The sequence below is a fragment of the Stenotrophomonas sp. CS3K5 genome (assembly GCF_059515225.1).
This window is the reverse complement of sequence record NZ_JCAKRX010000018.1, coordinates 1-56,552: the sequence shown is the minus strand read 5'-3', so window position 1 is coordinate 56,552 and position 56,552 is coordinate 1. Positions and strand designations below refer to the sequence as shown.

Below are 56,552 nucleotides of genomic sequence, written 5' to 3'. Positions count from 1 at the left end.
CAGCCGTTGTCCTGCCGCGCCAGCTGCAGGTCGCGCTGGCGGCGCTTTTCCGCTCGCGCATTGATGTACCAGCCAATCACCGCGGCAATCGACACCGCCGACACCAGCAGCGTGGCCAATGCGTTGATCTTCGGGCTGATGCCCATGCGCACCGAAGCGAACACCTTCATCGGCAGCGTGGTCGAGCCCGGCGTGGCGACGAAGCTGGCGACCACCACGTCATCCAGCGACAGGGTGAAGGCCAGCAACCAACCGGCCACCAGCGCCGGCGCGATGATCGGCAGGGTGATGCGGCCGAACACGGTCAACCGGCTCGCGCCCAGGTCCATCGCCGCTTCCTCCAGCGAGAGGTCCATTTCCTGCAGGCGCGAAGACACCACCACCGTGACGAAGCACAGGGTGAAGGTGACGTGCGCGATCCAGATGGTGGTCAGGCCGCGCGCCGGGAAACCGGGAATCGCGCCCATCGAGGCCAGCAACGCCATCAGCGAGAAACCGAGGATGACATCCGGCATCACCAGCGGTGCGGTGACCAGCGCGCCGAACAGCGGCTTGCCACGGAAGCGCTTGAAGCGGGTCATTACCATCGCCGCCAGCGTGCCCAGCACGGTAGCGGTACAGGCGGTCCAGAACGCCACCACCAGGCTGGTCCACATCGCGTCCATCAGCGCGCGGTCGGCGAACAGGTCGCTGTAGGCGCGGGTGGAAAACCCGGCCCAGACCATCGCCAGCCGCGAACTGTTGAACGAGTAGAACATCAGCAGCAGGATCGGCAGGTACAGGAACGCGAAGCCGAGCAGCAGCACGCCCAGCCCCAGACCCTTGGCAGTACGCGGGCTCATGCCTGCTTCCCTTCCAGCAGGCGCTGCTGGGAACGGTTGAACAGCAGGATCGGCACCAGCAGCAACAGGATCATCGCCACCGCCATCGCCGAGGCGCCCGGCCAGTTGCGGTTGTTGAAGAACTCGTTCCACAGCTGGCGGCCGACCATCAGCGTCTCCGAGCCACCCAGCATTTCCGGGATCACGAATTCACCGATGGCCGGGATCATCACCAGCATGCAGCCGGCGATGATGCCGGCCTTGGACAGCGGCAGCGTGATGCGCAGGAACGCCTGCCACGGTTTGGCGCCGAGGTCGTAGGCCGCTTCCAGCAGGCGGTGGTCATGCTTGACCAGGTTGGCGTACAGCGGCAGCACCATGAACGGAAGATAGCAGTAGACGATGCCGATGTAGGCCGCGGTCGGCGTATCGATCAGCTGCAGCTTGGGCAGGCCCAGACTGGTCATCAGCGATTGCAGACCGGTGAACTGCAGGAACTGGTCGAGCAGCCCGTTGCGGTCCAGGATCGCCTTCCAGGCGTACACACGGATCAGGAACGAGGTCCACGACGGCAGCACCACCAGCATCATCGCCACGTTGCGCGCGGCCGGTGACAGGCGGGCGATGGCATAGGCCATCGGGTAGCCGATCAGCAGGGTCAGGAAGGTGGAGATCGCCGCGATCTTGATCGAGCTCAGGAACGCCTGCGCATAGATCGAATCGCGGAACAGCGCCAGGTAGTTTTCCAGGTTCAGCTTCAGCGAGAAGCCGCCGTCCACGTACTGCAGCAGCCAGGTGTACGGCGGCGAGCCGACCCGGCTGAGCGAGAAGCTGATCATCAGCACGATCAGGAACGGCACTGCGAAGAACAACAGCAGCCACAGGTACGGAATGCCGATCACCGTGGCACGCAGCCCCGGCAGCCAGCGCTTCAGGCCAGCGATGCTCATGAGGTGAGCACCACGCCGTCGTTGTCGCGCCAGTGCACCCACACGTTGTCGCCCCAGGTCAGGCCATCGCTGGCCCAGCGCTGCGAGTTGGCGAAGTTGGCCAGCACCTTGGCGCCGCTGGGCAGGCGCACGTGGTAGACCGAGTGGCTGCCGAAGTAAGCGATGTCCTCGATCACGCCCTGCGCCTTGTTGGTGTGCCCTTCCGGCTCGTCCTTGCCGATCATCACCTTTTCCGGGCGCAGCGCGAACGCGACCGGCTGCCCTTCATAACCGGTGATGCCGTGGGCGATGTAGATCGGTGCCGGGAACAGCGGCGAGCGCACGGTCACATACTCGGGCAGGTCCTCGTCGATCACCCCGTCGAACAGGTTCACCGAGCCGATGAACTCGGCGACGAACCGGTTGGCCGGCTGCTCGTAGACCTCGTCGGGCTTGCCGACCTGCTGGATCCAGCCAGCATCCATCACCGCGATGCGGGTGGCCATGGTCATCGCTTCTTCCTGGTCGTGGGTGACCATCACGCAGGTCACGCCCGATGATTCGATGATGCTGACCAGTTCCAGCTGCATCTGCGAGCGCAGCTTCTTGTCCAGCGCGCCCATCGGCTCGTCCAGCAGCAGCAGCTTGGGCCCCTTGGCCAGCGACCGTGCCAGCGCCACGCGCTGTTGCTGGCCACCGGACAGCTGATGCGGCTTGCGCTTGCCCAGGTGGCCCATCTGCACCAGCTCCAGCATCTCGCCGACACGCTTGCTGATCGCGTCCTTGCCCAGGCCATCCTGCTTCAGCCCGAAGGCGATGTTCTGCTCGACCGTCATGTGCGGGAACAGGGCATAGGACTGGAACATCATGTTCACCGGCCGCTGGTACGGCGGCAGCGCGTCCAGGCGCTGGCCATCCAGGGTGATGCTGCCCTTGGTGGGCGTCTCGAAGCCGCCCAGGCAGCGCAGCAGGGTCGATTTACCGCTGCCGGAGCCACCGAGCAGGGCAAAGATCTCGCCCTTGCGCACGTCCAGGTTGACGTCGTCGACGGCGACGAAACCGTCGAATTCCTTGCGCAGGTCACGAATGGAGAGATAGCCGGGCGCACCGGTCGTGTCGACGACGGCGGCTACCGGCTGGGCTTCAACGGGCATGGGGGCTCCGGGAGCGGGCGGTGGACAGCGGCCGCCATTCTACCGGCCGGGGGCCGAAGGGGATATGACGGGAGCTGGCGGGCGGCTCCGGTGGAGGCCGGGCCTTGCCCGGGGGCCGACCGCCGCGCTCGCCGGGCATGGCCCGGCGCTACCAGGTCGCGGCTGCCGGAACAGGCCCGGCGCCGCTGGAGCCACTCAACGGCCGGTCTTCACCTCGGTCCACAGCCGGGTGTAGAGCTTGTCGGTCTCCGGCGTATTGATCGAGTAGGTGAACATCTTCTCGGCCACATCGGCCGGCGGGTAGATGGTCGGGTCGGTACGGATCGCCTCATCCACCAGCGGGGTCGCGGTCGGCACCGGGTTGGCGTAGTGGATGAAGTTGGTGTTGGCCGCAGCGACCTTCGGCTGCAGCAGGTAGTTGATGAACTGGTAGGCCGCTTCCGGATGCTTGGCATCCTTGGGGATCGCCAGCATGTCGAACCACTGCGGGGCGCCTTCCTTCGGGATCGAATAGGCCACGTGCACGCCATTGCTGGCTTCCTCGGCACGGTCGCGGGCCTGGATGATGTCACCCGACCAGCCCACCACCAGGCAGGTGCCACCGTTGGCCAGCGAGCCGACGTACTGCGAGGAGTGGAAGTTCTGCACGTACGGGCGGATCGACTTCAGCAGGTCGGCGGCCTTCTGCAGTTCGGCCGGGTCGCCACTGTGCGGATCCAGGCCCAGGTAATGCAGCGCGATCGGGATCATGTCCGCCGGCGTGTCCAGGATGGTCACGCCACAGTCCTTCATCTTGCTGATGTTCTCCGGCTTGAACACCAGGTCCCAGCTGTTGGCGATGTCGGTGCTGCCGAAGCGCTGCTTCAGCATGTCCACGTTGTAGCCGATGCCGGTGGTGCCGATCATGTACGGCACGCCGTACTGGTTGCCCGGGTCCTGGGTGGCGATGCGCTTCATCACCGCCGGATCGAGGTTGGCCAGGTTCGGGATCTTGCTCTTGTCCAGCGGCAGGAACACGCCGGCCTGGATCTGGCGGCCGAAGAAGTTCAGCGTCGGCACCACCACGTCGTAGCCGCTGTTGCCGGCCAGCAGTTTGGTCTCGACCATCTCATCGCTGTCGAACACATCGTAGGTCACCTTGATCCCGCTCTCCTTCTCGAAGGTCGGAATGGTGTCCTCGGCGATGTAATCGCTGTAGTTGTAGACGTTCAGGACCTGGCTGTCCTGCGCGCCGCCATTGCCACCGCTGCAGGCGGCAAGCATGGCGGAGGCCAGGCCGAGCGTGAGGATACGCAGCTTCATCGGGTGCTCCAGAATGCGGGAAGGGGGGCCGGCGGGGCCGGCGACGGATGCCAGCCTACCCCCCGGCGGCGGATTTTTCTATTCCGGATGCTCAGACGTTCAGCAGCAGGAACTCGCGCTCCCACGAGCTGATGACACGGAAAAATGTCTCATATTCCTTGCGTTTGACCGAGATGTAGGCCCGGCAGAAGCGCTCGCCCAGCAGCGCCTGCAGCTCGCTGCACTGTTCCAGCCCGTCCAGCGCCTCGCCCAGCGAGCGCGGCAGGTTGTAGCCCAGTTCCTTGGCGCTGCCGGTCACCGGCGCATCCGGCGCCAGCCGCTCGCGGATACCGAGCAGGCCGCAGGCCAGGGTCGCGGCCATCGCCAGGTACGGGTTGGCGTCGGAACCGGCGAAGCGACTCTCCACACGCATGTTTTCCGGCGTATCCAGCGGCACGCGCAGGCCACAGGTGCGGTTGTCGAAGCCCCAGTGCACGTTGCTCGGCGAGACCTCGCCGAACACCAGCCGGCGGTAGGAATTCACGTTCGGCGCGAAGAACGCCATCGCCTGCGGTGCGTACTTCTGCAGGCCGCCCAGGTAATGGCCGAACACCGGGCTGAACTCGCCTTCGGCATCGGTATCGCCGGCAAACACGTTGCTGCCGTCACTCACCCGCACCAGGCTCTGGTGGATGTGCATGGCGCTGCCCGGCTCGTTCTCCATCGGCTTGGCCAGGAAGGTGGCGTACACGCCATGGCGCATCGCCGCCTCGCGCATGGTGCGCTTGAACAGGAACACTTGGTCGGCCAGATCCATGGCGTCGGCATGGGTGAAGTTGACCTCCAGCTGTGCCGCGCCGGATTCGTGGATCAGGGTGTCCACGTCCAGCTTCATCGCATCGGCGTAGTCGTACATCAGATCGAGAATCGGATCGAATTCGTTGACCGCATCGATCGAGTACGACTGCCGCGCCGTTTCCGGGCGGCCGGAGCGGCCGGCCGGCGGCAGCAGCGGGAAATCCGGGTCGGTGTTCTTCTGCACCAGGAAGAATTCCAGCTCGGGCGCCACCACCGGGCGCAGGCCCAGTTCGGCGTATCCGGCCAGCACGCGGCGCAGCACATTGCGCGGCGCCAGCTCGTGCGGCTCGCCATGCTTGGTGTAGCAGTCATGGATGACCTGCGCGGTGGCATCGGCCGCCCACGGCACCATACGCACCGTGTCCGGGTCCGGGCGCAGCATCATGTCCGAGTCCGACGGCGAGGTCAGCTCGTAATAGTCGTCGGGGAATTCACCGGTGACGGTGGTGGCGAAAATGCCTTCGGGCAGGCGCGTACCGTAATCGTGCGAGAACTTGTCGGCGGGAATGATCTTGCCGCGCGCGTTGCCGGTGATGTCCGGCACCAGGCATTCGACCTCGGTGATGCGCCGCTCCTTCAGCCAGCGCAGCAGGCTGCTTTCCTGCGGTGCGGGGGGCGTGGCCGTCTTGCGCGGGCGCGTTCGGGAACTCATCGGGAATCCAGTCGGTTCTGTTGGTGCTCTCGGCAAGCTTGGCCGAATGCACGGAAAATAGCGTGATAGAACGGCGCCTGCATGACACGCCACTCCGGGTGCCACTGTACGCCGAGCACGAACCGATGGTGCAGGCTGCGTGCCGCCTCGACCAGCCCGTCCTCGGCCCAGGCCTCGCCGTGCAGCCCCAGCGCGAGGCGCGCGATGCCTTGCCCGTGAACGGAATTGACCTGCGCGCGGTCGCTGCCCGCCCACTGCGCCAGCCATCCCTCGGCGGCCAAGGTGACCGGATGCGCCGGGCCGTACTGCACCTCCACCGGCGCCTGCGGGTCCTCGCGATGGTCCGACAGGCCCGGCACCGCGTGCACCTGCGGATGCAGGGTGCCGCCCAGCGCGACGTTCAATTCCTGGAAACCGCGGCAGATCGCCAGCACCGGCAGATCCAGCGCCAATGCCTCGTTCAGCAGCGCAAGGGCCGTGGCATCGCGGGCCGGGTCATGCGGGTTGCCCGGCCAGCTGCGGCCACCTTCGTAGTGCTGCGGTTCGATGTTGCTGACCGCACCAGTCAACAGCAGGCCATCGAGGCCGTGCAGCCAGTCGGCAGGCGGCAGCGGTGGTTGCAGGCTCGGCAGTATCACCGGGGTGACTTCGGCCGCCTCAACCAGCGCACGCACGTACTTTTCGCCGGCCACCGCGAAGCGGTGATGGCCGAGCACGGTGCTGTCGGTGGGCAGCCCCACCCAGGGCAGGCGACGCATGGAGAGCTCCTCGGCGTGTGGACACGTTACCCGCCGGCGTGCGACGGCGACAAGTCGCCGCCGTCACACCACGGCCGTCACCCATCGGCGAAACTAGGCATGTGAACGCTGATCGTCCTGCCCCGCCCTGCCCCGTTGCCCTGCGCCCGCGAGGCCCGCAGTGAGTGCCGCCTTCCCACCCAGCTGGTACGCCGCCAGCCTGCCTGAACCGCCTGCGCTCCCCGTACTTCGCGGCGATCTGCAGGCCGATGTGGCCGTGCTGGGTGCCGGTTACACCGGCCTGACCGCCGCACTGGAACTGGCCGCACGCGGCCGCCGCGTGGTGGTGCTGGACGCGCAGCGGATCGGCTGGGGGGCGTCCGGCCGCAACGGTGGCCAGGCGCTGGTCGGCTACGGCTGCGAGGTGGACGAACTGGAGCGCCAGCTTGGCCGCGAGGATGCGCGCCATCTGTTTGACTGGTCGCGCGAAGCGGTACAGGCGATGCGCACGCGCATCGACCGCCACCACATCGACTGCCACTGGGTGGAAGGCCACGCCAGCGTCGCCATACGCGAGCGCCACGAGCGTGACCTGCGCGCCAACTGCGAGCACCTGCAGCGCCACTACGACTACCCCATGCAGTGGTGGGACCGTGATGCCCTGCGCGCGCAGCTGGACAGCCCGCGCTACCGGGCCGCGATGTTCGATCCGCTCAGCGCGCACCTGCACCCGCTGGCCTATGCCCGCGGCCTGGCCGATGCAGCGCGCGCAGCGGGGGTGGTCATTCACGAAGATTCGCCGGTGGTGCGCATCCAACGCGGGCCACGGCCAACCCTGCGCACCGCGCAGGGCAGCGTGCGCGCCGAGCAGCTGGTGGTGGCCGGCAACGCCTGGCTGCAGGGGCTGTTGCCGGAGCTGGAACGGCGGATCATGCCGGTCGGCACCTATATCGGTGCCAGCGCGCCATTGGGTGCCGAGCGCGCCCGTGCCCTGATCGGCAACGACATGGCTGTGGCCGACACCGCCTGGGCACTGGACTATTTCCGCCTCAGCCACGACCACCGCCTGCTGTTCGGCGGCCGCGCCAGTTACTCGGCGCTGCCACCGCCGGGCCTGCGCGGGGTGATGCAGCGGCGCATGCACCAGGTGTTCCCGCAGCTGGCCGACGTGCCGCTGGAACAGGTCTGGGGCGGCTACGTGGACATCACCCGCAACCGTGCCCCGCACTGGGGCCGGCTGGACGGCAACCTGTACTTCGCACAGGGGTTCTCCGGCCATGGCGTGGCCGCTGCCGGTCTGGCCGGCGAGGTCATCGCCGCCGCCATTGCCGGCCAGAGCGAGCGCCTGGACGTGTTCCAGCGCCTGCGGCATGCGCCGTTCCCGGGCGGCCGGCTGCTGCGTACGCCGCTGCTGGTGGCAGCGATGTCCTGGTACAAGCTGCGCGATGCGTTGTGGTGAGACCGACCCGGCGCGACCTGTCCACGACCGGATAACGAAACCGGTGACGGTTATCGACGATTTCATCATACGAGCATGTGAAGACCGCTCATTCACAACGGCGTGATGGAATTCACATTTGATCGGAAGATCAAATCGGCAATTGCATTATCCAATTCATGTCGATACCGTCCCTTGGAACCGGGTCCCGCGGCGAATGGATGCTGACAGGGAACGTACTCGAGGGAGAAGTGCGATTGAACTGGTGGAATGAAGGCCTGCAACTGAAGTTGCGCATCCATCCGGCAGGGTTGGTCCTGGCGGCGTTCTATGCGGTCGCATGCTGGGCGACGCGACAGTTGTCACTGGATCAGTTCTACCTGCCCGCAGGAATACGCGTGGCGGCCGTGCTGCTCTGCCCGCCACGGCTGTGGCCCTATCTGCTGCTGGGCGAGTACGCCTACTTCGCGCAGATGCGCTATCCGATGATCGACAAATATGGCGCGGCCTGGGTCGTGTTCGCATCGGCATCGCTGATGCCTGCGGTGATGCTCATTACCCACCTGTGCCGCAGGACATTGGCGCATTCGGTCAATGCCCGCCTGCTGGCCATCGCACTGCTGTCTTCGGTCGTGGTCACGCTGCTGAACGTAGGTTTTTCGCAACTGCTGTGGCCGACGCCGCCGGCCGATTCGCTGCTGGCCTTCGTTTCCCGTGCCATCCGCTTCAGCGTCGGCGATTTCATTGCCATTCTGACCGTGGCGCCGCTCGCGCTGCTGTGGGCCAAACGCGATGCCGAGGCCGGCTGGAAAACCCTGTTCACCGGGCCGGCGGCAGTTGCTTTGTCGTTGATGTCGCTGCTCGGGATTACCGCAACCCTGATTCCTTCCGAGGCCAGTGCACTCAGGACCTCCCTGCAGCTGCTGATGGGCCTGCCGGCGATCGCGCTGACCTGCCAGTATGGCTGGCGTGGCGCTGCCATCGGTGTGCCCGCACTGAATCTGATCATCGGCCTGACGACCCCCAAGCCGTATGCCGCCGCCTTCGATGCATCGGCCTTCACCACGCAGCAGATCATGGCCATCACCGGTGTCGCGCTGCTGCTGCTGGGCTCGCGCATCAGCCACTACCATCGCCGCTATCAACTTCGCGAGGTCGGCGAGAAGAACGCCATCCATCTGGCACGCAGTTCGCAGATGGCGAGCGAATCGGATCTGCGCGAACGCGCCATCCACCTGCGCAAGCTCGGCGATGGCATCGACCTGTCGCTTTCGGAAGTCATCAACTGGCTCAACACCCACGGCCACTCGGCCATCGCCAACAGCTTGACCCACACTGCCAACGTGCACTCCCGGCTGTTCCGCGAACAGGCCAGCATGGTCTATCCCACCGCACTGGAGCAGTTGGGGCTGTATGTCGCGCTGCAGGCAGGCGGCGTACACGCGGCGTGGGTCAATACCCACCGTGTGGTCGAGCCGCGCCTGTCCGGCGATCCCTGCCGGCTCAGCCTGGACCTGCAGCTGGCGGCCTACCGCACCCTCATCGACGCGGTGTCCCTGCTGTTGAAGAGCGAACCAGGTCAGATCGTGGTGCGGGCGCGGTGCAGCCGCGCGGGGCAGCAACGCGGCATCGTGATGACCGTCTCGTTGCTGGACCCGCATCGCGCTTTGTCCGCCGCCACTGAGGGCAAGGTCAGGGAACGATTGGCAGGCCGGACGCTGGCATTCGGTGGCTCGGTGCACTGCCGCCACAACCGCATCGTCATGGTGCTGGTGGAACCGGTCGCCAGGACGCGACGGGAGTCGGTCGAAGGCGCGGTGTTCGGCGCCAGCATTGCCTCTCCGGCCTGGGACGGGCGGCAGGCCGAAGCCTGACCACCTACGGTCCGGCGTGCCCTGCATACGGACGCACGCCTGACCGCAGGCCCAGTGGAGTCAGACGATCAGCAGGCGACGCATGTCCCCTGCCGATCGCTCATCACTGCGCTTCAATGGCCCAGAACACGCGCGTCCCGGCGCTGTAGCGCACCAGCACGAAGCCATTGCCGCGATAGACCAGCGAACGGGTCGCCTTGGCGGGCACCGGCAGCGGCTGCCCCGGCAGCGACACCGGCACCTGCACATTGCCGGCCGGAAGCGCCCAGAACGTCGCATCGGCGTTGCCGATGATGACCTGCACGCGACCGGCGAGGTCATTGACCTGGAAGTACGAGATTCCATCACGCTGGAAACCGTAGACCAGCCACGACGGGTCTTCACTCAGATTGGTCGACGCCGGAAAGGCCTCGCCCAGACCGCGCTCGCTCATGCTGCGGATGCCGTGATCATCGGATTGGGCCAAAGCCGACATTGGCAGGCAGGCAGCGATGACCACACCCAGCGTTGCACCAACATTAACTATTCGCACGTTTGCCTCCTCGGCAGGGAAAATGAAGAGCACCATTACCTACTTCCCCGATTGTGGCCGGGGGCCGCCCTTGATGCATCCTGCAGAAAGTCGCAGCACCACCTGGACATGCAAGCTCCACTATATGTCGACGGCGGCCGTTGATACATACCGGCACACGTGATCAGACGATCTGGATAATGCTGTCCGCTGCCGGGGGATGCGCAGATTCCGGCCGCATTGCGCATCGGCAGTCGAAGCATGCACAACGATTGCACCTGCCCACATCAATGGATAGTGTCCATGGCCGGGGCACGGGCACGCTGCCCCGGGCAACGGAGGCTCGCACTTGGATCGTTTGAAGAACGTCGTTGAACTGAGCGTCCGGATCCGGCCGGTCGGGCTCGCGTTGGCGGCACTCTATGCGGCCAGTTGCCTGGCCTCGCGCCAGTTCTCGCTGGACCAGTTCTTCCTGCCGGCCGGGATCCGGGTGGCGGCGCTGCTGATCGTGCCGATCCGCCTGTGGCCCTACCTGCTGCTGGGTGAGTACGCATACTTCGCAACGCTGCGCATCCCCATGATCGACAGCTATGGCCTGGCCTGGGTCATTCTGGCCTCGACGCTGCTGATGCCGATGGCGATGCTGGTGGTCTACCTGCATCGGATGAGAATGCCCTCCGAGGCCGCCACCGGTCTCTGGCTGCTGTCGCTGATCTTCGGCACGGCACTGTTCGTACCAGGTCTCAACCTGGGCATTTCCTATGTGCTGTGGTCGAACCCGCCGCCAAGCAACCTGCTGGATGCGGTCGACCGGACGATCTTCGGCCACTTCGCCGCCATCATCACCCTGGTGCCGTTGGCGTTCCTGTCGGCGCGGCGGCATGCCGATCCCGAATGGAGCACCCGCTTTGCCCTGCCGACCGTTGCAGCGATCCTTGTGATGCTGATCCTGGGGCTGGGCATGCAGCTGACAGCCAGCAGCGCCCACACCACGCGAACCCATCTGGTGCTGCTGGCGGCGCTGCCCGCCATCGCCCTGACTTTCATGCATGGATGGCGCGGCGCGGCCATCGCAATTCCCCTGCTGAACCTGCCGTTGCATGGCGCAACGCCGAGCACCGGCCTGCCCTCCTCGTTCGACCTGGGCACGTTCGCCACCCAGCAGAACATGGCGGTGATGAGTGTCGCGCTGCTGGCACTGGGATCGAGCATCAGCTATCACCACCAACGCGCCCGGTCCCGCGGCCTGGCCGAAGAAACCACGTTGCGCCTGACCCGCAGTTCGCACCAGACCAGCGAGCGCGAGCTGCGCCAGCGCGCCACCCATCTGAAGCACCTGGGTGAAGGCATGGACAGTTCGCTCAACGAAATGGTCAGCTGGCTCAGGGCGCAGGGCCACCATGCGGTGGCCAACAGCCTGCAGCACGCCTGCTCGGTGCACTCGCGCCTGTTCCGTGAGCAGGCCAGTCTGGTCTATCCCACCGGGCTGGAGCAGGTCGGCCTGTACATCGCGCTGCAGGCCGGTGGTGCCTGCGAGATCTGGAACAGCACGCACCGCGTGACGCCACCCAGGCTGGCGGGCAACCCCTGCCTGCTGACCGTGGATCTGCAGCTGGCGATCTACCGCACGCTGATCGAAGCGGTCTCGCTGCTGCTGGAGCTGGAGAGCGGGCAGGTGCGCGTGCGTGCCCGCAGCGGCCGGGCAGGCGATCGCCGTGGCATCGTGGTTGTCGTGGGCCTGCTCGACCGCAGTTGCACGCTGTCGGCCGGTACCGCCCGCCAAGCCGTCGAGCGCCTGTCCGGACGCATGCTGGCCTATGGCGGAGCGCTGCGCTGCCGCGGCAATCGCCTGCGGCTGGTCCTGCATGAGTCGGCCGTGCACGCTTCGCAGGCGGCAGCCTGATCGCGGAACAGGCCAGGTGCGCAGCATTCGCGGCTAAAGTTTCACCCGAAACCGCCGTTATCCGTGCCGAGCCCCTCCCTCGTGAGCCACCGCATCATGCCCGTGCTGCCGCAGGCCGCCGTCGATGGCGACCTCGCCGATCCACTGCCACAGCGGATCCTGCTGGTCGAAAATTCCCGCGCGTTCACCGGCATGCTGCGCGAGGCGATCGAGCAACGCCTGGAGCTGCCCGTTGTGGTTGCCCCCACCCTGGCCGAGGCCGACCGTCTGCTGAGCGAAGGCGCCGGCTGGTTCCTGGTGCTGACCGGACTGGTGCTGGCTGACGGCGACCGCGACACGGTGGTGGAGTTCTTCCTCAAGCGTGGCCTGCCGACCGTGGTGGTCAGCAGTGTGTATGACGAGGACCTGCGCAAGCGCGTGCTGCAGCAGCAGATCATCGATTACGTACTGAAGAACACCCCTGGCAGCATCGACTACCTGGTATGGCTGGTGCAACGGCTGGAGCGCAACCGGCGCATCGCCGCGCTGGTGGTGGATGACTCGCCGTCCGCGCGCGGCTATGCCGCCGCTCTGCTGCGCATGTACGGCCATGAAGTACATGAAGCCGCAGATGGCAACGAGGGCCTGGCGGCGATCGAAGCCCACCCGGCGATCCGGCTGGCGGTGGTCGACCAGGAAATGCCGGGCATGCAGGGCGTGGAGTTCACCCGCCGCCTGCGCACCCTGCGCTCGCGCGACAAGGTCGCGGTGATCGGCATTTCCGGCAACACCGACGCCTCGCTGATCCCGCGCTTCCTGAAGAACGGCGCCAACGACTTCCTGCGCAAACCGTTCTCACGGGAGGAATTCTTCTGCCGCGTCTCGCAGAACGTGGATCAGCTGGAGCTGATCGGTACCCTGCAGGATCTGGCCACCCGTGATTTCCTCACCGGCCTGCCCAATCGCCGCTGCTTCCTGGAGCAGAGCCAGCGCCAGCTGCCGCAGCTGCAGCTGCACGGCCAGTGCGTGGCGGTGGCAATGATCGACATCGACCACTTCAAGCACATCAACGATACCTACGGCCACGAGGCCGGCGACGATGCGTTGCGCGCCGTGGCCGGCGCGGTGGCCGCCCATGCGCGCAGCCAGGACCTGATCGCGCGCTTCGGCGGCGAGGAATTCTGCCTGCTGGTGCCGGACATGGAGCAGGACGAGGCATTGCTGTACTTCGAGGAACTGCGCCAGCGCATCGCCGCGCTGGAGGTGGACATCGGCACCGCCACCCTGCGCATGACCGTCAGCATCGGCCTGTGCTGCCTGCGCCCGCAGCGCGATGCGCTGCACCGGCTGATCTCCGAAGCCGACCGCCAGCTGTACCTGGCCAAGGCCGGCGGCCGCAACCGGGTCAGCTGCACCACGGTGGCCAGCCCGTTGCGCCCGCGCGAGCCTGCGCTGTCCTGATTGCCGCGCTTTGATCCAGATCAACGCCGCCTGCGGTTGGCGGTTCTACAGTCGGCCCCGACATACGCATGAAGGGGCGCCGGGGATGGCACTACTGGTCTGGCAGGACGATCTGAACATCGGCATCGATGTGATCGATCAACAACACCGCCGCATCATCGAGATGCTCAACCACCTGCACGTGGCCCAGGCCAGTCTGCAGCGTGCGGCGGTGGGCGAGGTGATCGACGAGGTGGTGGACTACACCATGTCGCACTTCGCGTTCGAGGAAGAACTGATGGAGGAAGCGGGCTACCCGTTCTGTGCCGCGCACAAGCGCGTGCATGAGGTCTTCATCAAGCGCGTGGCCGAGTACCGGCTGCGCTTCCAGGCCGGCGAGGACATCAGCGACGAGCTGCGCACCATGCTCTCGCGCTGGCTGTTCAACCACATCCGCGGCGACGACCAGGCCTATGCCGAGCAGGTCAAGGCGCACCTGAACCAGTTCGCCCGCGAACACCAGGGCGGCGGTTGGCTGGGGCGCACGCTCAAGCGCTTCTTTGGCTGAGCCACAGCGCGCGACGATGCAGGGCCACCAGCGCGCACAGGGTCGCCACCGCGGTCAGGCACAGGTAGTAGCCCACTGCGACCAGGCCGAAACGTTCGGCCAGCCAGGTGGCCAGGTACGGTGCCGGCGCCGCACCGAGGATGCCGGCCAGGTTGAATGACAGCGAGGCACCGGTATAGCGCACTTCCACCGGATAGATCTCGGCCAGGAAGGTACCGCAGGGGCCGTAGGTCAGGCCCATCAGGAACAACCCCAGGCACAGGAAGGCGGTGACCAGCCACGGACTGTGCGGCTGGAACAGCGGCGCGAACAGCACGCCGAAGCCGATGATCAGCACGCTGGCGACGATCATCGTGCGGCGCGTACCCCAGCGGTCGCCATAGCGCGCCGACAGCGGGATGCCCAGCGCGAAGAACAGCATGCCGGCCATCTGCATCAGCAGGAACTGCTCGCGGCTGTAGCCAAGCACGGCGGTGCCATGGCCGAGACTGAACACCGTCATCAGGTAGAACAGCACGAACGTGGCGAACGCGCCCAGCGTGCCCAGCAGCATCGGCACCGGATGATCGCGCAGTACCGTCCACATCGGCAGCCGCACCGGCGCCTTGCGTTCCAGCGCCTGCTTGAAGTCGGGGGTCTCGTGGATGTTCAGGCGCACCCACAGGCCAAGGCCAACCAGCAGCGCGCTGGCCACGAACGGAATTCGCCAGCCCCACTGCAGGAAGTCGTCCTGGCTCAGGTAGCGCCCCAGCAGCAGGAAGATGCCGGCCGACAGCAGGAAGCCGATGGGCGCGCCCAGCTGCGGAAACATGCCATACCAGGCGCGCTTGCCGGGCGGCGCGTTCTCGGTGGCCAGCAGCACCGCCCCGCCCCACTCGCCGCCCAGCCCCAAGCCCTGCCCGAAACGGCACAGCGCCAGCAGCGCCGGCGCCCACAGGCCGATCTGCGCGTGCGTCGGCAGCAGGCCGATCAGTGCCGTGGACAGGCCCATGGTCAGCAGCGCGGCGACCAGGGTGGCCTTGCGGCCGATGCGGTCGCCGAAGTGCCCGAACACCGCCGAGCCGACCGGGCGGGCGATGAAGGCCACCGCGAAGGTCGCCAGCGATTGCAGCAGCGCCGCCTGTTCGCTGCTGTCCGGGAAGAACAGGTGCGGGAACACCAGCACCGCCGCCGTGGCGTAGATGTAGAAATCGAAGAATTCGATGGTGGTGCCGATCAGGCTGGCCAGCAGGACACGACGGGGGGAATTCACGGGTGGCGCGGCAGCGGTGATCGTCGACATCGGCAGTACGGGCAACGGTGGATCGTTCGATTCTGCCACGGGCCGGTGGCCACACGGGCCAATGGTTTCAGCCGACACCGATGCCGGGCGCGGTCAGAGCTGGATCCAGGTGGCCTTGATCTCGCTGTACTTGTCGAACGCGTGCAGCGATTTGTCGCGACCGTTGCCGGACTGCTTGTAACCGCCGAACGGCGCGGTCATGTCGCCACCGTCCCAGCCGTTCACCCAGACACTCCCGGCGCGCAGCTGGCGCGCTACCCGATGGGCGCGGCCGAGATCGCGCGTCCACAGCCCTGCCGCCAGTCCATAACGGCTGTCGTTGGCCAAGCGTACCGCCTCGGCCTCGTCATCGAAGCCGAGCACCGCCAGCACCGGGCCAAACACCTCCTCCCGCGCCAGCGCCTGCTCCGGCCGCACCTGGTCGAACACCGTAGGTTGCACGTAGCAGCCGCCAGCCTCCACCTCCGCCCGGTGGCCACCCAGCAGCAGACGGGCGCCCTCGCCCTCGGCGCGGGCGATGTCGGCCAGCACCTTGTCCGCGTGCGCGGCGTCGACCAGCGCCCCCATCGGCGCCTCGGCGTCCAGCGGATGACGGGGCTGCATGTGCTGGCCGTAGGCAACCACCTGGCGCACGAAGTCCTCGCGGATCGAGCGCTGCACCAGCAGCCGCGAACCGGCGGTACAGACTTCACCCTGGTTGAAGAAGATGCCCTGCGCCACGCCCTTGGCCGCTGCGTCCAGATCCGGCGCGTCGGCAAACACCAGGTGCGGGCTCTTGCCGCCGCACTCCAGCCAGACCCGCTTCAGATTGGAGCGGCCCGCGTACTCCAGCAGCTTCGCGCCAGTGGCCGTAGAGCCGGTGAAGGCCAGCACGTCCACATCCATGTGCAGGGCCAGAGGCTCGCCGACGCGCGCGCCGTGGCCGGGCAGCACGTTCAGCACGCCGTCCGGCAGGCCGGCCTCGGCGGCCAGCGCCGCCAGCCGCAGCGCACTCAAGGGCGAACGCTCGGAGGGTTTGAGCACCACCGAATTGCCCATCGCCAGCGCCGGCGCGATCTTCCAGCAGGCCATCAGCAGCGGGAAATTCCACGGCACGATCGCGGCCACCACGCCGGCGGCCTCGCGCGCGACCAGGCCCAGCTCATGCGGACCGGTAGGCGCGATCTCGCCGTACAGCTTGTCCACCGCCTCGGCGGTCCAGGCCAGGCAGCGCACCACGCCGGGCAGGTCGATGCGGCGGGCGTCGCGCACCGGCTTGCCCATATCCAGGGTTTCCAGCAGGGCCAGCTCGTCGGCGTGCTTTTCCACCAGCGCCGCCAGCGCCAGCAGCACGCGCTTGCGATGGACCGGGCTGGCCTGCGACCAGTGGCCGGCCTCGTAGGCGCGCCGCGCGGCCAGCACCGCGCGCTCCACATCCTGCGCGTCGCAGTCGGCGACCGCCGCCAGTATCCGCCCGTCGATCGGGCTGATGCAGTCGAAGCGTGCGCCGCTGGCGGCATCGGCGTAGCGGCCATCGATGAAGGCCTGGCCCGGCATCGAAAGGCGCTCGGACAGCGCCTGCCAGTAGCTGCGGTCGGGGAAGTCGGCCATGTCGGGCTCCTTGGAACAGTGTCCCCGGTTATACCGGCGTGGCCGCGACTCCGCCGTGACGCGGCTGCGCTACATTCACCCTATCGGACCCGATGGAGCCGGCATGAAGCGCCCTGAAAGCGACCTGCACGACCTCGCCACCCAGCGCCCCGAGTCACTGGAGGCGTACTGGATGCCGTTCACCGCCAACCGCCAGTACAAGGCCGCGCCGCGCCTGCTGGTGCGGGCCGAGGGCATGCACTACGAGGATGTGGACGGCCACCGGATCCTCGATGGCACGGCCGGCCTGTGGTGCTGCAATGCCGGCCATGCGCGCCCACGGATCGTCAACGCCATCGTCGAACAGGCGCGTACGCTGGACTACTCGCCTGCGTTCCAGATGGGCTCGCCACCGGCGTTCGCGCTGGCGCAGCGGTTGGCCGCACTGGCGCCGACGCCGCTGAACCATGTGTTTTTCACCAGCTCCGGCTCCGAAGCGGTGGATACCGCGATGAAGACGGTGCTGGCCTACCACCGCCAGCGCGGCGAGGGCCAGCGCACACGCTTCATCAGCCGCGAGAAGGCCTACCACGGCGTGGGTTTCGGTGGCATGGCGCTGGGCGGGCTGCCCAACAACCGCAGGGCCTTCGGCCTGCAGCTGGGCGGCGTTGATTACCTGCGGCACACCCTGGACCTGCAGCGCAATGCGTTCAGCAAAGGCCTGCCGCGCCAGGGCGCTGAACTGGCCGATGACCTGGAACGGCTGATCGCCCTGCACGATGCCTCGACGATTGCGGCCGTGTTCGTCGAGCCCATCGCAGGGTCGGCCGGGGTGATCCTGCCCGCGCCGGGTTACCTGCAGCGCCTGCGTGAGCTGTGCGACCACCACGGCATCCTGCTGGTATTCGACGAGGTCATCACCGGCTTCGGCCGGGTCGGCATGCCCTTCGCCGCGCAGCGTTTCGGGGTCACGCCGGACCTGCTGACCTTCGCCAAGGCCGTCAGCAACGGCGCGGTGCCACTGGGCGGCGTGCTGGTCAGCGACGCCGTGCATGCCACCTTGATGCAGGCACCGCCACAGGCCATCGAACTGTTCCACGGCTACACCTATTCGGGCCACCCGCTGGCCTGCGCGGCGGCCCTGGCCACACTGGAGGTCTACGCCGAGGAGCGCCTGTTCGAACGTGCCATCGAACTGGGCGAATACTGGCAGGAATCGCTGCATGCGTTGCAGGGCCTGCCCAATGTGATCGACATCCGCAACTTCGGGCTGGTCGGGGCGGTCGAGCTGGCGCCACGCCGGGACATGCCCGGCAGCCGCGGCTACGAGGTGTTCCGGCGCTGCTTCCACGACGGCCGGCTGCTGGTGCGCTGTACCGGCGACATCATCGCGTTGTCGCCGCCGCTGATCGTGGACAAGGCGCAGATCGACCAGATCACCGGCACCCTGGGCGAGATGATCCGGGCCACCGCCTGAGCCCGGACCGGCGCTGGCGAGCAGGTACAATGGGCGGTTCCGCTCCTGCTCGTTGCCGCGCCCATGGATATCGTCGTCAAAGAAGAACTCAAGGCCTATATCGACCCGCTGACCGCGGACGAACATGACGCGCTGGAGCGCAGCATCCTGGCTGAAGGCTGCCGCGATGCGCTGGTGCTATGGGGCGACGTGCTGGTCGATGGCCACAACCGCTTCGGTATCTGCCGCAAGCACGGCCTGCCGTTCAACACCGTGCAGAACACCCGCTTCCAGAGCATGGAAGACGTGCACCTGTGGATGATCGAGCAGCACCTGGGCCGGCGCAGCGTCTCCGATTTCCAGCGTGGCGTGCTGGCGTTGCGCAAGCGCGACATCCTGGCCGCCCGCAAGCAGGTCGAGCAGGCCCAGCTGCAGCGCGAAAGCGACGGCACTGCCGACATCATCGACGAGGGCGGCGAAGACAGCCCGCCGTGGGAACCGGCACCCAAGATCAGCCGCGCCGAGCTGGCCCGCGAAGCCAAGCTGAGCACCAGCCAGGTCGGCATGATCGAACGCATTCATGCCCAGGCTGCGGCCGAAGTGGTGGAAGCGGTCAAGGCCGGTGTGATCTCGATCAGCGCTGCTGCCGCCGTGGCCGATCTGCCGGAAGACGAGCAACGCGCCGCCGCTGCCGGCGGCAAGGACGAGCTGAAACAGGCCGCCAAGCGCGTGCGCGAGTCCAAGCGCAAGCCGCGCGCACCGAAGCCTGAACCGGCCGAGATGGACTTCGAGGAAGCGGACGAGGCCGAGATCGCCAGCCGCGATGCCGAAGTGCTGTCGGCGCTGGAGCAGCTGGGTGAGGACGCACCGGCGCTGCGCCGCCGCGTGGTCGCCCTGACCCGCGAGAACGATACCCTGCGTGCGCAGCTGGCCGCGCTGCGCAAGCAGCTCGAAGCGCTCTGAACCTTTGGGTAGTGCCGGCCGCTGGCCGGCAACCCCATGAACGTTCCCGGTGCGTTGTTGTTGCCGGCCAGCGGCCGGCACTACTGGCAGGTAGACTTCCGGCATGACGCTTGCCAATGATCCGCGCCGCGCCCAGCTGCGGCGCCTGAAAGCCCTCGCGCTGGGCCTGCTGCTGTTGATGCTGGCCGGTTTCGCGGTCAGCCACTGGCAGGGCGAGCGCGGCATCTGGGCCTGGGTCTCGGCCTTCTGCGAGGCCGCGGCGGTCGGTGCGCTGGCCGACTGGTTCGCTGTCGTTGCCCTGTTCCGGCGGCCGATGGGCCTGCCGATTCCGCACACCGCGATCATCCCACGCAGCAAGGAGCGCATCGGCGACAGCCTGGCGCTGTTCGTGCGCGACCAGTTCCTGGAGCCGGGTGTGCTGCTGGCCAAGCTGCAGGTGTTCGATCCGGCCAGCCGCCTCGGTAGCTGGCTGGCCGACCCGGCGCGCTCGCGGATGCTGGCCGACATGGCCCGCGGCTGGGCATTGCAGGCGCTGGATTTCTTCGATGAGACGGCCGTACGCCGGCAGCTGCATGCCTTCGTGGTACAGCAGCTGCGGCAGTGGAATGCCGCCGCCACCGCCGGCGAACTGCTGGCCCTGCTGACCGCCGATGGACGCCACCAGCGCGTGCTGGACGAAGGCCTGCAACGACTGGGGCGCTGGCTGGAGCAGCCGGAAGTGAAGGAGCGCGCCTCGCAGCTGATCGTGCGCTACATCCAGCGCGAATGGCCGACGCTGTCGAGCACGGTGAACTGGGTCAAGCCGATCGACGAGATCGGCGACAGCTTGGCCGAACGCCTGGCGCGTGCGGTGCTCGAAGAGCTGCAGCAGGTGCTGGCCGAGCCGCAGCACCCGCTGCGCCAGGACTACGAGACCTGGCTGCAGAACTACGTGCAGCGCCTGCGCGAAGACCCGGCGCTGGCCGAGCGCATCGAGCAGCTCAAGCAGGAAATGATCGACCACCCCGCGCTGCAGGAGTACGTGCAGGGCCTGTGGGCGCGCATCCACGCCAGCCTGCGCGCGGACCTGCAGCGCGAGGATTCGGCACTGGTTGGCTACCTGCAGCGCAGCCTGGGTTCGCTCGGTGCCAGCCTGCAGGCCGACCCGGCCCTGCGCGAGGCGCTGAACCAGCATCTGCTGGAAGGTGCGCAACGCCTGACCGGACGCCTGCGCGAGGGCGTGACCACGCATATCGCGCAGACCGTGAAGGGCTGGGACGAGCGGCACCTGGTCGAGCAGCTGGAACTGAGCGTGGGCCGCGACCTGCAGTTCATCCGCTTCAACGGCACCCTGGTCGGCGGTCTGATCGGCCTGCTGCTGCACGCCGCGACTGTGCTCTTCCGCTTCTGAAATGCGCCCTGCGCCGACGAGTGCCCCCTCACGCTTGATTAACGAAATGCGAATGCCTATCATTTGCTGATCGGTTGTACGCTTAGCCAAGCGGGGCACGGAAGCACGCACCCACCCGCCCCTTCGCCCGTGTACATCCCCCGACTACCGGGTCGCCCGCACTGCGCGGGTGGCGCCCCGTCGATGGGACTCGCTGGGCGACGTGCGCGAAGCGCACGGCCGCTGCGTCTGCGCATTCCATCGCCTGTTTCGCTCTGCATGGAACCGCACCGATGGCAACGCCGCTCAACTCCCCCCGTCCTACTCTGCTGGCACTGGCCGTGACCGCACTGATGATCGCTCCGCTGGCCCACGCCGACGGCACCGCCGATCCTTCCGCGCGCACGCTCGATACGGTGAAGGTGACCGCCGACGGCGAGATTCCCAACAGCTATACGGTCAAGGGCGCGCGCAGTGCGACCAAGCTGGACTTGTCGCTGCGCGAAACCCCGCAATCGGTGACGGTGATCACCCGCCAGCGCCTGGACGACATGGGTCTGTTCTCGCTGTCGGACGTGATGGGCCAGGTGACCGGGGTCAGCGTGTCGGTCACCGACAGCGAGCGCATCAACTATGTCTCGCGCGGCTACACCATCGAGAACTTCCAGATCGATGGCATGCTCAACACCTTCGGTGGCTCGGTCAAGACCAACACCGACAACGTGATCTACGAGCGTATCGAAGTGATCCGTGGTGCCACCGGCCTGACCACCGGCGCCGGCGATCCGTCCGGCACCATCAGCATGATCCGCAAGCGCCCCACCGATACCTTCCAGATGGGCGCCAACCTCACCGTGGGCCGCTGGAACAACCGCCGCCTGGAAGCCGACTTGGGTGGCCCGGTCGCCTGGGACGGACGCATCCGTGCGCGCTTGGTCGCGGCCAAGCAGCAGAGCGATTCGTTCCGTGATGTCTATGCGCTGGACAAGGACGTGTTCTACGGCATCGTGCAGGCCGACCTGAGCGACAGCACGCTGTTCGAGGTGGGCTACGAGTACCAGTCGCCGCGCACCACCGGCGTGACCTGGGGCGTGGTGCCGTACTGGGGCGCCGATGGCGCGCCGGCAAACCTGCCACGCTCGACCAATCTGTCGGCCTCGTGGAGCGCCTGGCCGATCGTGGAAAAGACCAGCTTCGCGCGCCTGGAGCAGCAGTTGGGCAACGGCTGGTCGGTGAAGGGCAACCTCAGCCACGCCGTGCGCGATACCGATGGCAGCGTCTGGTACGGCGCGGCCGGCAACCCGCGCGCCGATGGCAGCGGCGTCACCGCCTACATCTCGCACTTCAACGAACACAGCACGATGGACGTGTTCGATGTCAACGTTGGTGGCCCGTTCCAGCTGTTCGGCCGCGAGCACGAACTGGTGTTCGGGCTCGGCCAGGCGGTGCGCAAGGGCGAATCGGAAGGCATGGATTTCGACTATGACGATGCCTATGCCGTGGTGCCGGACTGGCGCCATTGGACCGGCGAGGTGCCGGTGCTGCCCGTCACCCGCCTCGGCCGCCTGTCGTCGCAGAATGAACTGCGCCAGCGCGCAGCCTATGCCGCCGCACGCCTGCGCCTGGCCGATCCGTTGCTGGCCGTGGTCGGCGCGCGCTATGGCAGCTGGGAAACCCGCAGCTGGGCCTATGGCTACGATGCCAACGGCAACCGCAACCGCACCACCCGCACCGGCTACAGGCCGGACGACATGCTCACCCCGTATGCCGGCCTGATCTACGACTTCAACTCCATTTTCAGCGGCTATGTCAGCTATACCGACATCTTCAAGCCGCAGAACTACCGCGACCGCAACGGCAACTATCTCGAGCCGGTGGTCGGCAGCATGCACGAAGCCGGCGTCAAGGCCGAGTTCTTCGGCGGCCTGCTCAATGCCTCGGCCGCCGTGTTCGAGGGCAAGCAGGACAACGTCGCCGAGATCGATGATTCGGTGCCGGTGAACTCGCTGCCCGATGGCAGCCAGGCCTACCGCTCCACCGGCAAGGGCAACAAGGTCAAGGGCTGGGAGATCGAAACCCAGGGCAGCATCGGCGAGCAGTGGAACATCTCGGCCGGCTTCGCCCACACCGTCATCCGCAACAAGGACGGCGTGCTGCAGCGGACCACCGCCCCGCAGGACACCTTCCGGCTCAACACCAGCTGGCGCCCCGGCGGTATCGACGGCCGCTTCTGGCTGGGTGGTGGCGTGACGTGGCAGAGCCGCATCTGGAACACCAGCACCAAGCCCGACCGCAGCAAGGCCAGGATCACCCAGGACGCGTTCCATCTGGTCAACCTCGCCGGCGGCTACCGCTTCAATGAAAACTTCAGCGCCCAGCTGAACATCAACAACCTGCTGGACAAGAAGTACTTCAACAATGTCGGTTTCTACAACGGCGTGTACTGGGGCGAACCACGCAATGTCACCGTGACGCTGCGCTGGAAGCTCTGACCCCGATGGATGGCGCCGGTTCTGCGACCGGCACCCGGCCACGGATGGCCAACCCCGGCGCGCTTCGGTGCGCCGGCCTTCTTCCCTTGAAACCTGCAGGATCGCCGTGGACCGCTCGCCCGCAACCGCCAGCCCCCGCCCCTTCTTCTCCAACCCGCGCTGGGGCGTGCTGTCACGTTCGCTGGCCGCGATCTTCGGCGGCTATGCGCTGGCCTCGATGACCAGCGTGTTCTGCGCGGTGGCGTTGCCCGGCGCGCGCGGCCAGACCGTGCTGACCGGCATGCTGCTGGCGATCCTGGTTGCCGCCTGCGCCGCACTGTGGGCGTTTGCCACCCGCAGCGCGCTGCGCGCCTGGGTCGGCATCCTCGCCCCGGCCCTGCTGATGGCCGGCATCGCACGCCTGATGGGAGCCTGGGCATGAAGAACGGATTCCGCCAGTCGATGGCCTGGCTGCACACCTGGACCGGGCTGCTGGTCGGTTGGTTGCTGCTGCTGATCTTCATGGCCGGCACCGCCAGCTACTACCGCGAGGAAATCAGCCGCTGGATGCGTCCGGAGCTGCCGGCCAACAAGGTCAGCATCGATGTCGCCGCGCAGCGCGCGGTGGACTACCTGCAGGTCAATGCCAGCCAGGCCGAGAACTGGTTCGTCACCCTGCCGCAGCCGCGCAACCCGGCCATGCAGATGTTCTGGCGGCTGCCGCCGGAGCTGGCCGACCCCAGCCGTGGCCGCCGCGGTGGCTTCGGCGATGCCACGCTGGACCCGAACACCGGCCAGGCATTGAAGGCGCGCGAGACCCGCGGAGGCGACTTCTTCTACCGGCTGCACTTCGACCTGCACTACATCCCGGTGCTGTGGGCGCGCTACCTGGTTGGCTTCTGCGCGATGTTCATGCTGGTGGCGATCATCACCGGCGTCATCACCCACAAGAAGATCTTCAAGGACTTCTTCACCTTCCGCAAGGACAAGGGCCTGCGCTCCTGGCTGGATTTCCACAACGTCAGCGCGGTGATGGCGCTGCCGTACCACGCGATGATCACCTACACCGGCATCGTCACCCTGATGATCATGTACCTGCCGTGGGGCGTGAAGGTGGCCTACCCGCAGGATGAGGACAAGTTCTTCTTCGAGGCCTTCGGTGGCATGCCGGAAGTGACCGCGCCGGCCGAAGGACGCGCCAACCCGCTGCCGATCGCACAGCTGCTGGACAGCGCACGCGCGCATTGGCAGGGCGTGGAAGTGGCCGGGTTCACTGTGTCCAACCCGGGCGCGGCCAATGCGGTGATCGACATCCGCCAGCGCGACGGCAAGCGCCTGTCCACCGACACCCCGGCCGTGCGCTACAACATGGTCAGCGGCGCGCTGCTGGAAGAAACGCCGCCGTCCGGTGGCGCCACCGCCACTCGGGGCGTGCTGTACGGCCTGCACCTGGCCCGCTTCGCCGACTGGGGCCTGCGCGCGTTGTTCTTCCTGTCCGGCCTGGTCGGCTGTTTGATGGTAGCCAGTGGCGTGGTGCTGTGGGCGGTGAAGGAACGGCCGAAGCATGCCAAGAGCGGGCGCACCGGCTTCGGCCTGCGCCTGGTCGATGCGCTGAACATCGGCACCGTGGCCGGCCTTCCGATCGCCTTCGCGGCCTATTTCTGGGGCAACCGCCTGCTGCCGCTGGACATCGCCGAGCGTTCCAGTGCCGAGGCCAACGTGTTCTTCTACGCCTGGGGCGCGGCGTTGCTGGCCGCCTTCATCTGGCCCAAGCGGATGATGTGGGCGTGGCAGTTGTACCTCGGTGCAGCGGCGTTCGCGCTGGTGCCGGTGGTCAACGCGCTGACTACACACGCGCACCTCGGCGTCACCCTGCCCAACGGCGACTGGGTGCTGGCTGGCGTCGACCTGTCGATGATTGCATTCGGCGCGATGCTGGCGATGTGCGGCTGGCGCATGCAGCGCTGGACGCCGCCGCTGAGTGCGGCCGAGAAGAAGAAGCGCGCTGCCGCTGCGGCTGCACCGAAGGCATCGGTGAACGCTGCAGAAACGACCGGAGCGGAGGCCAGCGCATGATGCTGCTGGCACTGACGCTGTCGTTCTCCGCGTTCACCGCATTGTCGCTGGCGATGGAAAAGCACCAGCACGACCTGCATGGCAAGGCCGCTGCCGCACCGGCACGGCGCACGCAATGGCGGGTGCTGGGCTGGGCGTTGCTGGCAGTGGCCTTCGCGCTGTGCGTCGCAGACCACGGCTGGGCAATGGGCCCGGTGCTGTGGCTGGGCGCGATGACCGTGGGCGGCGTGGCACTGTCGTTCGGTCTGTACCCGTACCGGCCGAAGTGGATCGCCCCGCTGGCGATCGCGTTGCCGATGGTCGGGCTGGTGGTGGGGTTGCTGTAGCCGCAGGACGGGGTCTGCGTCATCCACGCATGGCGTGGGTCTACAATGGCTGCATGGATAGCGTGATGCAACGGACGGCTGGAATCGGCTTCTTTTCCCGGTTGGGTGAAACACTGCCCGCAACGGCCGGCGTCGTCGCCGTTCGATCGCTGGCCGAAGCACTGCGGACCATCGATACCGGTGGTTTCGAATGGATGCCCACAACACTGGGCGATTCGGATCCGTTTCACGGCGCCCTGCCCCGCCCGCCCGAGCTGGCCGACGCCCGACGCGAACTCAACCGGAGGTTGATGCGCGCGCTTTCGGCACTGGATCTGCCGGCACTGCGCTGCGGTGCGCATGACCTGCACCTGGTGGCGCGCGATGGAGCGATGTTCGCCTTCCGGCAACGCCTGCTGGAAACGCACCTCGGCCTGCCGGCGCACTGGGAACCCGTGCTTGCGCTGTACGAACGGGGACATTGGCCGCTGGCCCACGCGCCGGGGCGCTTGCTGGTGCTGTAGAGCCGTCCTCGCAGGGCATGGATCTACCGGGCCCACGCTCGCCGGGCATGGCCCGGCGCCACCGTTCTGCGCGCACATGGGTAGTGCCGGCCGCTGGCCGGCATTCCGTTTCGGCTGGAATCACCCCAACCGCTTCAGCTCCCACGCGCGGTGGATACGCGCGTTGCGCTCAAAGTCCGGGCCGATGGTGCGCGCGGTGATCTCGCGGCACTGGGCGAATTCGGCGATGGCGTTCTCCTCCAGCTTGAAGCGGCGGAAGTTGTTGGAGAAGTACAACACGCCGCCCGGTGCCAGGCGCGCAACGGCCGCACGCAGCAGCTTCAGCTGCTCGCGCTGCACGTCGAAGTCGTCGGCGCGCGCGGAATTGGAGAAGGTCGGCGGATCGCAGAAGATCACGTCGTACTGGCCACGGTCCGCTTCCAGCCAGGCCATCGCATCGGCCTGCACCAGCAGGTGCTGGTTGCCGCCCTGCCCGTTCAAGGCCAGATTGTCGTAGCACCACTGCAGGTAGGTGGCCGACAGATCGACGCTGGTGGTGCTGGCGGCACCGGCCACGGCGGCCTGTACGCTGGCCACGCCGGTGTAGCAGAACAGGTTGAGGAAGCGCTTGCCACGCACCTGCTCGGCCATCATCCGGCGCAGCGGGCGATGGTCGAGGAACAGGCCGGTGTCCAGATAGTCAAACAGGTTCACCTGCAGCAGCGCGTTGTTCTCGCGCACCACGATGAACTCATCGCGCTGCTCGAAGCGTCCGTACTTGCTGCCGCCCTTGCCGCGCTCGCGCGACTTCATCGAGACCTGTTCCGGCGGCACGCCGAACACTTCACGCGCGGCGGCCAGCAGTTCGTTGCGGCGACGGCGCACGTCGTTCTCCGGAATCGCCGCCGGTGCCGCGTATTCCTGCACATGCAGGAAGGTACGGCGCTTGCCGCCGTCCTCCTCGTAGACGTCGATGGCGGCCGCATACTCCGGCAGGTCGGCGTCATAGGCGCGGAAGCAGGTGATGTCCGCGCGCGCGCGCCAGCTCTTGAACTTCTTCAGGTTCTTGCGCAGGCGGTTGGCCACCATCTGCGCGCCTTCGCTCAGCTCACGCGGTTGCGCCGGATCGCGGCCCGGCACAGCGATCGGATCGCAGACGATCAGCGCGCACTCCAGTGCACCGTTGAACATCTGGTACTTCTTGCCGGCGCGCAGGCCGGTGGCGAAAGCAAGTTCATCATTGCCGCACAGCAGGCTGGCACGCCACTGCGGCACCGCCTTCTGCAGGGCATTGCCCAGTGCGCGGTACAGCGCCGGATCGGCGGCCAGGCGTTCGTCGTATGGCGGGTTGCAGACCACCGCGCCGATCTCCTGTTCAGGCGCAGCCAGGTCGGCCACGTCGGCACGGGTGAAGCGGATCGCGTGGGCGACGCCCGCCACTTCCGCATTCTCGCGCGCGGCCTGGATCGCGGTCGGGTCGATGTCGCTGCCATGGATAACCGGCTTCAGCGCGGCCAGGCCCGCGGCCTCGCGATCGCGCGCTTCGCTCTGGATCGCCTTCCAGGCGGCCTTGTCGAAGCCCAGCCAGCGGCTCGGCGGCAAGCTGCCATGGCGCATCAGGCCGGGAGCCACGTCAGCGGCCATCAGCGCGCCTTCGATCAGCAGCGTGCCGCTGCCGCACATCGGGTCCAGCAGGCCACCGCCGGCGGCGTGCAGGCGCGGCCACTGCGCGCGCAGCAGCAGCGCGGCAGCCAGGTTTTCCTTCAGCGGCGCCTCGTGGGCGGCACCACGCCAGCCACGACGGTGCAACGGGCCACCGCCGAGATCGATCGACAGCGAAGCACGGCCCTTGCGCAGCGACAGGTTCACGCGCACGTCCGGCAGGTCGGTGTTGACCGAGGGGCGTTCCAGGCCCTCATCGCGCATGCGGTCGACGATGGCGTCCTTGATCCGTTGTGCGGCGAAGCGCGCATGGGTGATCTTGTCGCCGGACACGTGCGCGTCCACCGCCAGGGTCATCTCCGGCTTGATGTGCTCATGCCACGGCAGCGCGCGCACGCCGTCATACAGGGCCTGCTCGTCCGGGCAGTCGAACTCGTCGATCGGCCACAGCACGCGGCTGGCCAGGCGCGACCACATCACGATCCGCAGCGCCTGCTCCAGTTCGCCCTCGGCGTTGACGCCGGCAATGGTGGCAGTGGCCTTGCCAAGGCCCAGGGCCGACAGTTCATCGGCAAGCAGGTATTCCAGGCCCTTGGCGCAGGAGACGAAGAATTTCACGGGATCGGTTCGCAGGTGGTCGGGCGCGGCACAGGGGCCGGGCCGGTCGGAAAGGAGGGCCGCAAGCACGGCCGGCAGGCCCACGCCAGGGGCGGCGGGGCTGCCATTGTAGTCAAAGCGGGCGGGCGCGCCGTGCGCCCGGGCTTCACAGTTGCCGCAGCAGGCGCTCGAAGGCCTGTGCGGAGGCCTCCACGTGGCGCTCCAGGCGGTGCCCATCGTCAACCAGCAGCAGCTGCGCCGCGCGCGCCTGCGCCCAAGCGATGACCCCGGCGGCCGGGACCACGTCGTCATGCCAGGCCTGCACCACCGTGGTCGGCACCGCAGCAGCATCCAGCGCCGGCATCGGACCCATGGTGGTCGGCGGCACCATCAGGAACAGGCCGGCCACCGGCACCTGCAGCGAGGCGATGGCGGAGATGTAGGCGCCCAGGCTGGAACCGGCCAGCACCACCGGACCCTGTTGGGCGGCCAAAGCCGCACGTTCCACCAGGCGCTGCAGGCGCGTGGGCACGTCGCCCACACGGCTCACCTCGCTCATCGCGTCCAGGTCGGTATAGTCGGGGCGCTCATGGGTCCAGCCCAGGCGCTGCGCAACCGCGGCCAGCGCGGTGACCTTGGTCGCTTCCGGGCCACTCTCGAAGCCGTGGGAGAGGATGCAGTGGCCGCGGCTCATGCACAGGCTCCGTGCGCGCGCACCGACGAGGAAAGGGAAGGCAGGTTCATGCCGCAATGCTAGCATCGTCGGATGCCCAACCCGCTCCTGCCCGGCCTGCAGCTGCAGCCCCTGCCCTACCACGACCGCCTGCCGCTGCGCGACCCGGCCACGCTGGAGTTGGTGGTGATCCACTGCACCGAGCTGCCCGACCTGGCCATGGCCCGCGAGTACGGCGAGCGCGTGCTGTACGAGAGCGGCGCCGGCAACAGTGGCCACTTCTATATCGACCGCGATGGCCGCGTGGTGCAGTACGTGGCGCCGGAGCGGGTCGCCCACCACGTCCGCGGCATGAACGCGCATACGCTGGGCATCGAACTGGTCAATAGCGGGCGCTACCCGGACTGGTTCGACAGCCGCCATCAGGCGATGGATGAGCCCTACACCGAGGCGCAGCTGGACGCGCTGGAGCGGCTGCTGCTGGCGCTGGTGGCACGCTACCCGTCGCTGCGACGGATTGCCGGGCACGACCAGCTGGACCGGGAGCAGGTGCCGGCCAGTGATGATCCGGCGCTGACGGTGGCCCGCAAGCGTGACCCGGGGCCGATGTTCCCGTGGGCGCGGGTGCTGGCGAAGGTGCCGTTGCAGCCTGTTGGGTAAGCGGCAGGGCTGCGCCCTGCACCCGCAGAGGCAACGTCAATGTCAAACGCTGGCATTGCGTGGGATGGCGGGGTGGGTCCGGTTGCGAGGGACGCCGTGAACCCGCCCATGTGGGCTTGGCCACGGCATCCATGCCGCGGACACCCTCACAACCGGACCCACCCCGCCTTCGATAGTTTCCCGCTGCTGTTGGTGGGTGCCGACCGTTGGTCGGCACGGGGTCGAATCGATCGAAGGGTGCCTTTGTAGAGTCGAGCCATGCTCGACTGCTTTTTGCTCGGATCGCTCAGGCACCGGTGGCAACCGGGCGGCTGCTGTCGCTGACCCAGCCGCTCCAGGAATCGGCATAGATGCGCGCGCCGCTCAGGCCCGCACTTTCCATCGCCAGCAACAGATGGCAGGCGGTCACTCCGGAGCCGCACATCAGCACCACCTGCTCTGGATCGCGATTGCCGATCACGCCCTGCAGTTCGGCGCGCAGTTCCTGTGCATCGCGCAGGCGGCCGTCGAGCACGTTCAAGGCGAACGGGCGGTTGACCGCCCCCGGCACGTGGCCGGCCACCGGGTCCAGCGGCTCCACCTCGCCACGGAAACGCTCGCCGGCGCGCGCATCGACCAGCCAACCCGGTGCGTGCTTCAGGCGTGCGCTGATTTCATCGGCATTTGCGATCTGTGCGGTGTCGAAACGGCCTGGATAGGCGGGCAGCGCTGTCACCGTTTGCTGGCCGGTCGCCAGCGGATGGCCGGCCGCCTGCCAGGCGGCGATGCCGCCGTCGAGTACGGCCACCCGGCGGTGACCGATCAGTCGCAACAGCCACCACAGGCGCGAGGCGGCCATGCTGCCGTCGCTGCCGTCATAGACCACCACCTGGGTGTCGGGGCCGATGCCCCACTGCCCCAGCTTTGCGGCAAAGGCATCGCTGTCCGGCAGTGGATGGCGACCATGGCCGACGCGCGACAGATCGGACAGGTCACGATTGAGATCGGCATGCACCGCACCCGGCACATGCCCTGCCAGATACTGGCCACCACCTGCCTGCGGATCGGCCAGCGAGGCCCGCGCATCGACCACGCGCACGGCGGTGCTGGCGGTAGCGCGTGCATCGACCACGCGCACGCCCTCGCCCACTGCAGCGGCCAGGGTAGCGACATCGACCAGGGTGGTCCACGGCGGATCGATCGGCTTCATTGCACTTGCTCCAGGCGGCGACGCAGGTTGTAGAGAATGGCCGCGGTCGCCCCCCAGATGCGCTGGCCCGGCCAGCTGTATTCAAGGACGTGGCGGATGCGGCCGCGATGGTTGATTTCGACCTGGCGCAGATTGTCGGCAGCCATCAGGTAGTCCAGCGGTACCTCGAACACCTCGGCCACTTCGCTGGGCTGGGGTACCGGCACGAAGTCCGGATCGACCACCGCCACCACCGGGGTGACCCGGTAGCCGGTAATCGTCACGAAGGGATCCAGATACCCCAGTGCCTGCACCTGGCCTGGCGCCAGTGCGATTTCTTCCTGGCTTTCGCGCAGTGCGGCCGCCAGCGCGTCGCGGTCGTCAGGTTCGGTGCGGCCACCGGGGAAGCCGACCTGGCCACCATGCGTGCGCAGCGTTTCGGTACGGCGGGTGAGGATCACCTGGGCGCCGTTGGCGCGCGGCACGATACCGGCCAGCACCGCCGCTTCCACCGGGGGCCCCGGCGGCAACAGATCGATCAGCTCGCTGCGGTTCCAGCCATCGCCCGCCGGGGGAACGGCCAATGGATGCAGCGCGCGCATCAATCGTTCATGGTCGGCCAGCGAGCCGTGCAGCGACTGCTGAAGCTGCGCGCGCAACGGTTGCACGCGATGCAGGATGCGGCTGCGTTCGTCATTGCTCATTGACGACCACCGCGCGATCTCATCAAGGTTCCGCCCGCAGCCGGTGCACTGCCGGTGCGGATCCAGCGTGCACACTCCGATGCAGGGACTTGCGACAACACGCGCCGATTCTTCCATTGTTTGCACCTGGCAACAGTAGCGCGAATGGGCGGGATTTGCGCAAACAAAAACGCGCCGGTGAGATCACCGGCGCGTTGGGTTTACTGCTTCGATTTACTTGACGCTGACCAGCTTGATCTCGAACTGCACAGCCACGTTCGGCGGGAACGGGGTGCGCGGGTCGGCACCGTAGGCCTGGTCCGGCGGCAGGGTGACTTCCCACTTCGAGCCTGCCGGCATCTGCAGCAGGGTCTCGCGCATGGCCTTCATTTCGACTTCGCTGACCTTGATCGACGGGATCTGCTGGGCCGGGCGGGCTTCGGTCGGGCGCTGGCCGTACGGGAACGGACCGGCCACTTCCAGCTGCACGGTGCTCGCCTGGGTCGGCTTGGCACCCTTGCCGGCTTCGATCACGCGGTACTGCACGCCGCTCGGCAGCGACTGCACGCCGGCCTTGGCCTTGTTCGCCGCGATGAACTGATCGCTCTTGGTCTTGTTTTCGGCAGCAGCCTTTTCGTACTCGGCCTTGGCGGCCTGGGCACGGCCCTGCTCGCGCTTCTGGAACGCTTCAACGGCCGGCTTCAGCTGCTCGGCGGTGATCGCCGGCTGCTTCTTGGCGTAGGCGTCCTGCAGACCCTTCACCACCGAGTTGATGTCCAGCTGCTCACCGCGACCGGTCAGCTCCGCCAGGTTGTTGCCGTAGTCGTAACCGAAGTAGTAGCTCAGCTTGCCCTTTTCGGACGAAACGTCCTGGGCGAAGGCATTGCCCGTCAGGGCCAGGGCCGCGACGGCGACCGCGATAGAACGCAACTTCATCAAACAGTTCTCCAGGGGTGGTAACTCAGGGACGTTCTGCGCCGCCCTGAGGCGACGGGTTAGGATAACGGGCGCAACGTGTAACCGCTACTCACGATGCAGGCTATGACCCGTCTGCGTTTGCAGAGTTCAATATCACTTTTTTTTAACGTTCCAGGAGTTTCCCCGTGGCCGATGCCCTGATCGCCGTCGCCGACGACGGCGCAATCCGCACCGTGACCGTCCAGCGCCCGGACAAGCTCAACGCCGTCAACGCCGCGACGCTGCAGGCCCTGGCCGAGGCGTTCAGCGCGGCCGCCGCCGAGCCGGACGTGCGCGTGGTGGTGTTGACCGGTGCCGGCCCGAAGGCCTTCGTGGCCGGAGCCGACATCACGGAGATGAACATACTCAGCGCGGTTCAGGGACGTGATTTCTCGCTGCTGGGCCAGGCCCTGATGCGCCAGATTGAACGCATGCCCAAGCCGGTGATCGCCCGCGTGAACGGTTTTGCGCTGGGCGGCGGCCTGGAGCTGGCGATGGCCTGCCACCTGCGCATTGCCGCCGATACCGCCAAGGTCGGCCAACCGGAGATCAACCTTGGCCTGATTCCCGGCTTCGGCGGCAGCCAGCGCCTGCTGCGCCTGTGCGGTCGCGCCGCCACTCTGGAGCTGTGCCTGCTGGGTGCGCCGATCACCGCCGCGCGTGCGCTGGAACTGGGCATCGTCAACGAAGTGGTGCCGGCCGACGCGCTGGACGATCGCGTCCAGGATGTCGCCCGCCAGCTGGCGCGCTCGGCACCGCTGGCCCTGCGTGGCCTGCTCGATGCGGTGCACGTGGGCGGCGAATGCAGCCTGGAGGCCGGCCTGGAATACGAGAGCGCGCAGTTCGGCTTGCTGTTCGCCACCGAGGACATGCGCGAAGGCACCAGCGCCTTCCTGCAGCGCCGCCCGCCGGCCTTCCAGAACCGCTGACGCCATGGCATCCCGACCCAACCCCGCGCAGCTGTTCGCCCGGGTCCAGGCAGACGATCTCGATGGCGCCCTGCAGGCCGGGCTGATGGACTATGAGGCCCGTGCCGGTGACGAAAAGTTGCTGCCCGACCACCCCAAGCTTCCGCAGCGCCTGCAGCAGGCCCAGCAGCAGCTGCATACGGCCTGGGCCGCGCGCGAGCGTTACCGCGCCCGTGCGGTGCGCCTGGCACGACGCGAGGCCGAGCGCGACGCACGCCGCACGCCGGCCCCGGCGCCGGATGTGAAGCCCGCCCTGCCCGCTGCGGCGGCCGCCATCCTCGCCCGGGCCAAGGCCCGCGCCAGCGGCAAGGAGCAGTAATGGCCACCGCGAAAAAGACCCTGCGCGCTCCGGCGCGCCGTGCCGGCGCGATGCCGCGCGCCGACGTGGTGGAGATGTTCACCCGCCTGCGCGAACTCAACCCGCACCCGAAGACCGAACTGGAATACAGCTCGCCGTTCGAACTGCTGGTGGCGGTGGCGCTATCGGCGCAGGCTACCGACGTCGGCGTCAACAAGGCCACCCGTCGCCTGTTCCCGGTGGCCAACACGCCGGCAAAGATCCTCGCGCTGGGCGAGGATGGCCTGAAGCAGTACATCGCCACCATCGGCCTGTTCAACGCCAAGGCGAAGAACGTGATCGCCACCTGCGCGATCCTGCTGGAAAAGCATGGGGGTGAAGTGCCGCGCGATCGCGATGCGCTGGAAGCGCTGCCCGGCGTCGGCCGCAAGACCGCCAACGTGGTGCTCAACACCGCGTTCGGCGAACCGGTGATGGCGGTGGATACGCATATCTTCCGCGTGGCCAACCGCACCGGACTGGCGCCGGGCAAGAACGTGCGCGAAGTGGAAGACAAGCTGGTGAAGGTGATTCCGGCCGAGTTCCTGCTCGACGCGCATCACTGGCTGATCCTGCACGGACGCTATGTGTGCAAGGCGCGCAAGCCGGATTGCCCGGGCTGCGTGATCGCCGACCTGTGCCGGTTCAAGGAAAAGACCACGGCCGAGGCATGACGCAGTCTCTGTTGTAACCAGACGAAGACGGCGGGCACAAGGCCCGCCGTCGTCATTTCCAGCAAGGGTGCTTCAGGTCATCAGAACGACAGGTCGCCCCAGACGCCGAATTCCTTGGTCTTGTCGTTCTTCTTGTCGCTGGCGTTGGCCAGGTGCGTGTACTTGTACACGGTCGACAGCTTGAGGTTCTTCATGACCGGGAACTCGACACCGACGTTCCAGTACTTGTCACTCAGGGTCGGGTCCAGGGTCTTGCTGACGTCGGTGTCATCGTAGCGACCGAACACGTTGATGCCGCCGTCGGTCACGCGCACGCTGCCCCACACCGACCAGCCGCTGGACTTGTCGGTGGCAACGGTCGTCACGTTGTTGAGGTTCTTGGCCTGGAAGTACTCACCACCGACACGGAAGTCGCTGTCGGCGTAGGCCACCATCGCGTTGGCGCGGGTGTAGGTGTTCTCGGCGCTCTGGATGTCGGTTTCCTTGCCCAGCTTGCCGCTGTAGCCACCGACGGCGACCACGAAGTTCTCGTTCGGGGTGTAGGCCACGCGGCCTTCCACGTCCATGCCCTTGCTGCGGGTCGGGTTCTTGTAGCCGGCGCCGGACACCACCGAGACGGCGTAGTTGAAGTTGTTGCCCAGGTTGCCGAAGCCATGCAGGCCCCAGTCGGACGAGTTGCCGTACTTCAGGCGGTCGGTCAGGGTGTTCTCGACATAACGCATGCCGTAGAACTTCTCGACGTACGGAATCCACGGCATGTCGGCGGCACCGACGCGCAGGTTGAAGGCCGGGTCGAAGCTGCCCTGCACGTAGGCCTTCTTGACGAACAGTTCGGTGTTGCCGATGGCCGAGCTGTACTGGAAGTCGGTGGTCAGGTTGGCCGACCAGATATCGTTGAACTTGTGGTCGACGGTCAGGTAGAAGCGCTTGACGTCCAGACCGGTGCCGCTGGCGGCGGTGTCCTTGCCGTTACTGGTCTTGTCGATGTTGGTCAGGTCGAAGAACATGCGACCGCCGATCTTGTTGTCATTGACCAGCTTGGCCAGCTTGTCGACGCTGGTCTGGGTCTTCTGCGCCGTTTCCAGGGCCTGGGCCTGGGTGATGTTCACTTCGGACTGCGCGTCGGACTGCGCCTGCAGCGCCTGCGAATCGTTCTGCAACTGCTGGACCTGGGCCTGCAGCGCGGCGATCTGTGCCTGCAGCTGCTGCAGCTGTGCCTGGGAAACGCCCGAGCTGGCAGGGGCTGCGAAGGCGTCGGCGGAAACCAGACCGAGGCTTGCAACGACCGCGGCGGCGAGCAAATGGGAACGCATTTTGGATCTCTCCAGAGGGTTGGAATGGCTTGGGCAGAACGCCACGCCGGCAGGCCGGTCAAGCGTTTTGCGAACGTTCCGTTAAAACCATGACAGTCGAATGACAAACTGCGCACCAAACACAGGTTTCTTCGTGCGGTCATGCGGACGACGCAATTCGGTCGTGGCTTGTGTCGAGGCCTTGCGGTACAGGGCGTGATGTATCGCCCTCAACCTGCAGCGCGGCGCCGTGCGGCCACGTTCGTGGCGCTGGCATCGCTGCCGGATGCGCATTCCCGGGATGCGCATGCGTCGGTCCAGATGCTCCGTTGACGACATATAGGTAGAGGGTGGTGGTGCGCTTCCCCGCAGCCTGGGAGCGCGCGCGAAACCTTCACGGACTGCGTCGCAACCGCAGCGGCCAGCGCTGTAACGGTTGCGTCATACAACGGTCCCTGCGCTGTCATCGAATCGTTATGGAATGTGCGCCGGGCGGGTAACCCCGCATCCCAATCAACCCAGGAGCCACCCCGTGATCCACGCCTTCAAGTCGCGCGTTGCCGTTGCCGTCTTCGCAGCGTCGTCCGTGTTCGCCGCCAACGCCGCCGAAATCACCGGCGCGGGCGCCTCGTTCATCTATCCGGTGATGTCCAAGTGGTCGGCCGACTACAACGCCGCCACCAGCAACAAGGTCAACTACCAGTCGATCGGCTCGGGCGGCGGTATTGCGCAGATCAAGGCCAAGACCGTTGATTTCGGCTCCTCCGACGCCCCGCTGAAGCCGGAAGAACTGGCCGCCTCGGGCCTGGCCCAGTTCCCGTCGGTGATCGGCGGCGTGGTGCCGGTGGTCAACGTGGCCGGCATCGCCCCGGGCGCACTGAAGCTGGACGGCACCGTGCTGGCCAACATCTTCCTGGGCAAGATCAAGACCTGGAACGACCCGGCCATCGCCGCGCTGAACCCGGGCGTGACCCTGCCGAGCGCCAAAATCACCGTCGTGCACCGTTCGGACGGCTCGGGCACCACCTTCAACTTCGTCAACTACCTGTCCAAGGTCAGCCCGGAGTGGAAGAGCTCGGTCGGTGAAGGCACGTCGGTCCAGTGGCCGGCCGGCATCGGCGGCAAGGGCAACGAAGGCGTTGCCGCCTACGTGAAGCAGATCAAGGGTGGTATCGGCTACGTCGAACTGTCCTACGCGCTGCAGAACAAGCTGTCGTACACCGCGATGAAGAACGCCGCCGGCAAGTTCGTGCAGCCGAGCGACGCCTCGTTCGCTGCGGCCGCCGCCAGCGCCGACTGGGCCAGCGCCAAGGACTTCTACCTGGTGATGACCAACGCGCCGGGTGCCGAGTCCTGGCCGATCACCGCCACCAACTTCATTCTGGTGCACAAGAAGCCGAAGAATGCGGCCAATGGCAAGGCCACCCAGGAATTCTTCCGCTGGGTCTACAAGAGCGGCGACGCTCAGGCCCGCCAGCTGGACTATGTGCCGCTGCCGGACAGCCTGGTGCGCCAGATCGAGACCTACTGGTCGCAGAACCTGAAGTAAGCGTTCCCCCGCAGGAACGGGGCCGGCGGGTCCTCTCTCCCCCGCCGGCCCCAACCGGGCGCGAGATCCTCGAGATCCCGCGCTCTTCTTGTTTTTGGGGATGCATCTGCCTCTGTAGAGCCGAGCCCACGCTCGGCTGGGTGCTGGAGCGTGCGCACCAACGGTCCGCACCTACCGAGGACAGCGAGCAGTCGAGCATGGCTCGACTCTACCCAGCGCGCTGGCCGTCATATCGGTGCGCAGATCCGGGGCATCCCGGGCTCTGCGGGATGGGGCCCAACCCCGTGAAACCCCTGTCAGAACGTGATCCAGGGCACCTCTGTCATGGTCGTAATACGGCTGTAACAAAAACATCATTTCATAGCCGCATCCGCCGACCACGTCGGCTCTACCCCGCTATGGAGTGACCATGAAACTGCACTCGGCCGGCCTTGCCGCCCTTTCCCTGGCCATCGCCCTGGGCCTGTCGGCCTGCGGTGGCGACAAGCAGGCCGCGCAGCAGCCGGCTGCCGACGGTGCCGCCGCTCCGGCCGCCGCCGGTGCCAAGGTGACCGCTGAAGTGTCCGGCGCGGGCGCCTCCTTCATCTTCCCGCTGGTCTCCAAATGGTCGGCTGACTACAACGCCACCACCGGCGCCAAGATCAACTACCAGTCGATCGGTTCCGGCGGCGGCATCGCCCAGATCAAGGCCGGCACCGTCGATTTCGGTTCCTCCGACAAGCCGCTGAGCAGCGAAGAGCTGGCCCAGGCCGGCCTGGCGCAGTTCCCGTCCGCCATCGGCGGCGTGGTACCAGTGGTCAACATCGAAGGCCTGGAAGCCGGCAAACTGCGCCTGAGCGGCGCCCTGCTGGCCGACATCTTCCTGGGCAAGGTAAAGACCTGGAACGACCCGGCCATCGTCGCCGCCAACCCGGGCGTGAAGCTGCCGGACGGCAAGATCACCCTGGTCCACCGTTCGGACGGTTCGGGCACCACCTTCAACTTCTCCAACTACCTGTCCAAGGTCAGCCCGGAGTGGAAGAGCAAGGTCGGCGAAGGCACCTCGGTGCAGTGGCCGGACGGCGTCGGTGGCAAGGGCAATGAAGGCGTCGCTTCGTACGTGAAGCAGATCAAGGGCTCGATCGGCTACGTCGAACTGGCCTATGCGCTGCAGAACGGCATGCCGTACACCGCCATGCAGAACGCGGCCGGCAACTGGGTCGCGCCGAGCGCGGAAACCTTCGCCGCCGCAGCAGCCAGCGCCGACTGGGCCAGCGCCAAGGACTTCAATCTGGTCATCACCAACGCCCCGGGCGAGCAGGCGTGGCCGATCACCGCCACCAACTTCATGCTGATGCAGAAGCAGCCGAAGGACGCCAAGCGCAACCAGGACACCCTGGCCTTCTTCAAGTGGGCCTTCGAGAACGGCCAGGCCCAGGCCAACGAGCTGCACTACGTGCCGCTGCCGGCCGAGCTGGTCAAGCAGATCGAGGCCTACTGGGCGACCGACCTGAAGTGATGGACACGACGGTGCCCGCCCCGCGCGGGCACCGCTGCTTCCACACCGTACCGCCCCGCCCCTTCCTGGCCCTGCCGTCCCCATGAATGCCATCGCCCAGCCTGTAGCCGCCCCGTCCACGCGTGATGCGCGTGATGCCCGCAACGACAAACTGTTCCGATGGGTGCTGGTCGGCACCGTCATCTTCGTCCTGATCGCCCTGGCCTGCGCCGCGCTGTCGATGCTGTGGGGCGGCCGCCATGCCCTGCAGATGCAGGGCCTGAGCTTCTTCTTCTCGGCCGACTGGAATCCGGTCGAAAACAAGTTCGGCGCCCTCGCTCCGATCTACGGCACCCTGGTCACCGCACTGATCGCGATGGTCATCGCCGTGCCGGTCAGCTTCGGCATCGCCTTCTTCCTCACCGAAGTCGCTCCGCGCTGGCTGCGCGGCCCGGTCGGCACCGCCATCGAACTGCTGGCCGGCATCCCCTCGATCATCTACGGCATGTGGGGCCTGTTCGTGCTGGTGCCGGTGATGACCGAGTACGTCACCCCGTTCCTCAACGAAACCCTGGGCGAGTGGCCGATCATCGGCCCGATGTTCCAGGGCCCGCCGCTGGGCATCGGCATGCTCACCGCCGGTTTCGTGCTGGCCATCATGGTCATCCCGTTCATCTCCTCGGTGATGCGCGAAGTGTTCCTGACCGTGCCGACCCGCCTGAAGGAATCGGCCTACGCGCTGGGTTCCACCAAGTGGGAAGTGAGCTGGGACATCGTGCTGCCCTACACCCGCTCGGCGGTGATCGGCGGCATCTTCCTCGGCCTCGGCCGCGCCCTGGGCGAGACGATGGCGGTGGCCTTCGTGATCGGCAACAGCGTGCGCCTGTCGCCGTCGCTGCTGGAACCGGGCACCACCATCGCCGCGCTGATCGCCAACGACTTCGGCGAAGCCACTGAAACCTATCGTTCGGCGCTGCTGCTGCTCGGCTTCGTCCTGTTCATCGTCACCTTCGTGGTGCTGGCCATCGCCCGCCTGATGCTGATGCGCCTGTCCCGCAAGGAGGGCAACTGATGTCCACTACCGCTGATTCACTGTACCTGCGCCGCCGCATCGGCAATGTCGTTGCCATCGCGGCATCCTGCGCCACCGCCCTGTTCGGCCTGTTCTTCCTGGGCTGGATCCTGTTCACCCTGGCCGCCAAGGGCCTGGCCGGCATCAACTGGGATCTGTTCACCAAGATGACACCGCCGCCGATGCAGGAAGGCGGCCTGGCCAACGCCTTCTTCGGCAGTGCGGTGATGTGTGCACTGGCCATCGGCATCGGCACCCCGCTGGGCGTGCTGGCCGGCACCTGGCTGGCCGAGTACGGCAACGCCCGCAAGGCCGGCACCGTGGTCCGCTTCGTCAACGACATCCTGCTGTCGGCCCCGTCCATCGTGCTCGGCCTGTTCGTCTATACGCTGTACGTGATGCAGACCGGCGGCAACTTCTCGGCCTTCGCCGGTGCGCTGTCGCTGGCCTTCATCGTGCTGCCGGTGGTGGTGCGCACCACCGACGAGATGCTGCGCCTGGTGCCCTCGCAGATGCGCGAAGCGGCGCTGTCGCTGGGCATCCCGCAGTGGAAGGTGATCGTGCAGGTGCTGTACCGCAGCGCGTCGGCCGGCATCATCACCGGCATCCTGCTGGCGCTGGCGCGCATCTCCGGCGAGACCGCGCCGCTGCTGTTCACCGCCTTCGGCAACCAGTACTGGAACAACAACATCTTCCAGCCGATGGCCTCGGTGCCAGTGGTGATGAACCAGTTCGCCGGCAGCCCGTATGAATCCTGGCAGGTGCTGGCCTGGGCCGGTGCCCTGGTGCTCACCGTCTTCGTGTTGCTGGTCAGCCTTGCCGCCCGCGGCATCCTGCTGCGCAACCGTATCTCCCATGACTGACCTTTCCGTGGATAACGCCATGAACGACCTTTCCAACGCCGTGCCGATGCAGCGCATCGCCGTGCCGTCCTCGCACGAGAGCCTGCACACGCCGGCTCCGGTCAAGCTTGCCGCGCGCGGACTGGACTTCTACTACGACAAGTTCCATGCCTTGAAGGGCATCAACCTGGAGATTCCGGAAAAGCGCGTGACCGCGCTGATCGGTCCCTCCGGCTGCGGCAAGTCGACCCTGCTGCGCATCTTCAACCGCATCTACGCGCTGTACCCGAAGCTGGAAGCGCGCGGTGAGGTGCTGCTGGACGGCGAGAACATCCTGTCGCCGAAGTACCCGATGAACCGCCTGCGCAGCAAGGTCGGCATGGTGTTCCAGAAGCCGGTGCCGTTCCCGATGACCATCTTCGAGAACGTGGCCTACGGCATCCGCCACCACGAGAAGCTGAGCAAGGCCGACATGGCCGACCGCGTCGAGCAGGCGCTGCGCCAGGGCGCGCTGTGGGACGAAGTGAAGGACAAGCTGGAGCAGAGCGCACTGGGCCTGTCTGGCGGCCAGCAGCAGCGCCTGTGCATCGCCCGTGCCGTGGCCCTGCGCCCGTCGGTGCTGCTGCTGGACGAGCCGACCTCGGCGCTGGACCCGATCTCCACCAGCCGCATCGAGCAGCTGGTCGAAGAGCTGAAGAACGAGTACACCATCGTCATCGTCACCCACAACATGCAGCAGGCCGCGCGCGTGTCCGACTACACCGCCTTCATGTACCTGGGTGACCTGATCGAGCACGACCGTACCGAAGTGATCTTCTCGCAGCCGTCTCAGCGGCAGACCGAGGACTACATCACCGGTCGCTTCGGCTGAAACGGCAGTCGAGCGTGGCTCGACTCTACAGACAACGGCAGTCGAGCATGGCTCGACTCTACAGAGTGGAACAACCATGAATCTTCCCAACGACCACATCGTCAAGAGCTACGACGAAGAACAGCAACGCCTGGTGGCCGAAATCGTCCGCATGGGCGAGATGGCCGTCGCCCAGCTCGAAGCGGCGATGGACGTGATCGAGAAGCGCGACGAGAACGCTGCCCATCGCATCATTGCCAATGATGAAGCGATCGACGCGCTGGAACAGCAGATCAGCCACGACGTGATGCGCCTGGCGCTGCGTGGGCCGATGGCGCGCGACCTGCGCGAGATCCTCGCCGGCCTGCGCATCCCGGCGGACATCGAGCGCATCGGCGACTACGCGGCCAACGTGGCCAAGCGCTCGATCGCGCTGGGCAAGGTGCCGCCGCTGCCGCAGATCCAGGGCCTGCGCGCGCTGGGCCGCCTTGCCGCGCAGCAGGTGCGCCGCGCCATCGCCGCCTACCGCGACAACGACGCCGACGCCGCACTTGCGCTGCGCGAAGACGACGCGCGCCTGGACGCGCAGTACACCGCGCTGTTCCGCGAGCTGCTGACCTACATGATGGAAGACCCGCGCAACATCACCCCGTGCACCCACCTGCTGTTCATGGCCAAGAACCTGGAGCGCGTGGGCGACCACGCCACCAACATTGCCGAGAACGTGTGGTTCCTGGTGCACGGCGAGCAGCCGCTGCCGCCGCGTGAAAAGCGCGATGAGACCTCCAGCACCGGCCAGATCTGACGCTGCACTGCAACACCGGAGTTGACTCCAAGGTGGCCGCTGTCCTGTTGACAGCGGCCTTCTTTTTTGGGGTATTCCCCCCGGCATCGTGGGCGCCGGGCTTGCCCGGTGCGGACCTTCCGGATGCTTCTGTAACAAACCTCACGAAAATTTGAGTTCTTGGCGAGGATTCGTTGAGTAGGATCGCTGCACCATCGCTTCCACCGGCATTCCTGCCGGCCACCCGGGCATCTGCCCACACCACCCAGGAGCACGACCGATGAGCAGTTCCAACAAGACCCTGTCCCTGCTGACGGCTACCGCCCTGGCCGCCGGCCTGGGCATGACCGCCAGTGCCTCGGCCCTGAGCATGAGCGACCTGGCCCAGGGCTACCTGGTGGCCGGTCAGGCGGCCAAGGCCAGCACCGACGCCAAGGCCACCGACACCAAGATGGCCGCTGACGCCAGCAAGCACGCCGAAGGCAAATGTGGCGCCGACGGCAAGACCGCCGAAGGCAAGTGCGGCGCCGACAAGGGCAAGGCTGCCGGTGCGGCCGCCGCCAAGACCGGCGACAAGAAGTCAGCCGAAGGCAAGTGCGGCGAAGGCAAGTGCGGTGGCAAGCACTGACGTCCGCGCCAGCGTCGTCCACCCACGGTCGCCGCTTCGCGCGGCGGCCGCGGGGTTGGGCCTGCGCCGGGCGCTGCTGCAGGACCTGCGCGATGCACCGGCCGGCGACTTCGACTTCCTCGAATGTGCGCCGGAGAACTGGATCCACGTTGGCGGCCCGGCCGGTGATGCGCTGGCCGAACTGGCACAGCGCCATCCACTGAGCTGCCATGGGCTGTCGCTATCACTGGGTGGCAGCGCAGCGCTGGATACGCAGCTGCTGGAACAGGTCGGCCAGTTCCTGGAAAGACACCGCGTGCCGCTGTACAGCGAACACCTGAGCTACTGCAGCGACGAAGGTCATCTGTACGACCTGCTGCCGATTCCGTTCACCGACGAAGCCGTGCGCCACACCGCCGCGCGCATCGCCCGCGTACAGGAACTGCTCGGTCGCCGCATCGCCGTGGAGAACGTGTCGTACTACCTGGCGCCGGAACCGGCGATGGATGAGCTGGCATTCACCACGGCCGTGCTCGCCGAAGCCGACTGCGACCTGCTGCTGGACGTCAACAACGTTTATGTCAACGCCTGCAATCACGGCTACGATGCCGATGCCTTCATCGCCGGCCTGCCCGCCGACCGCATCGTCTGCCTGCACGTTGCCGGGCACCTGGACGAAGCGCCGGACCTGAAGATCGATACCCATGGCAGCGCGGTGATCGACCCGGTCTGGGCACTGCTGGCGCGCACCTATGCGCGCATCGGTCCGCGCCCCACCCTGCTCGAACGCGATTTCAATTTCCCGCCCTACGCCGAGCTGCAGGGCGAGCTGCAGACCATCCGCCGCCTGCAGGCCATGCACGCGGGAGCGGCACATGGCTGAGGCTCCCGCCACGCTGCGCGCACAGCAGCACGCCTTCACCGCGCATCTGCGCGACCCGCAGGCGGTGGCCGCACCGGCCGGGCTGGACCCGCGCCGGGTGGCGGTGTATCAGCGCCTGCTGTTCAACAACCTGCTCGGCCTGTTGAGCACTGGATTCCCGGTCTGCATGCGCCTGCTCGGCGAACCGGCCTGGAACACGCTGGTGCGCCACTACTTCGCCACCCACCGCTGCCAGACACCGTTGTTCACCGAACTGGCCGCCGAGTTCGTGCAGTGGCTGCAGGCGCAGCCCACGCTGCCGCATCCGGCGCTGGCCGAACTGGCCCACTACGAGTGGGTGGAAACCGCCCTGTACCAGTTGTCCGCCGAACCCCTGCCCGCGCCTGGCGATGTCGATCCGTTGCGGGTGCCGCTGCAGCGCTCGCCGCTGGCCTGGCCACTGCTGTACGGGTGGCCGGTCCATCGCCTTGGTGCCGAGGATGCGCCAAGCGCGTTGCCGTCCGAACCGACCGGCCTGCTGGTGCGCCGCGACCCCGACGGTGAGGTGCGGTTCGCTGCGCTCAGCCCACTGGCGGTGCACCTGCTGTCCCGGATCGGCGAACAGCCTGGCCTGGATGGCCATCGCTACCTCCAGCAGCTCGCCACCGACCATGGCCTGGGCGCCGATGCGCTGGCCGAACCCGGTGCCGCGCTGCTGCAGCAGTTCCTGCGCGCCGGCGTGATCGGCCCGCTTGCTCCACCGCGCTGACACCCCTTCCACGGAGATCCACCGATGAACCTGCCGATCCTGGCTGCCACGCGCAGCCAGCTGGACCGTCTCGCCCCCTGGTTGGCCCCGCTCGGCCTGCGCCTGCTGCTGGCCTGGGAATATTTCGAATCCGGCCGCGAGAAGCTGCAGGGCCAGAACTGGTTTGCCGACCTGCAGGACGCCTTCCCGTTCCCCTTCGATCAGGTACCCGCGGCACTGAACTGGCAGCTGGCGACCTGGTTCGAGCTGGTCGGCGCAGCCTGCCTGCTGTTCGGTTTCGGCACGCGTTTGGCGGCGGCCAGCCTGCTGGTGCTGACCGTGGTGGCCATCTATGCGGTGCACTGGCCGATGCAATGGGACACGCTGGGCGAACTGGCGATGGGCTATGCGATCAGCGACCAGGGCTTCGGCAACTTCAAGCTGCCCGCGCTGTTCATGGCGATGCTGCTGCCGCTGCTGTTCACCGGCGCCGGCAAGCTGAGCGTGGACGCCGTGCTGGCACGGCCTGCGGTTCGATAGATGCTGACCTGGGTCGGCGCGGGTTGTGCCAACCAAGGTTGGCACCTACCGGGCTCGCCGGCCTTGGTCGGCGTGGGCGCTTGGGCATGGCCGGGCACTCGGGGCCGCTCTGCTAGAATTCACCCATGACTGACCCCACCCCCGCACCTGCCGCCGCCCCCGATTCCGCAACATCCCCGGCGCAGCGCGCGATGTCCCAGCGCTTCCGCGGCTTCCTGCCGGTGGTGGTGGACGTGGAAACCGGCGGCTTCGACAGCCAGCGCAACGCCCTGCTGGAAATCGCCGCGGTGCCGATCGAGATGGACGAGAACGGCCTGCTCTACCCCGGCCAGACCGCCAGTGCCCATGTGGTGCCGGCCGAGGGCCTGGAGATCGACCCGAAATCGCTGGAAGTGACCGGCATCATCCTCGACCATCCGTTCCGGCTGGCCAAGGAAGAGAAGGCGGCGCTGGACCACATCTTCACCCCGGTGCGTGCGGCGATGAAGAAATACGGCTGCCAGCGCGCGATCCTGGTCGGCCACAACGCCCATTTCGACCTGGGCTTCGTCAATGCGGCGGTGGCACGCACCGGCCACAAGCGCAATCCGTTCCATCCGTTCAGCGTGTTCGACACGGTCACCCTGGCCGGCATCGCGTACGGGCAGACGGTGCTGGCGCGCGCGGCCCATGCCGCCGGGCTGGGCTGGGACGCCAACGAGGCACACAGCGCGGTGTATGACACCGAGCAGACCGCGCGGCTGTTCTGCACCATCGCCAACGCCTGGCCGCGGTGAAGCGGCCAACGGCGGAGCCCCTCGTGGCGTGAAGCGAATCATCGGTTGGGCCGGACAAGGTGGGTTCGCGGGGGACGCCGTGGACCCGTCCCTGGGGGCTTAGCCGCGCCATCCATGGCGCGGATACCCCCGCGAACCCACCCTGCCCGGCCTTCGACAGGTTGCGGGGCGCCACGGGAAGATCAGAAAAGCGGGAGCAACAGCGGATCGCTGCGCTCGATGGGTGCTGTCGCCGACCTCGGTGGTGAGTCGGTGCTGTGGTAGCTGCCGACCGTTGGTACGGCAACACCAGTAGATCCACGCCATGCGTGGATGAATTCACCCGATGCAGGTGCGATCCCGCCCGTCGCTCTTGGCGCGGTACAGCGCACGGTCGGCGCGCTGGTACAGCAAGGCCGGCGTGCGATCGTCGGCATCCAGTTCCACCAGGCCGGCACTGAAGGTCACCCGCAGGCCCGGCACGCCGGCCCAGTCCGGGTGATCGTGGAACAACCCGCGCAGGCGCGCGCACAGCTGTGCGGCCTCTTCCAGCCGGGTGTCGTTGAGCAGCAGCGCGAACTCTTCGCCACCGGTGCGTGCCGGCAGATCCGATGCGCGGCAGGCCGCGCCGATCACCGCCGCCACCTGCACCAGCACCGCGTCACCGATGCTGTGGCTGTGCCGGTCGTTGACGTCCTTGAAGTGGTCGATGTCCAGCACCACCAGGCACAACGAGTGGCCACTGCGCTGCGAACGGGCGAAATCGCGGGCCAGCGTTTCGTCGAAGCCACGGCGGTTGGCCAGTCCGGTCAGGGCATCCTCGCGGGCCTGGCGCTCAAACGCTTCGGCCTGCCGCGCCAGGCGCTCGGCCAGCTCGGTCTTTTCCTGGTTCAGGGCCTGCAGGTGCACGGTCTTGGCCTGCAGGTCGAAGGTCGCCTCGTCCACCCGCCGGGCCAGGCGCAGGTTGCTGGCCTTCAGCTGCTGCAGCAGCAGGCGGTACAGCGCCACCAGGCCGGCCAGCAGCAACAATCCGCCCAGCGCCTGCACGCTGCGCCGCTGCCACCAGAACGGCTCGACGCTGAAGCTCCACACCGCTTCCTGCTGGCCCCAGCTGCCCCCCGGATGTGCCGCCGCCACATGCAGCGTGTAGTCGCCCGGCGGCAGGCCAACGAACTCGACGCTGCGCTGCGGGCCGCGCTCGACCCAGCCGCTGTCCAGGCCATCGAGCCGCGTGCGGTAGCGGATCCGGTCGGACATCAGGTAGCTCAGGCCGACGTAGCTGACCGCCAGCCGGCGCCCGCCCGGAATGTGGTTGCGTTCGGGGCCTTCCCAGTGCACCGGCGCGCCGTCCACCTGCACGCTCTCGATCGCCGCCGGTGGTGAGGGGCGCTCGCGGAAACGCTGCAGGCGCTGCGGGTCGACCGTGCTCAGGCCGCCGGCGGTGACCACCCAGAACGTGCCGTCCTGGCGCAGGATCGCCGACGGCCCGGAGCTGCCATTGGCCTGCGCGTTGGCCATGCCGTCGATCTCGTTGTAGCGCTCCACCACCACTCGCGGCGTGCGTCCATCGGCCACTGCATTGAGCGTGGCCATGTCGGTGCGCAGCACGCCGCGGTTGCTGCTGATCCACACATTGCCGAGCCGGTCCGGCACCAGCTGGAACACCGCGTCCACCGGCATGCCCTGTTCCAGGCCGACCCGTGCCAACGTCCCGTTCTGCCAGCGGTACAGACCGCGGTCGCTGCTGATCCACATCGCATCACCCAGCTGGTGGAAGCCGAACACGCTGCGGCCGCCCCCCAGCGGGGCCAGGTTGATCGATTGCACGCGGTCGCCGCGCAGTACGCGGATGCCTTCGATGGTGCCGATCCACAGGTTACCCTGATGGTCGTGCTCCAGCGCCGTGATCAGGCCGCCCGGCATGCCCGGCACGTTGGAGACCTGCACCCGGTCGCCATCGATGCGTACCACGCCCTTCTGCGTGCCGGCCCAGACAACGCCCTGCGGATCCACGCTGATTGCGCGGATGTTGCCGCCGGGCATGCCGTCGGCGGCGGCGTAGTTGTGGCGCAGGCTGCCATCGCGGCCAAGCCGGTAGACGCCATCGCCAAAGGTGCCGACCCAGAGGTCGCCATTCGGCCCCTGCGCCAGGCTCAGCACCGAGGGCGCCTTGCCACCACGGTTGTGCAGCGGCATCGCCTGGAAACGACCGTCGGCGGTCTGCCGGTCAAGGCCACTGGCACTGCCGACCCACAGCTGGCGGTCGCGATCCTCCAACACCGTGCGCACATAGTCGCCGCTGAGCCCATCGCGCTCGGTATAGCTGCTGAACAGCGTTTCGCGCAGGCGGTACAGGCCACCGTTGGCGCCTACCCAGATGCTGCCCTCGGCATCTTCGCGCAGGCTCACCACCCGCCCGCCCGGCAGGTTCAGACCGGCCGGCAGCCGTTCCAGCCCGTGCGCGGAAATGCGCAGCAGGCCCTGGTTCTCGGTGCCCAGCCACAGATCGCCGTGGCGATCCTGCAGCATCGCGGTCATGTGCAGCTGGCCCGGCAGGCGATGCACCAGCACCAGCCGGTCATCCTCCACCCGGTACAGGCGCTCGCCGGCGACGATCCACAGCGCACCATCCGGCGCCCGGTACGGCCACGACAGGCCGCTGCCGGCACCCAGCCCCCACGCCGCCGGCGCGCGCTTGAGCACGCCGTCGTTGTCGCGCAGCACCAGGCCGTCGAGGGTGCCGATCCAGACCCGGTCCTGCGCATCGACCACCAGCTTGGTGAAGCTCATCGCCATCGGCAGATCGGCCGCTGGCGCCTGGTAGACCATGCCGCGGTCGGGAAGCAGGTAACCGATGCCCTTGCCTTCATACAGCAGCCACAGGCGGCCCTGGCTGTCCATCTGCATCGACTGGATCAGCACCTGCGGCGTATCGGCCTGGTGTTCCCAGACCCGCCACTGGCCGTCGCTGCCACGATGGCTGACATTACCGCGCGAATCGCTGATCCACAGCCCGCCCTGGCGATCGACGAACAGCGCGCCGATGCCGTTGTCGCGCAGGCCCGGACGCGTGCTGCGGTCGAACACGGTGAAATCCAGGCCGTTGTAGCGCACCAGCCCTTCCCAGGTGGCGAACCACAGGTGGCCTTCCGGCGTCTGCGCGATGTCGCGCAGCGAGTTGTGCGGCAGGCCGTTGCGCGAGGTCCATACGTCGATGGCGTAGTCACGCAGCGGCGGCGCGCCTTCCTGCGCGGCCACCGGCAGCGGCAGCAGCATGGCCAGCAGCAGCCACAACAGGCCGCGGCGCAGGGCCTGCCTGACGGCCGTTACGCGGCGCTCCACCCAGCGCCCGTTGTCCCCTTGACCGCCCATCACCGCAGTAGCGGTGGCCAGGTGCGGCTGCAGGACACGGCAGCGTGCGGGAACAGCCGGACAGCGCGGGGCGGCATGCCGGCGGGAACGGGCTGGCTCATCGGGGGGAGGCTGGGGAGATACGCAGATGATAGGGCAAAGCCAGGCCCCGGCGTCACCGTTGCCCGCTTGCCCGTCTCAGCCGGCGCGCCCGGGTGCCACCACCTGGGCACTGGCCGGCCACTGCACAACGGCCTCCAGCCCACCCTCGGCGCGGTTGCGCAGCCACAGTCGCGCCCCGTCCTTCTCGGCCAAGGCGCGGGCAATGGTCAGGCCCAGGCCGGCGCCGCCGGTCTCGCGCGAGCGCGAGGTTTCCACCCGCACGAATGGATCAAACACGGCCTCCAGCTGCTCATCGGCCAGGCCGGGGCCATCGTCGGCCACCACCACCGTGATCGCGCCGCCGCTGCGCTCCACGCGCACCCGCGCCCGCTGCGCGTACATCACCGCGTTGTCCACCAGATTGGAGAACAGCCGGTGCATGGCCAGTGGGCGCAGCATCAGCACCGAGCCGCTGCCGCCTTCGAACACCACGTCGCCACCGCCCTCGGCGGTATCTTCGACGATGCTTTCCAGCAGCGAATCCAGGTCCAGCGCGGCGCGCTGCTCGGAGCTCTCGGCGCTGCGTGCCAGCTCCAGGCCTTCGCGCACCAGCGCCTGCATCGCGGCAAGATCGCCGATCAGGCGCTCGCGCAGGGCCTCGTCGGTCACATTCTCCAGGCGCAGGCGCAGCCGGGTCAGCGGCGTCTGCAGATCGTGGGTGATCGCCGCCAGCATCTGCGTGCGTTCGGCCAGATGGCGCTGCAGGCGATGCTGCATGGCGTTGAAGGCTTCGGCCGCACGCTGCACTTCGCGCGGCCCACGCAATGGCAGCGGGTCGCGCTGCAGGTCATCGCCCAGGTCTTCAGCGGCGGCGGCCAGTTCCTGCAGCGGCGCACTGGCGATGCGCGCCACGATGTAGGCCAGCACGGCGATCGCCAGCACCAGCAGGGTCAGGAACCACGGGTCGACGGCGAGGATGCCGTTGTGCGCCACCGCCGGCGAATCCAGCGCCAGCTTCAGCAGCGTGCCATCGTTGAGCGTCACGTCAACTGCGCGGCACTTGGGCGGGATGAACGCAGGATCGCGCTCGCGTGGTGGCTTGCGATGGCCGGGTTTGGGCGGCGGCAACAGGTCCTGCAGCTTGGGAATGCAGGACCGGAACGAGGCGAAGTGCACATGCGCACGCGACACCGGGCCGGGCCGGTCCTCCAGCACTTCCATCAACGCGGTGTCGGCACGCCCCAGCCGCGCGCCCGGCTGCAGCGCGCGCACGCTCGGCCCGCCGACTTCAAGCAGGCGCTCGCGCAGCTCGGGGTTGCCATCGAGCAGGTTGACGTAGCCCTGCAAGCGGTCGGCAATACGGTTCAGATTCTGCCGCTCGAATTCCTGCTGGCGCTTGGACGTCGCCAGCATGGTCGCGCCGATCGCGGCCACGCTCATGCCCAGCAGCAGGATCACGAACAACCGCCCGACCATCGAGGACAGGAAATGGCGCAGGCGATTCATCGTGGCTTATTCCAGGTTCACCGACGAAGCCAGCACGTAGCCTTCGTTGCGCACGGTCTTGATCAGGCCGTCCGGGCCGCCATCGTCACCGAGCTTGTTGCGCAGCCGGCTGACCTGCAGGTCGATCGCCCGGTCCTGCGCCTCGTAGTTGCGGCCACTGCTGAGCGCGACCAGCTGCTCACGCGACAGCACCTTGTTGGCATGGGCGATGAACACCCGCAGCAGGCGGAATTCGGCACCGGACAGCACCACCACGCGGTCATCCGGATCGACCAGGTGGCGATGCTCCAGGTCGAACACCCAGCGCGAGAAGCGCGCGCGGCGCACCGCCAGCGGTTCCAGGTTGGCCGGCAGCGCCTCGGTCCGGCGCAGCACGTTGCGGATGCGCGCCAGCAGCTCGCGCGGCTCGAACGGCTTGGCCAGGTAGTCGTCGGCGCCCATTTCCAGGCCCAGCACGCGGTCGATCGGCTCGGCGCGCGCGGTCAGCATGATCACCGGCGTGTTCGAGCGCGCGCGCAGGTCGCGGCACAAGGTCAGGCCGTCCTCGCGCGGCAGATTGAGGTCGAGCACGATCAGGTCCACATGCTCACGGTCCAGCAGCTGGCGCATGGCGGTGCCATCGGCGGCGGTGCTCACCTGGTAGCCGGCGCGGCCGAGCTGTTCGGCCAGCAGCGTGCGGATGTCGTTGTCGTCATCGACGATCAGCAGTCGGTGCATCGGGTTTTCGGTCTCCATGGCGCGATCATCCCGTGTCGGCAGCTGAACCGCATCCGGGGCAATGCGTACCAGTGTATCTGCCGAAGGGGGCGATACCTGTGGTTACGCGTATTCACCGACAGTGTTACATACAGACATACCCCGAGGATTGAGTGGCCCGCTGCCCGGTCTTCACAATGCCCACCAACGCCGCCCGCGCGGCCCCGAGAGTGAAGCCACGACGTGACGTTCCGCCTGCTGCCTGCGACCCGCCGGGGTCGCCTGATACTGATCGCCCTGCTTGCCCTGATCGTTGCCGTGGCCGCCTGGTGGCTGCTGCGCAAGCCCGCCGGCCCGGCCGTGGCGACCACTGCGGTCAGCCGCGGCGACATCGAGCAGACGGTGGACGCCACCGGCGTGATCGACGCCTACAAGCTGGTCAGCGTCGGTGCCCAGGCTTCGGGCCAGATCAAGTCGCTGAAGGTGCAGCTGGGCGATACGGTGAAGGAAGGCGACCTGATCGCCGAGATCGACGCCACCACCCAGCAGAACCAGGTGCTCAACGCGCAGGCCTCGCTGGACCAGGTTACCGCCCAGCGCGCCGTGCAGCAGGCCACCCTGCGCCAGGCCGAACTGGAATTCGCGCGCCAGCAGCAGATGCTGGCCGCCGAAGCCACCTCGCGCCAGGAATACGATGCCGCCGAGGCCCAGCTGAAGACCGCCCGTGCCCAGCTGCAGTCCTACGAGGCGCAGATCAAGGGCCGCCAGACCGAGCTGGGCACCGCCCGCGCCAACCTGGCCTACACCCGCATCACCGCGCCGATGGATGGCACCGTGGTGGCGGTGGTGGCCGAGGAAGGCCGCACGGTGAACGCCAACCAGACCGCGCCGACCATCGTCATGCTGGCCCGGCTGGACGTGGTAACCGTCAATGCCGAGATCTCCGAGGCCGACGTGGTCAAGATCAAGGCCGGCATGCCGGTGTACTTCACCACCCTGGGTGACCCGGACCGCAAGTACCACGCCACGCTGCGCCAGATCAATCCGGCGCCGGCCTCGATCGCCAACGAGAACTCCTCCAGTTCCAGCAGTTCGTCCAGTTCCAGCTCCAGCAGCGCGGTCTACTACAACGCGCTGTTCGATGTGGAAAACCCGGACGGCACGCTGCGCATCGACATGACCGCGCAGGTTTCGGTGCTGTTGAAGCAGGCCAGGAACGTGCTGATGGTGCCGGCGGTGGCGCTGGGGCCAAAGCGGCGCGGCGACGAGCGCATGGTGCGGGTGCTGGATGACAAGGGCCAGCCGCAGCCGCGCAAGGTGAAGGTCGGCATCAACAACGGCGCTTCGGCCGAGATTCTGTCCGGCCTGCAGGAAGGCGAGCGTGTGGTGGTGGGTGAAGCCAGTGCCGCTGCAGCCGGCAGCGGCGGTGGCAACCGTGGTGGCATGCAGATGCGGGTCGGCGGCCCGGGCATGGGCCCGCGCCGATGAGCACGACGGCGCCGCTGCTGCGCCTGCGCGACCTGCGACGCGAATTCCCGGCCGGCGATGATGTCATCGCCGTACTGCGCGACGTCAACGTGGACATCCACGCCGGCGAGATGGTGGCCATCGTCGGCCAGTCCGGCTCGGGCAAGTCGACGCTGATGAACATCCTCGGCTGCCTCGACCGTCCCTCCCGCGGCAGCTACCAGGTGGCCGGCCGCGAGACCGGCCAGATGGAACCGGACGAGCTGGCCGAACTGCGCCGCGAGCATTTCGGCTTCATCTTCCAGCGCTACCACCTGCTCGGCGACCTGGACGCACGTGGCAACGTGGAAGTCCCCGCGGTGTATGCCGGCAGCCCCGGCCCGGTGCGCAACGCGCGCGCCGAGCAGCTGCTGCAACGGCTGGGCCTGGGCGACCGCATGCACCACAAGCCGGGCCAGCTGTCCGGCGGCCAGCAGCAACGCGTGTCGATCGCGCGTGCGCTGATGAACGGCGGCGAGGTGATCCTGGCCGACGAACCGACCGGCGCGCTGGACACGAAATCCGGCGAGGAAGTGATGGCGATCCTCGGCGAGCTGCATGCCGAAGGCCACACCATCATCATCGTCACCCACGACATGAGCGTGGCCGAGCACGCACAGCGCATCATCGAGATCCGCGACGGCGAGATCATCGCCGACCGCGCCAACCCGGATGCGCCGAGCTACCGCGCCCAGCGCGAAGCCAGCACCGGCGTCGCCCATGGCAACAGCTGGCGCGCCGCCCGCGACCGCTTCACCGAAGCGTTCCGCATGGCCCTGCTGGCGATGAACGCGCATCGGCTGCGCACCTTCCTGACCATGCTCGGCATCATCATCGGCATCGCCTCGGTGGTGTCGGTGGTGGCATTGGGCAACGGCTCACAGCAGCAGATCCTGCAGAACATCAGCGCGCTGGGCACCAACACCATCGACGTCTATCCCGGCCGTGGTTTCGGCGACATGCGATCGGCACGCGTGCAGACGCTCAAAGCCAGCGATGCCGATGCCCTGTCCCGGCAGAGTTATGTGGACAGCGCCACGCCCAGCGTGTCCAGTTCGGTCACCGCGCGCTACCGCAACCAGTCCTCCACCGCCCAGGTCAGCGGCGTCGGCGAGCAGTTCTTCCGGGTCAAGGGCGTGACCCTGCTCAGCGGCAGCTTCTTCGATGCCGATGCGGTGAAGGGCCTGGGCCAGGTGGCGGTGATCGATGAGAACACCCAGACCCAGTTCTTCCCCGATGTCGATCCGATCGGCCAGGTGATCCTGCTCGGCAACGTGCCGGCCCGCGTGGTCGGCGTGGCCAAGCGGCAGAGCTTCGGCTTCGGCGGCAGTACCAGCCTCAGCGTGTGGGTGCCGTACACCACGGTGATGTCGCGCATGCTCGGCCAGAGCCATGTCTCCAGCATCACCGTGCGCGTGGATGACAGCACGCCGATGGACGCCGCGCAGGAAGCCATCACCCGCCTGCTGACCCTGCGCCACGGCACCGAGGATTTCTTCCTCAGCAACAGCGCCGAGATCCGCGACACCATCGAGCAGACCACGCGCACGATGACACTGCTGATCGGTGCCATCGCCGCCATCGCGCTGCTGGTCGGCGGCATCGGCGTGATGAACATCATGCTGGTGTCGGTGACCGAACGCACCCGCGAGATCGGCGTGCGCATGGCCGTCGGTGCCCGCCAGAGTGATATCCGCCAGCAGTTCCTGATCGAGGCGGTACTGGTGTGCCTGCTCGGTGGCGTGCTCGGCATCGGTCTGGCGCTGCTGCTGGGCTCGATGATCGGCCGCTTCGCCAGTGACTTCCAGGTGCTGTTCTCCACCGCCTCGATTGTTGCCGCGTTCGCCTGCTCGACCCTGATCGGCGTGGCGTTCGGCTTCCTGCCCGCGCGCAACGCCGCGCAGCTCGACCCGGTCGAGGCCCTGGCCCGCGAATGACGATGATGACCCGACTACCCTTCCCCGCTCCCTCGCGCCTGCTGCTGGCCGGCGCTGTCCTGCTCGCCCTGTCCGCGTGTGCCTCGGTGGGTCGCTATCCGGTGCAGGACCCCGACGTGGCGGCCCGCTACGGGCGTGGCGATGCCACGCTCAATGCACCAGCCGACGACCCGCGCAGCAGCCTGGATACCCCCGGCCGCGACATCCGCCAGGACACCTGGTGGACCGGCTTCGGCGATGAACGCCTGGACCGTCTGGTCGCCCGCGCGCTGGCCGCCAACAGCGACCTTGCCGCCGCCGGCCTGGCCGTGCAGCGCTCGCGCCTGCAGGCCGGGCTGGCCAGCAACGCGCTGTGGCCGCAGCCTTCCTCGTCCGGCGTGAGCGGCAACGCCAGCCGCGCCACCGACCAGGCCGACGACTGGCGCCGCAGCTATTCCACGGGGGTTTCACTGAGCTGGGAAGTGGACCTGTGGGGCCGCCTGCGCACGCAGCGCGACATCGCCCGCTGGGAAGCCGAGGCCAGTGAAGAAGACCGGCAGAACACTGCGCTGCTGGTGATCAGCGACACCATCACCCAGTACTGGAACCTGGCCTATCTCAACCAGTCGATCGCCACCGGGCAGGCGAACCTTGAGCGGCTCGAACGCACCCGCGAACTGGTGCAGGCGCGCTTCGATGCCGGTGCGGTGTCGCGTCTGGAAGTGCGCCAGGCACTGCAGAACCTGCAGTCGCAGCGGTCCTCGCAGAGCGCGCTGGAACAGCAGCGGGTGGAGGTGCGCAATGCGCTGACCGTGCTGCTGGACGGCATGCCGTGGCCGCAGCAGGACGAACCGCAGGATCTGCTGGGCGCGCGCAGCCCGCAGATCGCGGAGGGTCTGCCGACCGACCTGCTGGGCCGCCGCCCGGACCTGCGCGCGGCCGAACTGCGCCTGCGCAACAGCCTGAAGACCATCAAGGTCACCGCGACCCAGTACTACCCGGCGCTGAGCCTGACCGGCAGCCTCGGCTCCAGTGCAACCTCGCTGGGCGACGTGCTGCGCAATCCGGTGGCCACCCTGGGCGCCGGCCTGTCACTGCCGTTCCTCAACCTGCAGCGCGCGCAGCTGGACACCGATATCGCCGGCACCAGTTACCAGATCACGGCGACCAACTTCCGCAAGACGCTGTACACCGCGCTCTCGGAAGTGGACAACGCGCTGTCTGCGCGCGAACAGCTGGCGCGCCAGGTGGCGGCCTCGCAGGCCTCGTACGACGAAGCGGTGGAAGTGGAGCGCGCGCAGGAGGTGCGCTATCGGGTAGGCGCCACCGATCTGCGCACCTGGCTGGAAGCACAGCAGACCCGGCGCGATGCCGAGCTGTCGCTGGCGCGCGTGCGGCAGGGCCAGTTGAACAACGACGTGACCCTGTTCAAGGCGCTGGGCGGCAGCGCGGGGTGACGCGATGCGGGGCTGCGCCCCGCACCCGCCATAACAACGTCAACATCAACCTCAACAACGGGGCATTTGATCTGGCCCCCCGTCAGCGGACGCCAAGAAGCGATACTTTGATCGCACTTGGA

49 protein-coding genes (1 of these 49 running past the window's edge) are annotated in these 56,552 nt (G+C 67.4%); 31 read left to right on the top strand and 18 right to left on the bottom strand.

Annotated elements, in window-relative coordinates:
• The 6 genes from AC5YGJ_RS19910 to AC5YGJ_RS19885 form a co-directional block, all read right to left on the bottom strand.
• Window positions 1-842 carry the 5' portion of an ABC transporter permease subunit gene (locus tag AC5YGJ_RS19910; protein WP_004151945.1) on the bottom strand. Its footprint begins 1 nt before the window's first position, so the window shows 842 of its 843 coding nt (coding positions 1-842); it begins with the start codon at window positions 840-842; its stop codon straddles the left edge of the window (only 2 of its three bases are visible, at window positions 1-2).
• Window positions 839-1,771 (bottom strand): ABC transporter permease subunit, encoded by a 933-nt coding sequence (locus tag AC5YGJ_RS19905; protein ID WP_496187519.1) that lies wholly within the window; start codon window positions 1,769-1,771, stop codon window positions 839-841. Before AC5YGJ_RS19905 ends, AC5YGJ_RS19910 begins: the two co-directional genes overlap by 4 nt.
• A complete protein-coding gene (locus tag AC5YGJ_RS19900; protein ID WP_249844526.1) occupies window positions 1,768-2,904 on the bottom strand; it encodes an ABC transporter ATP-binding protein in 1,137 nt (378 codons plus the stop codon). Before AC5YGJ_RS19900 ends, AC5YGJ_RS19905 begins: the two co-directional genes overlap by 4 nt.
• Before the next feature lie 195 nt (window positions 2,905-3,099).
• Window positions 3,100-4,206, bottom strand: a complete 1,107-nt coding sequence (locus AC5YGJ_RS19895; protein ID WP_496187518.1) for a polyamine ABC transporter substrate-binding protein — start codon at window positions 4,204-4,206, stop codon at window positions 3,100-3,102.
• Window positions 4,207-4,297: 91 nt separating this feature from the next.
• On the bottom strand, window positions 4,298-5,695 hold the full coding sequence (locus AC5YGJ_RS19890; protein ID WP_249844527.1) for a glutamine synthetase family protein: 1,398 nt from the start codon (window positions 5,693-5,695) through the stop codon (window positions 4,298-4,300).
• Complete coding sequence (locus AC5YGJ_RS19885) at window positions 5,692-6,453, bottom strand: gamma-glutamyl-gamma-aminobutyrate hydrolase family protein (RefSeq protein WP_496187517.1); 762 nt, start codon at window positions 6,451-6,453, stop codon at window positions 5,692-5,694. Before AC5YGJ_RS19885 ends, AC5YGJ_RS19890 begins: the two co-directional genes overlap by 4 nt.
• A gap of 160 nt (window positions 6,454-6,613) precedes the next feature.
• Between AC5YGJ_RS19885 and AC5YGJ_RS19880 the strand changes: the two genes are divergently transcribed.
• Window positions 6,614-7,891, top strand: coding sequence for an FAD-dependent oxidoreductase (locus AC5YGJ_RS19880; RefSeq protein ID WP_306803893.1), 1,278 nt, complete (start codon window positions 6,614-6,616; stop codon window positions 7,889-7,891).
• Between the two features lie 230 nt (window positions 7,892-8,121).
• Window positions 8,122-9,744: an MASE1 domain-containing protein gene (locus AC5YGJ_RS19875; protein WP_496187516.1), complete on the top strand. Its 1,623-nt coding sequence runs from the start codon at window positions 8,122-8,124 to the stop codon at window positions 9,742-9,744.
• A gap of 103 nt (window positions 9,745-9,847) precedes the next feature.
• Here AC5YGJ_RS19875 and AC5YGJ_RS19870 read toward each other — a convergent pair whose 3' ends face one another.
• A complete protein-coding gene (locus AC5YGJ_RS19870; RefSeq protein ID WP_249844530.1) occupies window positions 9,848-10,312 on the bottom strand; it encodes a hypothetical protein in 465 nt (154 codons plus the stop codon).
• Between the two features lie 292 nt (window positions 10,313-10,604).
• On the opposite strand from AC5YGJ_RS19870, the gene AC5YGJ_RS19865 reads away from it, so the two are divergent.
• The 3 genes from AC5YGJ_RS19865 to AC5YGJ_RS19855 all read left to right on the top strand — a co-directional run bounded on the left by AC5YGJ_RS19865 (window position 10,605) and on the right by AC5YGJ_RS19855 (window position 14,145).
• A complete protein-coding gene (locus tag AC5YGJ_RS19865; RefSeq protein WP_496187515.1) occupies window positions 10,605-12,158 on the top strand; it encodes an MASE1 domain-containing protein in 1,554 nt (517 codons plus the stop codon).
• A 96-nt stretch (window positions 12,159-12,254) separates the two neighbouring features.
• Window positions 12,255-13,598, top strand: coding sequence for a diguanylate cyclase (locus AC5YGJ_RS19860; protein ID WP_249844888.1), 1,344 nt, complete (start codon window positions 12,255-12,257; stop codon window positions 13,596-13,598).
• A gap of 85 nt (window positions 13,599-13,683) precedes the next feature.
• Window positions 13,684-14,145, top strand: a complete 462-nt coding sequence (locus AC5YGJ_RS19855; protein WP_053509854.1) for a bacteriohemerythrin — start codon at window positions 13,684-13,686, stop codon at window positions 14,143-14,145.
• Here the strand turns inward: AC5YGJ_RS19855 and AC5YGJ_RS19850 are convergent.
• Window positions 14,126-15,427 (bottom strand): MFS transporter, encoded by a 1,302-nt coding sequence (locus AC5YGJ_RS19850; RefSeq protein ID WP_496187514.1) that lies wholly within the window; start codon window positions 15,425-15,427, stop codon window positions 14,126-14,128. The genes AC5YGJ_RS19855 and AC5YGJ_RS19850 overlap by 20 nt on opposite strands.
• A gap of 93 nt (window positions 15,428-15,520) precedes the next feature.
• Entirely contained in the window at window positions 15,521-17,017 is a 1,497-nt protein-coding gene (locus AC5YGJ_RS19845; RefSeq protein WP_496187513.1) for an aldehyde dehydrogenase, read from the bottom strand.
• A gap of 103 nt (window positions 17,018-17,120) precedes the next feature.
• Here AC5YGJ_RS19845 and aptA point away from each other — a divergent pair, with 103 nt between their 5' ends.
• The 8 genes from aptA (at window position 17,121) to AC5YGJ_RS19805 (ending at window position 26,160) form a co-directional block, all read left to right on the top strand.
• The gene (aptA, locus tag AC5YGJ_RS19840) at window positions 17,121-18,473 is read left to right on the top strand and encodes an omega-aminotransferase AptA (RefSeq protein WP_496187512.1); all 1,353 of its coding nucleotides are present in this window, start codon (window positions 17,121-17,123) and stop codon (window positions 18,471-18,473) included.
• A 63-nt stretch (window positions 18,474-18,536) separates the two neighbouring features.
• Window positions 18,537-19,415, top strand: coding sequence for a ParB N-terminal domain-containing protein (locus AC5YGJ_RS19835; RefSeq protein WP_496187511.1), 879 nt, complete (start codon window positions 18,537-18,539; stop codon window positions 19,413-19,415).
• 103 nt (window positions 19,416-19,518) lie between these two features.
• Window positions 19,519-20,805 (top strand): DUF445 domain-containing protein, encoded by a 1,287-nt coding sequence (locus tag AC5YGJ_RS19830; RefSeq protein WP_496187510.1) that lies wholly within the window; start codon window positions 19,519-19,521, stop codon window positions 20,803-20,805.
• A 272-nt stretch (window positions 20,806-21,077) separates the two neighbouring features.
• The gene (locus tag AC5YGJ_RS19825; RefSeq protein ID WP_496187509.1) at window positions 21,078-23,276 is read left to right on the top strand and encodes a TonB-dependent siderophore receptor; all 2,199 of its coding nucleotides are present in this window, start codon (window positions 21,078-21,080) and stop codon (window positions 23,274-23,276) included.
• 106 nt (window positions 23,277-23,382) lie between these two features.
• Window positions 23,383-23,697 (top strand): DUF3649 domain-containing protein, encoded by a 315-nt coding sequence (locus AC5YGJ_RS19820; protein WP_475285656.1) that lies wholly within the window; start codon window positions 23,383-23,385, stop codon window positions 23,695-23,697.
• Complete coding sequence (locus AC5YGJ_RS19815) at window positions 23,694-25,331, top strand: PepSY-associated TM helix domain-containing protein (protein ID WP_496187508.1); 1,638 nt, start codon at window positions 23,694-23,696, stop codon at window positions 25,329-25,331. Before AC5YGJ_RS19820 ends, AC5YGJ_RS19815 begins: the two co-directional genes overlap by 4 nt.
• Entirely contained in the window at window positions 25,328-25,657 is a 330-nt protein-coding gene (locus AC5YGJ_RS19810) for a DUF3325 domain-containing protein (protein ID WP_496187507.1), read from the top strand. The genes AC5YGJ_RS19815 and AC5YGJ_RS19810 overlap by 4 nt, the downstream gene beginning before the upstream one ends.
• A gap of 65 nt (window positions 25,658-25,722) precedes the next feature.
• Window positions 25,723-26,160, top strand: a complete 438-nt coding sequence (locus tag AC5YGJ_RS19805; protein WP_475285653.1) for a hypothetical protein — start codon at window positions 25,723-25,725, stop codon at window positions 26,158-26,160.
• A 120-nt stretch (window positions 26,161-26,280) separates the two neighbouring features.
• On the opposite strand, the gene rlmKL is transcribed toward AC5YGJ_RS19805, so the two are convergent.
• Entirely contained in the window at window positions 26,281-28,419 is a 2,139-nt protein-coding gene (gene rlmKL / locus AC5YGJ_RS19800; protein ID WP_496187506.1) for a bifunctional 23S rRNA (guanine(2069)-N(7))-methyltransferase RlmK/23S rRNA (guanine(2445)-N(2))-methyltransferase RlmL, read from the bottom strand.
• Between the two features lie 145 nt (window positions 28,420-28,564).
• A complete protein-coding gene (locus AC5YGJ_RS19795) occupies window positions 28,565-29,092 on the bottom strand; it encodes an alpha/beta hydrolase (RefSeq protein ID WP_249844543.1) in 528 nt (175 codons plus the stop codon).
• A 72-nt stretch (window positions 29,093-29,164) separates the two neighbouring features.
• Between AC5YGJ_RS19795 and AC5YGJ_RS19790 the strand changes: the two genes are divergently transcribed.
• Window positions 29,165-29,731, top strand: coding sequence for an N-acetylmuramoyl-L-alanine amidase (locus AC5YGJ_RS19790; RefSeq protein ID WP_249844544.1), 567 nt, complete (start codon window positions 29,165-29,167; stop codon window positions 29,729-29,731).
• A 286-nt stretch (window positions 29,732-30,017) separates the two neighbouring features.
• On the opposite strand, the gene AC5YGJ_RS19785 is transcribed toward AC5YGJ_RS19790, so the two are convergent.
• The 3 genes from AC5YGJ_RS19785 to AC5YGJ_RS19775 all read right to left on the bottom strand — a co-directional run bounded on the left by AC5YGJ_RS19785 (window position 30,018) and on the right by AC5YGJ_RS19775 (window position 32,518).
• Entirely contained in the window at window positions 30,018-30,920 is a 903-nt protein-coding gene (locus AC5YGJ_RS19785) for a sulfurtransferase (protein ID WP_249844545.1), read from the bottom strand.
• Window positions 30,917-31,720 (bottom strand): CoA pyrophosphatase, encoded by an 804-nt coding sequence (locus AC5YGJ_RS19780; RefSeq protein WP_496187505.1) that lies wholly within the window; start codon window positions 31,718-31,720, stop codon window positions 30,917-30,919. Before AC5YGJ_RS19780 ends, AC5YGJ_RS19785 begins: the two co-directional genes overlap by 4 nt.
• Window positions 31,721-31,816: 96 nt before the next feature.
• Window positions 31,817-32,518: an FKBP-type peptidyl-prolyl cis-trans isomerase gene (locus tag AC5YGJ_RS19775; protein ID WP_005408797.1), complete on the bottom strand. Its 702-nt coding sequence runs from the start codon at window positions 32,516-32,518 to the stop codon at window positions 31,817-31,819.
• 167 nt (window positions 32,519-32,685) lie between these two features.
• On the opposite strand from AC5YGJ_RS19775, the gene AC5YGJ_RS19770 reads away from it, so the two are divergent.
• The 3 genes from AC5YGJ_RS19770 to nth are packed head-to-tail and all read left to right on the top strand — an operon-like array spanning window position 32,686 to window position 34,518.
• A complete protein-coding gene (locus AC5YGJ_RS19770) occupies window positions 32,686-33,468 on the top strand; it encodes an enoyl-CoA hydratase/isomerase family protein (RefSeq protein ID WP_496187504.1) in 783 nt (260 codons plus the stop codon).
• Between the two features lie 4 nt (window positions 33,469-33,472).
• Window positions 33,473-33,826, top strand: coding sequence for a hypothetical protein (locus AC5YGJ_RS19765; protein WP_496187503.1), 354 nt, complete (start codon window positions 33,473-33,475; stop codon window positions 33,824-33,826).
• Complete coding sequence (gene nth, locus AC5YGJ_RS19760; RefSeq protein ID WP_309339937.1) at window positions 33,826-34,518, top strand: endonuclease III; 693 nt, start codon at window positions 33,826-33,828, stop codon at window positions 34,516-34,518. Before AC5YGJ_RS19765 ends, nth begins: the two co-directional genes overlap by 1 nt.
• An 80-nt stretch (window positions 34,519-34,598) precedes the next feature.
• Here nth and AC5YGJ_RS19755 read toward each other — a convergent pair whose 3' ends face one another.
• A complete protein-coding gene (locus AC5YGJ_RS19755) occupies window positions 34,599-35,831 on the bottom strand; it encodes a porin (RefSeq protein WP_249844550.1) in 1,233 nt (410 codons plus the stop codon).
• Between the two features lie 511 nt (window positions 35,832-36,342).
• Here AC5YGJ_RS19755 and pstS (AC5YGJ_RS19750) point away from each other — a divergent pair.
• The 11 genes from pstS (AC5YGJ_RS19750) (at window position 36,343) to rnt (ending at window position 45,917) form a co-directional block, all read left to right on the top strand.
• The gene (pstS, locus tag AC5YGJ_RS19750; protein ID WP_014036550.1) at window positions 36,343-37,359 is read left to right on the top strand and encodes a phosphate ABC transporter substrate-binding protein PstS; all 1,017 of its coding nucleotides are present in this window, start codon (window positions 36,343-36,345) and stop codon (window positions 37,357-37,359) included.
• Between the two features lie 409 nt (window positions 37,360-37,768).
• Complete coding sequence (gene pstS, locus AC5YGJ_RS19745; RefSeq protein ID WP_107230370.1) at window positions 37,769-38,857, top strand: phosphate ABC transporter substrate-binding protein PstS; 1,089 nt, start codon at window positions 37,769-37,771, stop codon at window positions 38,855-38,857.
• Window positions 38,858-38,939: 82 nt separating this feature from the next.
• On the top strand, window positions 38,940-39,908 hold the full coding sequence (pstC, locus tag AC5YGJ_RS19740; protein WP_008267250.1) for a phosphate ABC transporter permease subunit PstC: 969 nt from the start codon (window positions 38,940-38,942) through the stop codon (window positions 39,906-39,908).
• Window positions 39,908-40,771 carry a phosphate ABC transporter permease PstA gene (gene pstA, locus AC5YGJ_RS19735; RefSeq protein WP_409461158.1) on the top strand — a complete coding sequence of 288 codons (864 nt, stop codon included), beginning with the start codon at window positions 39,908-39,910 and terminating at the stop codon, window positions 40,769-40,771. The genes pstC and pstA overlap by 1 nt, the downstream gene beginning before the upstream one ends.
• A 19-nt stretch (window positions 40,772-40,790) precedes the next feature.
• A complete protein-coding gene (gene pstB, locus AC5YGJ_RS19730) occupies window positions 40,791-41,621 on the top strand; it encodes a phosphate ABC transporter ATP-binding protein PstB (RefSeq protein ID WP_496187502.1) in 831 nt (276 codons plus the stop codon).
• Between the two features lie 76 nt (window positions 41,622-41,697).
• Window positions 41,698-42,405, top strand: coding sequence for a phosphate signaling complex protein PhoU (phoU, locus tag AC5YGJ_RS19725; protein WP_006428132.1), 708 nt, complete (start codon window positions 41,698-41,700; stop codon window positions 42,403-42,405).
• A gap of 259 nt (window positions 42,406-42,664) precedes the next feature.
• Window positions 42,665-43,012: an HvfA family oxazolone/thioamide-modified RiPP metallophore gene (locus tag AC5YGJ_RS19720; RefSeq protein ID WP_309339942.1), complete on the top strand. Its 348-nt coding sequence runs from the start codon at window positions 42,665-42,667 to the stop codon at window positions 43,010-43,012.
• Entirely contained in the window at window positions 42,999-43,874 is an 876-nt protein-coding gene (locus tag AC5YGJ_RS19715) for an HvfB family MNIO-type RiPP peptide maturase (protein WP_496187501.1), read from the top strand. The genes AC5YGJ_RS19720 and AC5YGJ_RS19715 overlap by 14 nt, the downstream gene beginning before the upstream one ends.
• Entirely contained in the window at window positions 43,867-44,622 is a 756-nt protein-coding gene (locus tag AC5YGJ_RS19710) for an HvfC family RiPP maturation protein (protein WP_496187500.1), read from the top strand. The genes AC5YGJ_RS19715 and AC5YGJ_RS19710 overlap by 8 nt, the downstream gene beginning before the upstream one ends.
• A 24-nt stretch (window positions 44,623-44,646) precedes the next feature.
• Window positions 44,647-45,141, top strand: coding sequence for an HvfX family Cu-binding RiPP maturation protein (locus AC5YGJ_RS19705; RefSeq protein ID WP_496187499.1), 495 nt, complete (start codon window positions 44,647-44,649; stop codon window positions 45,139-45,141).
• Between the two features lie 191 nt (window positions 45,142-45,332).
• Window positions 45,333-45,917 carry a ribonuclease T gene (gene rnt, locus AC5YGJ_RS19700; RefSeq protein WP_107230365.1) on the top strand — a complete coding sequence of 195 codons (585 nt, stop codon included), beginning with the start codon at window positions 45,333-45,335 and terminating at the stop codon, window positions 45,915-45,917.
• Window positions 45,918-46,235: 318 nt separating this feature from the next.
• Here the strand turns inward: rnt and AC5YGJ_RS19695 are convergent, their stop codons facing one another.
• From AC5YGJ_RS19695 to AC5YGJ_RS19685, 3 genes are all read right to left on the bottom strand, one after another.
• Window positions 46,236-49,268, bottom strand: coding sequence for a two-component regulator propeller domain-containing protein (locus AC5YGJ_RS19695; protein ID WP_309339946.1), 3,033 nt, complete (start codon window positions 49,266-49,268; stop codon window positions 46,236-46,238).
• Between the two features lie 177 nt (window positions 49,269-49,445).
• Window positions 49,446-50,855, bottom strand: a complete 1,410-nt coding sequence (locus AC5YGJ_RS19690) for an ATP-binding protein (protein ID WP_249844557.1) — start codon at window positions 50,853-50,855, stop codon at window positions 49,446-49,448.
• A gap of 6 nt (window positions 50,856-50,861) precedes the next feature.
• Window positions 50,862-51,590: a response regulator gene (locus tag AC5YGJ_RS19685; RefSeq protein WP_057498358.1), complete on the bottom strand. Its 729-nt coding sequence runs from the start codon at window positions 51,588-51,590 to the stop codon at window positions 50,862-50,864.
• Between the two features lie 204 nt (window positions 51,591-51,794).
• Here AC5YGJ_RS19685 and AC5YGJ_RS19680 point away from each other — a divergent pair, with 204 nt between their 5' ends.
• The 3 genes from AC5YGJ_RS19680 to AC5YGJ_RS19670 are packed head-to-tail and all read left to right on the top strand — an operon-like array spanning window position 51,795 to window position 56,430.
• On the top strand, window positions 51,795-53,039 hold the full coding sequence (locus AC5YGJ_RS19680) for an efflux RND transporter periplasmic adaptor subunit (protein WP_249844558.1): 1,245 nt from the start codon (window positions 51,795-51,797) through the stop codon (window positions 53,037-53,039).
• Window positions 53,036-54,994: a MacB family efflux pump subunit gene (locus AC5YGJ_RS19675; RefSeq protein WP_249844559.1), complete on the top strand. Its 1,959-nt coding sequence runs from the start codon at window positions 53,036-53,038 to the stop codon at window positions 54,992-54,994. The genes AC5YGJ_RS19680 and AC5YGJ_RS19675 overlap by 4 nt, the downstream gene beginning before the upstream one ends.
• Complete coding sequence (locus AC5YGJ_RS19670) at window positions 54,991-56,430, top strand: TolC family protein (RefSeq protein ID WP_496187498.1); 1,440 nt, start codon at window positions 54,991-54,993, stop codon at window positions 56,428-56,430. The genes AC5YGJ_RS19675 and AC5YGJ_RS19670 overlap by 4 nt, the downstream gene beginning before the upstream one ends.
• Window positions 56,431-56,552 lie beyond the last annotated feature (122 nt).

What these genes read in the sequence shown, in the direction of transcription:
- AC5YGJ_RS19705 (WP_496187499.1), top strand. Translation starts at nt 44,647, where the DNA reads ATGAACCTGCCGATCCTGGCTGCCACGCGCAGCCAGCTGGACCGTCTC.
- AC5YGJ_RS19870 (WP_249844530.1), bottom strand. Translation starts at nt 10,312, where the DNA reads ATGGTGCTCTTCATTTTCCCTGCCGAGGAGGCAAACGTGCGAATAGTT.
- rnt (WP_107230365.1), top strand. Translation starts at nt 45,333, where the DNA reads ATGTCCCAGCGCTTCCGCGGCTTCCTGCCGGTGGTGGTGGACGTGGAA.
- AC5YGJ_RS19895 (WP_496187518.1), bottom strand. Translation starts at nt 4,206, where the DNA reads ATGAAGCTGCGTATCCTCACGCTCGGCCTGGCCTCCGCCATGCTTGCC.
- AC5YGJ_RS19825 (WP_496187509.1), top strand. Translation starts at nt 21,078, where the DNA reads ATGGCAACGCCGCTCAACTCCCCCCGTCCTACTCTGCTGGCACTGGCC.
- pstS (WP_107230370.1), top strand. Translation starts at nt 37,769, where the DNA reads ATGAAACTGCACTCGGCCGGCCTTGCCGCCCTTTCCCTGGCCATCGCC.
- AC5YGJ_RS19710 (WP_496187500.1), top strand. Translation starts at nt 43,867, where the DNA reads ATGGCTGAGGCTCCCGCCACGCTGCGCGCACAGCAGCACGCCTTCACC.
- AC5YGJ_RS19790 (WP_249844544.1), top strand. Translation starts at nt 29,165, where the DNA reads ATGCCCAACCCGCTCCTGCCCGGCCTGCAGCTGCAGCCCCTGCCCTAC.
- AC5YGJ_RS19905 (WP_496187519.1), bottom strand. Translation starts at nt 1,771, where the DNA reads ATGAGCATCGCTGGCCTGAAGCGCTGGCTGCCGGGGCTGCGTGCCACG.
- AC5YGJ_RS19890 (WP_249844527.1), bottom strand. Translation starts at nt 5,695, where the DNA reads ATGAGTTCCCGAACGCGCCCGCGCAAGACGGCCACGCCCCCCGCACCG.
- AC5YGJ_RS19860 (WP_249844888.1), top strand. Translation starts at nt 12,255, where the DNA reads ATGCCCGTGCTGCCGCAGGCCGCCGTCGATGGCGACCTCGCCGATCCA.
- AC5YGJ_RS19835 (WP_496187511.1), top strand. Translation starts at nt 18,537, where the DNA reads ATGGATATCGTCGTCAAAGAAGAACTCAAGGCCTATATCGACCCGCTG.
- AC5YGJ_RS19720 (WP_309339942.1), top strand. Translation starts at nt 42,665, where the DNA reads ATGAGCAGTTCCAACAAGACCCTGTCCCTGCTGACGGCTACCGCCCTG.
- AC5YGJ_RS19675 (WP_249844559.1), top strand. Translation starts at nt 53,036, where the DNA reads ATGAGCACGACGGCGCCGCTGCTGCGCCTGCGCGACCTGCGACGCGAA.
- aptA (WP_496187512.1), top strand. Translation starts at nt 17,121, where the DNA reads ATGAAGCGCCCTGAAAGCGACCTGCACGACCTCGCCACCCAGCGCCCC.
- AC5YGJ_RS19775 (WP_005408797.1), bottom strand. Translation starts at nt 32,518, where the DNA reads ATGAAGTTGCGTTCTATCGCGGTCGCCGTCGCGGCCCTGGCCCTGACG.
- AC5YGJ_RS19765 (WP_496187503.1), top strand. Translation starts at nt 33,473, where the DNA reads ATGGCATCCCGACCCAACCCCGCGCAGCTGTTCGCCCGGGTCCAGGCA.
- AC5YGJ_RS19815 (WP_496187508.1), top strand. Translation starts at nt 23,694, where the DNA reads ATGAAGAACGGATTCCGCCAGTCGATGGCCTGGCTGCACACCTGGACC.
- AC5YGJ_RS19885 (WP_496187517.1), bottom strand. Translation starts at nt 6,453, where the DNA reads ATGCGTCGCCTGCCCTGGGTGGGGCTGCCCACCGACAGCACCGTGCTC.
- AC5YGJ_RS19755 (WP_249844550.1), bottom strand. Translation starts at nt 35,831, where the DNA reads ATGCGTTCCCATTTGCTCGCCGCCGCGGTCGTTGCAAGCCTCGGTCTG.
- pstC (WP_008267250.1), top strand. Translation starts at nt 38,940, where the DNA reads ATGAATGCCATCGCCCAGCCTGTAGCCGCCCCGTCCACGCGTGATGCG.
- AC5YGJ_RS19690 (WP_249844557.1), bottom strand. Translation starts at nt 50,855, where the DNA reads ATGAATCGCCTGCGCCATTTCCTGTCCTCGATGGTCGGGCGGTTGTTC.
- AC5YGJ_RS19670 (WP_496187498.1), top strand. Translation starts at nt 54,991, where the DNA reads ATGACGATGATGACCCGACTACCCTTCCCCGCTCCCTCGCGCCTGCTG.
- AC5YGJ_RS19850 (WP_496187514.1), bottom strand. Translation starts at nt 15,427, where the DNA reads ATGTCGACGATCACCGCTGCCGCGCCACCCGTGAATTCCCCCCGTCGT.
- AC5YGJ_RS19695 (WP_309339946.1), bottom strand. Translation starts at nt 49,268, where the DNA reads ATGGGCGGTCAAGGGGACAACGGGCGCTGGGTGGAGCGCCGCGTAACG.
- AC5YGJ_RS19805 (WP_475285653.1), top strand. Translation starts at nt 25,723, where the DNA reads ATGCAACGGACGGCTGGAATCGGCTTCTTTTCCCGGTTGGGTGAAACA.
- phoU (WP_006428132.1), top strand. Translation starts at nt 41,698, where the DNA reads ATGAATCTTCCCAACGACCACATCGTCAAGAGCTACGACGAAGAACAG.
- AC5YGJ_RS19855 (WP_053509854.1), top strand. Translation starts at nt 13,684, where the DNA reads ATGGCACTACTGGTCTGGCAGGACGATCTGAACATCGGCATCGATGTG.
- AC5YGJ_RS19810 (WP_496187507.1), top strand. Translation starts at nt 25,328, where the DNA reads ATGATGCTGCTGGCACTGACGCTGTCGTTCTCCGCGTTCACCGCATTG.
- AC5YGJ_RS19780 (WP_496187505.1), bottom strand. Translation starts at nt 31,720, where the DNA reads ATGGAAGAATCGGCGCGTGTTGTCGCAAGTCCCTGCATCGGAGTGTGC.
- nth (WP_309339937.1), top strand. Translation starts at nt 33,826, where the DNA reads ATGGCCACCGCGAAAAAGACCCTGCGCGCTCCGGCGCGCCGTGCCGGC.
- AC5YGJ_RS19685 (WP_057498358.1), bottom strand. Translation starts at nt 51,590, where the DNA reads ATGGAGACCGAAAACCCGATGCACCGACTGCTGATCGTCGATGACGAC.
- pstB (WP_496187502.1), top strand. Translation starts at nt 40,791, where the DNA reads ATGAACGACCTTTCCAACGCCGTGCCGATGCAGCGCATCGCCGTGCCG.
- AC5YGJ_RS19785 (WP_249844545.1), bottom strand. Translation starts at nt 30,920, where the DNA reads ATGAAGCCGATCGATCCGCCGTGGACCACCCTGGTCGATGTCGCTACC.
- AC5YGJ_RS19830 (WP_496187510.1), top strand. Translation starts at nt 19,519, where the DNA reads ATGACGCTTGCCAATGATCCGCGCCGCGCCCAGCTGCGGCGCCTGAAA.
- AC5YGJ_RS19845 (WP_496187513.1), bottom strand. Translation starts at nt 17,017, where the DNA reads ATGGCCGACTTCCCCGACCGCAGCTACTGGCAGGCGCTGTCCGAGCGC.
- AC5YGJ_RS19795 (WP_249844543.1), bottom strand. Translation starts at nt 29,092, where the DNA reads ATGAGCCGCGGCCACTGCATCCTCTCCCACGGCTTCGAGAGTGGCCCG.
- pstA (WP_409461158.1), top strand. Translation starts at nt 39,908, where the DNA reads ATGTCCACTACCGCTGATTCACTGTACCTGCGCCGCCGCATCGGCAAT.
- AC5YGJ_RS19900 (WP_249844526.1), bottom strand. Translation starts at nt 2,904, where the DNA reads ATGCCCGTTGAAGCCCAGCCGGTAGCCGCCGTCGTCGACACGACCGGT.